At 60.7% G+C, this 55,971-nt stretch carries 54 protein-coding genes and 1 pseudogene (2 of these 55 cut by a window edge); 28 read left to right on the top strand and 27 right to left on the bottom strand.

The window, feature by feature from the left end:
• The 6 genes in view from pepN to ACM6JM_RS01875 are tightly spaced (at most 30 nt apart) and all read right to left on the bottom strand, a layout consistent with a single transcriptional unit that may run on beyond the window.
• Positions 1-758, bottom strand: the 5' end (the start) of a protein-coding gene (gene pepN / locus ACM6JM_RS01900; protein ID WP_103386477.1) for an aminopeptidase N. Its footprint begins 1,900 nt before the window's first position; 758 of the gene's 2,658 nt are visible here — the first part of the coding sequence; the start codon lies at positions 756-758; the stop codon falls past the left edge of the window.
• A 10-nt stretch (positions 759-768) separates the two neighbouring features.
• Positions 769-1,599, bottom strand: coding sequence for a DUF2797 domain-containing protein (locus ACM6JM_RS01895; protein ID WP_039770790.1), 831 nt, complete (start codon positions 1,597-1,599; stop codon positions 769-771).
• Positions 1,596-1,856 carry a YeaC family protein gene (locus ACM6JM_RS01890; RefSeq protein ID WP_011333626.1) on the bottom strand — a complete coding sequence of 87 codons (261 nt, stop codon included), beginning with the start codon at positions 1,854-1,856 and terminating at the stop codon, positions 1,596-1,598. Before ACM6JM_RS01890 ends, ACM6JM_RS01895 begins: the two co-directional genes overlap by 4 nt.
• A gap of 30 nt (positions 1,857-1,886) precedes the next feature.
• Entirely contained in the window at positions 1,887-2,756 is an 870-nt protein-coding gene (locus tag ACM6JM_RS01885; protein ID WP_064595524.1) for a rhomboid family intramembrane serine protease, read from the bottom strand.
• Positions 2,753-3,727 carry a metallophosphoesterase gene (locus tag ACM6JM_RS01880; protein ID WP_371855265.1) on the bottom strand — a complete coding sequence of 325 codons (975 nt, stop codon included), beginning with the start codon at positions 3,725-3,727 and terminating at the stop codon, positions 2,753-2,755. The genes ACM6JM_RS01885 and ACM6JM_RS01880 overlap by 4 nt, the downstream gene beginning before the upstream one ends.
• Positions 3,724-4,614 carry an NAD(+) kinase gene (locus ACM6JM_RS01875; RefSeq protein ID WP_011333623.1) on the bottom strand — a complete coding sequence of 297 codons (891 nt, stop codon included), beginning with the start codon at positions 4,612-4,614 and terminating at the stop codon, positions 3,724-3,726. Before ACM6JM_RS01875 ends, ACM6JM_RS01880 begins: the two co-directional genes overlap by 4 nt.
• A gap of 114 nt (positions 4,615-4,728) precedes the next feature.
• Between ACM6JM_RS01875 and ACM6JM_RS01870 the strand changes: the two genes are divergently transcribed.
• Positions 4,729-5,679 carry a DUF1853 family protein gene (locus ACM6JM_RS01870; protein ID WP_414881223.1) on the top strand — a complete coding sequence of 317 codons (951 nt, stop codon included), beginning with the start codon at positions 4,729-4,731 and terminating at the stop codon, positions 5,677-5,679.
• On the opposite strand, the gene ACM6JM_RS01865 is transcribed toward ACM6JM_RS01870, so the two are convergent.
• Positions 5,676-6,959 carry an arsenic transporter gene (locus ACM6JM_RS01865; RefSeq protein WP_414881222.1) on the bottom strand — a complete coding sequence of 428 codons (1,284 nt, stop codon included), beginning with the start codon at positions 6,957-6,959 and terminating at the stop codon, positions 5,676-5,678. The two genes, ACM6JM_RS01870 and ACM6JM_RS01865, sit on opposite strands and share 4 nt — an antisense overlap.
• Before the next feature lie 102 nt (positions 6,960-7,061).
• Positions 7,062-7,619, bottom strand: coding sequence for an NADPH-dependent FMN reductase (locus tag ACM6JM_RS01860; RefSeq protein WP_039770799.1), 558 nt, complete (start codon positions 7,617-7,619; stop codon positions 7,062-7,064).
• Between the two features lie 185 nt (positions 7,620-7,804).
• On the opposite strand from ACM6JM_RS01860, the gene ACM6JM_RS01855 reads away from it, so the two are divergent.
• Both ACM6JM_RS01855 and ACM6JM_RS01850 read left to right on the top strand, forming a co-directional pair.
• A complete protein-coding gene (locus ACM6JM_RS01855) occupies positions 7,805-8,041 on the top strand; it encodes a hypothetical protein (RefSeq protein WP_007956926.1) in 237 nt (78 codons plus the stop codon).
• Positions 8,042-8,126: 85 nt separating this feature from the next.
• On the top strand, positions 8,127-9,020 hold the full coding sequence (locus ACM6JM_RS01850; protein ID WP_414881221.1) for a LysR family transcriptional regulator: 894 nt from the start codon (positions 8,127-8,129) through the stop codon (positions 9,018-9,020).
• Here the strand turns inward: ACM6JM_RS01850 and ACM6JM_RS01845 are convergent.
• The 3 genes from ACM6JM_RS01845 to dnaQ form a co-directional block, all read right to left on the bottom strand.
• Positions 8,986-9,600, bottom strand: a complete 615-nt coding sequence (locus ACM6JM_RS01845; RefSeq protein WP_414881220.1) for a GNAT family N-acetyltransferase — start codon at positions 9,598-9,600, stop codon at positions 8,986-8,988. The two genes, ACM6JM_RS01850 and ACM6JM_RS01845, sit on opposite strands and share 35 nt — an antisense overlap.
• A 14-nt stretch (positions 9,601-9,614) precedes the next feature.
• Positions 9,615-11,870: an Orn/Lys/Arg decarboxylase N-terminal domain-containing protein gene (locus ACM6JM_RS01840; RefSeq protein WP_414881219.1), complete on the bottom strand. Its 2,256-nt coding sequence runs from the start codon at positions 11,868-11,870 to the stop codon at positions 9,615-9,617.
• Positions 11,871-12,025: 155 nt separating this feature from the next.
• Complete coding sequence (gene dnaQ, locus ACM6JM_RS01835) at positions 12,026-12,784, bottom strand: DNA polymerase III subunit epsilon (protein WP_039770804.1); 759 nt, start codon at positions 12,782-12,784, stop codon at positions 12,026-12,028.
• Positions 12,785-12,972: 188 nt separating this feature from the next.
• On the opposite strand from dnaQ, the gene ACM6JM_RS01830 reads away from it, so the two are divergent.
• Positions 12,973-13,278, top strand: a complete 306-nt coding sequence (locus tag ACM6JM_RS01830) for a DUF2388 domain-containing protein (RefSeq protein WP_052266592.1) — start codon at positions 12,973-12,975, stop codon at positions 13,276-13,278.
• On the opposite strand, the gene rnhA is transcribed toward ACM6JM_RS01830, so the two are convergent.
• Together rnhA and ACM6JM_RS01820 are read right to left on the bottom strand one after the other, a co-directional pair.
• Positions 13,279-13,740, bottom strand: a complete 462-nt coding sequence (gene rnhA / locus ACM6JM_RS01825; RefSeq protein WP_039770807.1) for a ribonuclease HI — start codon at positions 13,738-13,740, stop codon at positions 13,279-13,281.
• A 92-nt stretch (positions 13,741-13,832) separates the two neighbouring features.
• A complete protein-coding gene (locus ACM6JM_RS01820) occupies positions 13,833-14,591 on the bottom strand; it encodes a methyltransferase domain-containing protein (RefSeq protein WP_011333614.1) in 759 nt (252 codons plus the stop codon).
• A 65-nt stretch (positions 14,592-14,656) separates the two neighbouring features.
• Here ACM6JM_RS01820 and gloB point away from each other — a divergent pair, with 65 nt between their 5' ends.
• The 8 genes from gloB (at position 14,657) to fabI (ending at position 25,370) form a co-directional block, all read left to right on the top strand.
• On the top strand, positions 14,657-15,424 hold the full coding sequence (gene gloB / locus ACM6JM_RS01815) for a hydroxyacylglutathione hydrolase (protein ID WP_039770970.1): 768 nt from the start codon (positions 14,657-14,659) through the stop codon (positions 15,422-15,424).
• Positions 15,425-15,523: 99 nt separating this feature from the next.
• Complete coding sequence (locus tag ACM6JM_RS01810; RefSeq protein WP_039770809.1) at positions 15,524-16,999, top strand: transglycosylase SLT domain-containing protein; 1,476 nt, start codon at positions 15,524-15,526, stop codon at positions 16,997-16,999.
• A gap of 175 nt (positions 17,000-17,174) precedes the next feature.
• Positions 17,175-19,007: an extracellular solute-binding protein gene (locus tag ACM6JM_RS01805; RefSeq protein WP_163974731.1), complete on the top strand. Its 1,833-nt coding sequence runs from the start codon at positions 17,175-17,177 to the stop codon at positions 19,005-19,007.
• Positions 19,004-20,845: an extracellular solute-binding protein gene (locus ACM6JM_RS01800; protein WP_414881218.1), complete on the top strand. Its 1,842-nt coding sequence runs from the start codon at positions 19,004-19,006 to the stop codon at positions 20,843-20,845. The genes ACM6JM_RS01805 and ACM6JM_RS01800 overlap by 4 nt, the downstream gene beginning before the upstream one ends.
• Positions 20,846-20,849: 4 nt before the next feature.
• A complete protein-coding gene (locus ACM6JM_RS01795; RefSeq protein WP_289205072.1) occupies positions 20,850-21,923 on the top strand; it encodes a microcin C ABC transporter permease YejB in 1,074 nt (357 codons plus the stop codon).
• Position 21,924: 1 nt separating this feature from the next.
• Complete coding sequence (locus ACM6JM_RS01790) at positions 21,925-22,944, top strand: ABC transporter permease (protein WP_007956945.1); 1,020 nt, start codon at positions 21,925-21,927, stop codon at positions 22,942-22,944.
• Position 22,945: 1 nt separating this feature from the next.
• Complete coding sequence (locus ACM6JM_RS01785; RefSeq protein WP_039770818.1) at positions 22,946-24,556, top strand: ABC transporter ATP-binding protein; 1,611 nt, start codon at positions 22,946-22,948, stop codon at positions 24,554-24,556.
• A 19-nt stretch (positions 24,557-24,575) separates the two neighbouring features.
• The gene (gene fabI / locus ACM6JM_RS01780) at positions 24,576-25,370 is read left to right on the top strand and encodes an enoyl-ACP reductase FabI (RefSeq protein WP_003202751.1); all 795 of its coding nucleotides are present in this window, start codon (positions 24,576-24,578) and stop codon (positions 25,368-25,370) included.
• Between the two features lie 241 nt (positions 25,371-25,611).
• On the opposite strand, the gene ACM6JM_RS01775 is transcribed toward fabI, so the two are convergent.
• Complete coding sequence (locus ACM6JM_RS01775; protein ID WP_414881217.1) at positions 25,612-26,841, bottom strand: hypothetical protein; 1,230 nt, start codon at positions 26,839-26,841, stop codon at positions 25,612-25,614.
• 223 nt (positions 26,842-27,064) lie between these two features.
• Between ACM6JM_RS01775 and ACM6JM_RS01770 the strand changes: the two are divergent.
• Positions 27,065-27,139: pseudogene (locus tag ACM6JM_RS01770) on the top strand (glyoxalase); the annotation flags it as partial.
• Positions 27,140-27,190: 51 nt separating this feature from the next.
• On the opposite strand, the gene ACM6JM_RS01765 reads toward ACM6JM_RS01770, so the two are convergent.
• The 4 genes from ACM6JM_RS01765 to ACM6JM_RS01750 all read right to left on the bottom strand — a co-directional run bounded on the left by ACM6JM_RS01765 (position 27,191) and on the right by ACM6JM_RS01750 (position 31,433).
• Positions 27,191-28,156 (bottom strand): diguanylate cyclase domain-containing protein, encoded by a 966-nt coding sequence (locus ACM6JM_RS01765; RefSeq protein WP_414881216.1) that lies wholly within the window; start codon positions 28,154-28,156, stop codon positions 27,191-27,193.
• A 61-nt stretch (positions 28,157-28,217) separates the two neighbouring features.
• Positions 28,218-28,796 (bottom strand): hypothetical protein, encoded by a 579-nt coding sequence (locus ACM6JM_RS01760; RefSeq protein WP_085667806.1) that lies wholly within the window; start codon positions 28,794-28,796, stop codon positions 28,218-28,220.
• A gap of 1 nt (position 28,797) precedes the next feature.
• A complete protein-coding gene (locus ACM6JM_RS01755; RefSeq protein ID WP_074687855.1) occupies positions 28,798-30,960 on the bottom strand; it encodes a xanthine dehydrogenase family protein molybdopterin-binding subunit in 2,163 nt (720 codons plus the stop codon).
• A gap of 17 nt (positions 30,961-30,977) precedes the next feature.
• On the bottom strand, positions 30,978-31,433 hold the full coding sequence (locus tag ACM6JM_RS01750; RefSeq protein ID WP_007956954.1) for a (2Fe-2S)-binding protein: 456 nt from the start codon (positions 31,431-31,433) through the stop codon (positions 30,978-30,980).
• A gap of 240 nt (positions 31,434-31,673) precedes the next feature.
• Between ACM6JM_RS01750 and ACM6JM_RS01745 the strand changes: the two genes are divergently transcribed.
• Positions 31,674-32,504: an alpha/beta fold hydrolase gene (locus ACM6JM_RS01745; RefSeq protein WP_039770835.1), complete on the top strand. Its 831-nt coding sequence runs from the start codon at positions 31,674-31,676 to the stop codon at positions 32,502-32,504.
• Between the two features lie 38 nt (positions 32,505-32,542).
• Here ACM6JM_RS01745 and ACM6JM_RS01740 read toward each other — a convergent pair whose 3' ends face one another.
• Positions 32,543-32,935 carry a GFA family protein gene (locus ACM6JM_RS01740; protein WP_039770837.1) on the bottom strand — a complete coding sequence of 131 codons (393 nt, stop codon included), beginning with the start codon at positions 32,933-32,935 and terminating at the stop codon, positions 32,543-32,545.
• Between the two features lie 110 nt (positions 32,936-33,045).
• Between ACM6JM_RS01740 and ACM6JM_RS01735 the strand changes: the two genes are divergently transcribed.
• The 6 genes from ACM6JM_RS01735 to ACM6JM_RS01710 all read left to right on the top strand — a co-directional run bounded on the left by ACM6JM_RS01735 (position 33,046) and on the right by ACM6JM_RS01710 (position 41,019).
• A complete protein-coding gene (locus ACM6JM_RS01735) occupies positions 33,046-34,194 on the top strand; it encodes a GGDEF domain-containing protein (protein ID WP_414881215.1) in 1,149 nt (382 codons plus the stop codon).
• 38 nt (positions 34,195-34,232) lie between these two features.
• Entirely contained in the window at positions 34,233-34,904 is a 672-nt protein-coding gene (locus tag ACM6JM_RS01730; RefSeq protein ID WP_414881214.1) for a class I SAM-dependent methyltransferase, read from the top strand.
• A 118-nt stretch (positions 34,905-35,022) separates the two neighbouring features.
• Complete coding sequence (locus ACM6JM_RS01725; protein ID WP_039770842.1) at positions 35,023-35,526, top strand: VOC family protein; 504 nt, start codon at positions 35,023-35,025, stop codon at positions 35,524-35,526.
• A gap of 117 nt (positions 35,527-35,643) precedes the next feature.
• Entirely contained in the window at positions 35,644-36,051 is a 408-nt protein-coding gene (locus ACM6JM_RS01720) for a hypothetical protein (RefSeq protein ID WP_414881213.1), read from the top strand.
• Between the two features lie 67 nt (positions 36,052-36,118).
• Entirely contained in the window at positions 36,119-36,952 is an 834-nt protein-coding gene (locus ACM6JM_RS01715) for an AraC family transcriptional regulator (protein ID WP_039770846.1), read from the top strand.
• A gap of 413 nt (positions 36,953-37,365) precedes the next feature.
• Positions 37,366-41,019, top strand: coding sequence for a hypothetical protein (locus ACM6JM_RS01710; protein WP_414881212.1), 3,654 nt, complete (start codon positions 37,366-37,368; stop codon positions 41,017-41,019).
• A gap of 1 nt (position 41,020) precedes the next feature.
• Here ACM6JM_RS01710 and ACM6JM_RS01705 read toward each other — a convergent pair whose 3' ends face one another.
• The gene (locus tag ACM6JM_RS01705; protein WP_074687850.1) at positions 41,021-41,647 is read right to left on the bottom strand and encodes a LysE family translocator; all 627 of its coding nucleotides are present in this window, start codon (positions 41,645-41,647) and stop codon (positions 41,021-41,023) included.
• A 143-nt stretch (positions 41,648-41,790) separates the two neighbouring features.
• Between ACM6JM_RS01705 and ACM6JM_RS01700 the strand changes: the two genes are divergently transcribed.
• The gene (locus tag ACM6JM_RS01700) at positions 41,791-42,546 is read left to right on the top strand and encodes a type 1 glutamine amidotransferase domain-containing protein (protein ID WP_103386494.1); all 756 of its coding nucleotides are present in this window, start codon (positions 41,791-41,793) and stop codon (positions 42,544-42,546) included.
• Between the two features lie 8 nt (positions 42,547-42,554).
• On the opposite strand, the gene ACM6JM_RS01695 is transcribed toward ACM6JM_RS01700, so the two are convergent.
• Both ACM6JM_RS01695 and ACM6JM_RS01690 read right to left on the bottom strand, forming a co-directional pair.
• Positions 42,555-44,792: an ATP-binding protein gene (locus ACM6JM_RS01695; protein ID WP_414881211.1), complete on the bottom strand. Its 2,238-nt coding sequence runs from the start codon at positions 44,790-44,792 to the stop codon at positions 42,555-42,557.
• The gene (locus ACM6JM_RS01690) at positions 44,789-45,394 is read right to left on the bottom strand and encodes a biliverdin-producing heme oxygenase (protein WP_163974709.1); all 606 of its coding nucleotides are present in this window, start codon (positions 45,392-45,394) and stop codon (positions 44,789-44,791) included. Before ACM6JM_RS01690 ends, ACM6JM_RS01695 begins: the two co-directional genes overlap by 4 nt.
• A gap of 275 nt (positions 45,395-45,669) precedes the next feature.
• On the opposite strand from ACM6JM_RS01690, the gene ACM6JM_RS01685 reads away from it, so the two are divergent.
• Positions 45,670-46,290, top strand: coding sequence for a LysE family translocator (locus ACM6JM_RS01685; RefSeq protein WP_064595457.1), 621 nt, complete (start codon positions 45,670-45,672; stop codon positions 46,288-46,290).
• Here ACM6JM_RS01685 and ACM6JM_RS01680 read toward each other — a convergent pair.
• Together ACM6JM_RS01680 and ACM6JM_RS01675 are read right to left on the bottom strand one after the other, a co-directional pair.
• Positions 46,287-46,700, bottom strand: coding sequence for a VOC family protein (locus ACM6JM_RS01680; RefSeq protein WP_039770856.1), 414 nt, complete (start codon positions 46,698-46,700; stop codon positions 46,287-46,289). The genes ACM6JM_RS01685 and ACM6JM_RS01680 overlap by 4 nt on opposite strands.
• Positions 46,701-47,145: 445 nt before the next feature.
• Complete coding sequence (locus tag ACM6JM_RS01675; RefSeq protein ID WP_103386497.1) at positions 47,146-47,484, bottom strand: hypothetical protein; 339 nt, start codon at positions 47,482-47,484, stop codon at positions 47,146-47,148.
• Positions 47,485-47,809: 325 nt separating this feature from the next.
• Between ACM6JM_RS01675 and ACM6JM_RS01670 the strand changes: the two genes are divergently transcribed.
• From ACM6JM_RS01670 to ACM6JM_RS01660, 3 genes are read left to right on the top strand one after another with little or no spacing between them, the layout of a single operon-like run.
• On the top strand, positions 47,810-48,892 hold the full coding sequence (locus tag ACM6JM_RS01670) for a bifunctional transcriptional activator/DNA repair enzyme AdaA (RefSeq protein ID WP_103386498.1): 1,083 nt from the start codon (positions 47,810-47,812) through the stop codon (positions 48,890-48,892).
• Positions 48,893-48,915: 23 nt separating this feature from the next.
• Entirely contained in the window at positions 48,916-49,713 is a 798-nt protein-coding gene (locus ACM6JM_RS01665; protein WP_074687842.1) for an isocitrate lyase/PEP mutase family protein, read from the top strand.
• 3 nt (positions 49,714-49,716) lie between these two features.
• A complete protein-coding gene (locus ACM6JM_RS01660; RefSeq protein ID WP_039770861.1) occupies positions 49,717-50,337 on the top strand; it encodes a DNA-3-methyladenine glycosylase family protein in 621 nt (206 codons plus the stop codon).
• Between the two features lie 99 nt (positions 50,338-50,436).
• On the opposite strand, the gene ACM6JM_RS01655 is transcribed toward ACM6JM_RS01660, so the two are convergent.
• A complete protein-coding gene (locus ACM6JM_RS01655; protein WP_414881210.1) occupies positions 50,437-51,822 on the bottom strand; it encodes a hypothetical protein in 1,386 nt (461 codons plus the stop codon).
• A 354-nt stretch (positions 51,823-52,176) separates the two neighbouring features.
• Here ACM6JM_RS01655 and ACM6JM_RS01650 point away from each other — a divergent pair, with 354 nt between their 5' ends.
• Positions 52,177-52,665: a GFA family protein gene (locus ACM6JM_RS01650; RefSeq protein ID WP_414881209.1), complete on the top strand. Its 489-nt coding sequence runs from the start codon at positions 52,177-52,179 to the stop codon at positions 52,663-52,665.
• 100 nt (positions 52,666-52,765) lie between these two features.
• Entirely contained in the window at positions 52,766-53,563 is a 798-nt protein-coding gene (locus tag ACM6JM_RS01645) for a MipA/OmpV family protein (protein WP_080770647.1), read from the top strand.
• 6 nt (positions 53,564-53,569) lie between these two features.
• Here ACM6JM_RS01645 and glp read toward each other — a convergent pair whose 3' ends face one another.
• Together glp and moaB are read right to left on the bottom strand one after the other, a co-directional pair.
• Entirely contained in the window at positions 53,570-54,775 is a 1,206-nt protein-coding gene (gene glp, locus ACM6JM_RS01640) for a gephyrin-like molybdotransferase Glp (protein ID WP_414881208.1), read from the bottom strand.
• Positions 54,772-55,311, bottom strand: a complete 540-nt coding sequence (gene moaB / locus ACM6JM_RS01635; RefSeq protein WP_039770868.1) for a molybdenum cofactor biosynthesis protein B — start codon at positions 55,309-55,311, stop codon at positions 54,772-54,774. Before moaB ends, glp begins: the two co-directional genes overlap by 4 nt.
• 298 nt (positions 55,312-55,609) lie before the next feature.
• Here moaB and ACM6JM_RS01630 point away from each other — a divergent pair, with 298 nt between their 5' ends.
• A protein-coding gene (locus tag ACM6JM_RS01630) for a LysR family transcriptional regulator (protein ID WP_039770870.1) crosses the window boundary here: on the top strand, positions 55,610-55,971 show its 5' portion. 538 nt of this gene lie beyond the right edge of the window; 362 of the gene's 900 nt are visible here — the first part of the coding sequence; the start codon lies at positions 55,610-55,612; the stop codon falls past the right edge of the window.

Below are 55,971 nucleotides of genomic sequence, written 5' to 3'. Positions count from 1 at the left end.
AGATCGTACTCGCGACCGTAGACCTCTTCGTCCCAGCGCATCGACTTCTTCAGGCTATTCATGGCGTGCTGGCACTTGTCAATGTTTTCCGGCTCGACGTAAATGCGCAGCGCCACATTGCGGTTGGTCATGGTGGTGAAGGAGTCTTCAACGCACCACAGGTCACCGGCCACCAGCGCGAACAGGTACGCCGGTTTCATGAACGGGTCTTCCCAGGTCGCCCAGTGCCGGCCATCTTCGCCGGGGCCGCTGGCGATCGGGTTGCCGTTGGACAAGAGCACCGGATAGCTGTGCTGCTCGGCGACCACGGTGGTGGTGAACTTGCTCATCACGTCCGGGCGGTCGAGGTAATAGGTGATCTTGCGGAAGCCTTCGGCCTCGCACTGGGTGCAGAACATCGTGCCGGACTTGTACAGGCCTTCCAGTGCAGTGTTGGTTTCCGGATGGATCCTGACGCTGGTGTCGACCGTGAAGGTTTCGCTGGCCGGTTGCAGGGTCAGGTGATTTTCCGTCAGCTGGTAGTCGGCGGCGCTCAGTTCCTGGTCGGCCAGGGTCACCGAGAGCAACTCCAGCTGCTGGCCGTCGAGCACCAGCGGCGGCAGGCCCGGGCCACGAGCCGGGTTGCGGCGCATCACCAGTTGCGCGTGGACCAGACTGTGGTCCTCGAACAACTCGAAGGTCAGGTGTGTTTCGTCGATCAGGTACTCGGGCGCCTGATAGTCCTTCAGGTAAATCATCTTCGGTTGTTCGGTGCGCATGCTGAAGTCCTTATTGATGCACGGCGAGCTGGTAGGCCGTGTATTTACGAATGTTGATCACGCCGGTGTCGAAGATCAGGTACTGGCCCTTGATCCCCAGCAGCGTGCCTTCGGCAATCGGGTTCTTGTCCAGGTTGAAGCTGACGATCTTGGCCGGGTACTGCTCGACCGGGTAGCGGATTTCCAGCGGCTCGACATCGGCGATGGTCTGAATGGCCTGGAGACCGAATCGCTCCTGCAAACCTTGCAGACCCGGGGCGCAGCTTTCGAACAGTTGATCGCGCACCTGCGCCAGATCCACCGCCGCCGCATCGCCCTTGAGCAAGGCGCGCCAGTTGGTCTTGTCCGCCACCTGGCTGCGGAACAGGTCTTCGACGAAGCCCGACTGCTGCCGCGTCGAAACGCGCATGATCGGCAGCGCCTGACTGGCGCCCTGGTCGAGCCAGCGGGTCGGCAACTGGGTGGCGCGGGTGATGCCGACCTTGATCCCCGACGAATTGGCCAGGTAGACGATGTGGTCGGTCATGCAGAACTTCTCGCCCCACTCCGGCTCACGGCAGGTGCCGGCCTCGAAGTGGCAGCGCTCCGGGCTCATGATGCAAATGTCGCACTGGGCCAGTTTGGTCATGCACGGGTAGCAGTAACCCTGACTGAAACTGGTCTTGGTCCTGCGCCCGCAATGGGTGCAGTGAATCGCTCCCAGGTATTCCAGACGCACCGTGCTGCCGATCAACGGGTTGACCGGCACCTCGACGTCATCCAGACGAAACGCGTACTGCACGTTCGGCCCGTCCAGGCGCGCCGACATTTTGCTGATTGCACCGCGGCCGATCTCGATCAATGGAGGGCGTCCGACTTGAACAGAATGTTCGGCACTTCGATCGACTTCGAGGCGCATTCCTGTGGGCCCATGTAACCGGTGCGCTCTTCCTCGGGCAGGTTCTGCATTTCCCAGGCGATCATTGCCTGCAACGACAGCTCGCGCTGCTCGGCGGTGAGTTTGCCGCCGTCGGACCATTTGCCGATCTCTACCGCCAGTTTCAGGCTCTGGTAGATGTCCGGGGTGATGTTCTTGATCAAATCGTTAAAAGAGGACATCAGGGTCTCCGTGCTCTTTATTCAAAAAATTCAGGCGGCCAGTTTACGGCGGTTGTACAAACCGCCCAACAAACCGGTTAAGCATCCGATGAGTAACCCGCTGACGTGGGCAGCGTTGGCGATTTCGCCGAAACCGATCATCGAGATCAGCCCGGACATGCACACCAGCAACCACACCAGCATCATTGCCAGCACGCCGCGCGGCAGGCGATAGGCCGGGTTCGGCGCCAGCAACTGGAAGATCCAGCAGTGACCGAGCAATCCGTAAAGTACGCCGGACAGGCCGCCGAACAGGCTCGGGCCGCCCCATGCGAACTGCGCATAGTTGGAAACCAGGCCGAACAGCAGCGTCAGACCGATCAGGTTGACGCTGCCCTGGCGCGACTCGATGCGCCGCCCCAGCTCCCAGTACCACATGCCGTTCATGGCCAGGTGCAGGATGCCGAAGTGGATCAGCATCGGCGTAAACAGGCGCCACCACTGCCCCGCCGCCAGGCTGTCGGCCAGTGGTGTGAAGTGGATGTAGTCGCCGACCACGCGAAAATCGAGGAAGGTCAGCCAACGCATCGTGTCGAGGTTATCGCCAAGGAAGGTCAACCCGCCGACGATCAGGCTCAGCAGCAGAATGAATCCGGTGGCTTTGGCATGTTTCAGTTGCTCGGCGAAGCTCGGGCGCTTGAGCGTCGGCGCCGCCGGAATTTCCAGTTGCTGATCCGGGTCGCCCGCCGGGAAACGCTCGTACAGCGAGCGCACGTCGTCGCTGATTTCCGAGGGCACCCACAACACCTGCTCGCCCGCCTCTTCGCTGACACGATGGGGCACTTGCATGCGTTGCAGCAGTTTGACGAACCCACTCAGGTCCGCCGCCAACGGCACACGCAAGACCGCTATGGCACTCATCGCAGCACCTCCGGCCGCTCGACGTCGACCCAGACAAATTTATGCGGATCGAGGCGAGTTTCCTGATCCAGACGATAGGCCACCAGTTTGCCGTAGAGCACCGCGCTGTAATCCAGGCACGCGAGGTTCGGGCGGATCGGCGCCGGTTTGCCGCTGCGCCAGTAATGACCGACGAACAGCAACGGCTCATCGACGCCGTAGCGCAGCAGGGAATTCTTTTCGCTGGAGGTCAGCGGCTTTTGCGCCACCGGTTCCGGCAATGCATCGGGTTGGAACACGATGTCGCCGTAGGTTTGCGGGTCGTCTTCCCAGAACTTGGTGCGGAAGAACGAACGCACCAGGCCATCACCGCTGGTCATGGTCAGGCCATCCGGCAGGCGCATGTCGGTGCCACGCAGCAGGCGATCGAACACGGTGCAGGCGAAACTGCCCGGTACGGCCGATGCCTGGAGAAAGTGTTCATCAATGCAGCCATCGGGGAACAGCGCGCGCAGCGGCTCGATCAGGCCGGCATCCCAGCAGGCATGCACCACGCGGAAACGTCCGGCGTCGACGAACAACGGCAGTTTGTAGAACCACTGCTGGAAGTCGTGCCAGTCGCCCGGATGGTCTTCGAACTGGGTCAGGGTTTCGTGCAGCAATCGGGCATGGCGCGGGGTGTGTTCACGGACGAACTGCTTGCCGCTGCCCGGAGGCGCCGGGGTGCTCCAGCCGAGGGCGTTGAACTCGTGGTTGCCCATGATGCACAACGCCTGACCGGCCTCGACCATGTCGTGGACGATGTGCAGCGCCTCGCGAATCCGCGGGCCGCGGTCGATGATGTCGCCGACAAACACGGCCATGCGCGACGGATGCCGCCAGACTCCGCCCTGCTTGTGATAACCGAGACGGTCCAGCAGGTGTTCCAGGGTCAGGGCGCATCCGTGCACGTCACCAATCAGGTCATAACTGCGCGCGGGATCGAGCATCAGTCGCCTCCACCACCCAACTTGCTGCCCCAGCCGAGCTTGGTCCGGCAGACTTCGTAGTAGTTGTGGTCGAGCGGATGAATCAGCCGCAGCTTCTGCGCTTTCTTGCTGACGGTGATGGTGTCGCCCGGCGCGCAGGTGAAGTGGTTCTGCCCGTCGCAGGAGACTTGCGGGTAGATCTGCATATCTTTGGACACGACGATTTTCAGCTCACTGTTGCCATCGACCACGATCGGTCTGCCCGACAAGGTATGGGGGTACATCGGCACAATCACAATAGCGTCAAGCTTGGGATGCATGATCGGGCCACCGGCGGACAGTGCGTACGCGGTGGAACCGGTCGGGGTGGCGACGATCAGGCCGTCGGCCTTCTGGCTGCAGACGAACTGGCCGTCGATGTACAGCTCGAACTCGATCATCCGCGTCGATTTGCCCGGGTGCAGCACCACGTCGTTCAGCGCATCGCCCTGGCCGATGGCTTCGGCGTGGCGACGGACTTCGGCCTGCAGCAGGAAGCGGTTTTCCACCAGATAATGGCCGTCGAGCACTTCGGCGACCTTGATTTCCAGCTCGTCGGGGCGGATGTCGGTGAGAAAGCCGAGGCTGCCACGGTTGATCCCGAGTACCGGAATATTGTGTTTGGCCAGTGCCCGCGCCGCGCCGAGCAGGCTGCCGTCACCGCCGACCACGATGACCATGTCGCAGACTTCGCCGAGCATCTTGCGCGACGAGGTTTGCAGGCCATGGCCCGGCAGGACTTCGGCGATGGTGTCTTCGAGAATCACATGCAGGTGACGATCGAGCAGGAAGCGTTTCAGTCGGCGGACGGTATCCAGCACCTGGGAGCTGCCCAAGCGACCGATGATGCCGATATTACGAAATTGCTCCATGGGACTCCTGCGGGGACTGAGACGGCGAAAAGCACGATTATGGGCGAAAGCGCCGGATAGACAAAATCCTTTCAGCCCCGAGGCTGCACCGGTGTTTGAGGCTATGCTCGCAAGATGATCCTATTTCCCGATTTGCTGCAGTTGCCCCACCAGTTACGCCACCCCGAGGTGCGTGATCTGGCGTGGGTGATCCTCGCCCCGCCAATGCTCGCCGCTACCCCGTGGCCGCAGCGCCATCCGCTGGCGGGCAGCGACTGGGTCGGCGATCCCGAGCGCCTTGAACACTGGCTGCGCCAGCTCGACCGCGACAGTTACGGCCTGCTGCACTGGCTGTCCCAGGCCCGCACCCGGCGCCTGGGCCTGTATTACGAGCGTTTGTGGCAATTTGCGGTGGAACACGCGCCGGGCATTGAGCTAATCGCCGCCAACCTGCCGATCCGCCGCGAAGGCCACACCCTAGGCGAGCTGGACATGCTGCTGCGCGACCGCGACGGCGTGCACCACCTGGAACTGGCCATCAAGCTCTACCTCGGCCCGCAGAACGGCGACGGGCATGATCCGGCGTCATGGCTGGGGCCGGGTTGTCATGATCGACTGGATCGCAAACTGGCGCATTTGAGCGAACATCAGCTGCCGATCTCCGCGCGCCCGGAAAGCCGCGAAGTGCTGGCGGCACTGGATGTCGGGTCGTTCAGTGCGCAACTGTGGCTGGGCGGATACTTGCTGTATCCGTGGCCCGGTCAGTCCGTGCCGCCCAGCGGCGCCCACCCGCAGCATTTGCGCGGCAGCTGGCTGCATCAGAAAGACTGGCCGACATTTGTCGCGCAGCGCCCGGACGGACGCTGGCACCCCCTGCCCCGCCACGCCTGGCTGGCGCCGGCGCACTACCCGGCGGAGCAGACCTGGAGCAACGGGCATTTGCAGGCCTGGCTCGATGAGCTCGAACCGCTGGCCCCGGCGCAACTGATGGTGCGCCTGACCGAAAATGCCCGGGGCGAGTGGGAAGAAGCCGAGCGGCTGTTTCTGGTGTCGGATCTGTGGCCGAATGTGCCGGGCCAGAGTTAAACCGACAACCGCACAGCCAGTGCGGCCAGCGTTACCAGCAACACCGGCACCGTCAGCACGATCCCGACCTTGAAGTAATACCCCCAGCCGATCTTGATGTTCTTGCGCTCCAGCACATGCAGCCAGAGCAAGGTCGCCAGACTGCCGATCGGAGTGATTTTCGGTCCCAGGTCGCTGCCGATCACGTTGGCGTAGATCATCGCCTCCTTCACCACACCGCTGGCCTGGCTGGCATCGATCGACAGCAGACCGACCAGCACCGTCGGCAGGTTGTTCATGATCGAGGACAACAAGGCCGTCAGCACCCCGGTGCCCATCGCCGCGCCCCATACACCGTATTCGCCGAACACATCGAGCCACCCGGCCAGATAATCGGTGAGCCCGGCATTGCGCAGTCCGTAGACCACCAAATACATGCCCAGCGAGAAAATCACGATCTGCCACGGCGCCTCTTTCATCACCTTGCGCGTGGAGATCTTGTGCCCGCGCGCGGCAATCGCCAGCAACAGCGCCGCGCACACCGCCGAGATCGCGCTGATCGGAATGCCCAGCGGCTCCAGCGCGAAACAGCCGATCAGCAGAATCACCAGCACCGCCCAACCGGCGTAGAACGTGGCTTTGTCGTGGATGGCGGTTTCCGGGTGTTCAAGCTGTTCCGGGTCGTAGGCCTTGGGAATGTCGCGGCGGAAGAACCAGAGCAACATGCCCAGCGTGGCCGCGACGCTGACAAAGTTGACCGGCACCATCACCGCCGCATAGCGGTTGAAACCGATGTGGAAAAAGTCGGCCGAGACGATGTTCACCAGGTTCGACACCACCAGCGGCAGGCTCGCGGTGTCGGCAATGAAGCCCGCGCCCATAACGAACGCCAGGGTCGCCGCCGGGGAAAAGCGCAGGGCCAGCAACATGGAAATCACGATGGGCGTGAGGATCAGCGCCGCACCGTCATTGGCGAACAGCGCCGACACCAGTGCGCCGAGCAGCACCATGAAGGCAAATAGCTTGCGCCCGCTGCCCCGGCCCCAACGCGCCACGTGCAGGGCCGCCCAAGCGAAAAAGCCGGCTTCGTCGAGCAGCAGACTGATGATGATCAGCGCCACGAACGTGCCGGTGGCGTTCCAGATGATTTGCCACACCAGCGGGATGTCGCTCAGGTGCACCACACCGAAAATCAGCGCGATGATGGCGCCGAGCGTTGCACTCCAGCCGACCCCGAGGCCTTTGGGTTGCCAGATCACCAGGGTAATGGTCAGCAGGAAAATCAGTGACGCAGCGAGCATTCGCGACAGCCTTCAATAAAAGGGGAAAGAATCAGACCACACAAAAAAACCTGTGGAAGCTGACTCCCACAGGTTCGATATCTTGTCAGAAAAATCAGCGAATCACTTCTTGTGCTGCGTCACCCACTCACCAAACGCATTGATAAAGCTCTGCAGGAACGGCTTCACCGACTCGTTAAGCTTGCCAGCTTCATCGAACGCCGTGCCCGCGCCGCCCAGATAGGCTTCCGGCTGCTGCATGCATGGCACGTTGAGGAAAACGAAGGACTGACGCAGGTGCTGGTTGGCGCCGAAACCGCCGATGGCACCCGGCGAAACGCTGATCACCGCCCCCGGTTTGCCGCTCCAGACGCTCTTGCCATACGGCCGCGAACCGACGTCGATCGCGTTCTTCAAAGGCGCCGGCACCGAGCGGTTGTACTCCGGGGTGACAAACAGCAGAGCGTCGGATGAACCCACTTTTTGCCGGAAAGTGCTGTAGGCTGCCGGCGGTGAATCGCCGTCGATGTCTTCGTTGTAAAGTGGCAGATCGCCAATTTCGACAATGTTCAGCTTGAGATTGGCCGGTGCCAGTTCCGCCAGCGCCAGGGCGACCTTGCGGTTGATGGACGCCTTGCGCAGGCTGCCGACCACTACTGCGACGTTATAGACATTGCTCATTGGAAGACTCTCGACTGTCCGTGGGAGGAGCCACTAGTTATAGATGATCCGGTGACGATTCCACCAGACGCCGAAGGTTATTTCCTGCGTCTGGAATATTTTTTTCCTGTAGGAAAACTTACCAAGCTCGATGACGGTCTACCAAGCCGCAAATCAAGCGTTTTATCTCCAGAGGTTCTAAGCAGATGGCAGCAGTACTCGTCGGTCAGTTCCATGCAAGAGATGCGGAAGGCCGCGTTTATTCCGTGCATGAGTTCCAGGAATCCAACCCGTCGGCAGACGGTTTCACCGGCACGGAGCCCGTTACCACCTACAAACTGGCGATTGGCGACCGCGTCAACAAGATCGACGACAACGAGTTCCTGCTGGTTCAGTCGGGCATCACCCTGATCCGCGAACCCGAGCCATCGGTCGCTTCATAACCGATCGTTATGAGCAGAAGTCATCCGCGCCGAGTTGGGGTAGGATTCAGCCACTGACCCCAACGGCCGGACATGGACTTCACGCATGCGTTTACGTCATATCGAAGTGATTCAGGCGCTTTTGCAGACCGGTCACGTGGGCACCGCCGCCGAATGGCTGCAACTACCGGCGCCCGAGGTCGAGGAGCGTTTGCGAGAAGCCGAGAGTCAGCTCGGGTTCATGCTGTTCGCCAGCGTACGCGGACGACTTCAGCCAACCCCGGAGGCCCGGGCGCTGCAAGTCGAGATTGGCCACATCTATGAAGCACTGGAGCCGGTGCAACGGCTGGCCAGCAGCCTCAAGCAATACCTCGCCCCACCCCTGCGGATCATCGGCACCCCGCCGCTGGCCCAGCAACTGCTGCCGCAAAGTCTCGCCGCCCTGCGCCGTCGCCTGCCCGACGTACCCTGCACCCTGCTCAGCGAACCGACTCGCGACATGGTCCGCCACCTGTTGCTGCGCGACAGCGATCTGGGCCTGAGCCTGCACGATCCACAGCACCCCGATATCCATTGCCAGCCGCTGGCTCAGGGCAAGTTGCAATTGCTTGCGCCCCACGGCTGGCTGCAACCGAAGCAGAAGTACATTTCCCTGCAGGATCTGGCCGGCCAGGCGATGGTCGGCCTCGAAGGCCAGGACCCGCTGAGCCCGGCCCTGGAAAACAAACTCCAGGCCCTGCGCCCGGCGCCGACTATCCAGACCCGGGTGCAGACCCACCAGATGATGCGCAGCATGGTCGAGGCCGGCGAAGGCCTGGCGATCGTCGACCCGTTCACCGCCCTTGGTGCGCGGGCGGGCGGTCTCGATGTCTGCCCGTTGTCGCCGGCGGTGCCGATCAGCCTCTATGCCCTGACCTTCAAACACGCCACGCCGTCAGCGGCGATTCAGACGCTGCTCGGGATCGTCACGGAACAAGCCGAGGCGATGCTGGCGAACTGATCGAATGCTCCAGCGGGTTATCGAACAATCGATACCAGAACAGCGCCACTTCGGCGGTGTTCGGATCGATGCCGCGATAACGCAGGTGGTCGATGCCGCCGATCACATACCCGCAACGCTCATACAGCCGGCAGGCGCCGAGGTTGTTGTTCTGGGTTTCCAGCATGATTCCCGGCAGCTTTTTCTTGCGGCTCCAGAACTGCGCCACGTCGAGCAGGGCCTTGGCCACCCCATGGCGCCGCGCCGGGGCGTGCACCGCCAGTTCATCGATATGGGCAACGCCGTTCCAGTTGGTGCTGATCACCAAGTGCCCGACCGGCTCATCCTCAAGGTACGCCATGAAAATCGCGCTGTCGGCAGCATCGCGAAAACTGCTGAATTCCTCCGGATCGATGCCGTAGCACTTGCGATACGGCACGATGGGCGTCACGGCCCATTGCGCCACGGATTTGCCGATTTCGGCCGCGCCGTAGGCAGCCACCTCGAAACTGAAATCGCTGCCCCAGATATATTCGGCAAAACCCTCATCGGCGACCCGCACCGACAGCCCTGGGTATTTCGGATTCATGACCGGTTGCATACTCGGAAAAGCCCTCATTCCTTGACGCAATCGACGGTGTATTGCCGTCCATTGCCCTCATCTTCGTGTTGCAGACCGTGCACATCGACCACGAAGCCCGGAAACGTTGCATCGAACGTGCGGGCAAATCTGAGGTATTCGATGATCGAGCGCGTGGATTCGGTAAAGCGTTCGCCAGGCATGATCAGCGGAATCCCCGGCGGGTATGGCACCAGCATCACCGCCGCCACCCGGCCTTCCAGCTCATCGATCGGCACCGCCTCGACCTCGCCGCGCACCAGTTGATCGTAAGCGTGGGCCGGTTTCATGGCGATGTCCGGCAGCACGGTGTACATACGTTTGAGGTGCTTGGCAGTGGCGTTGCTGCGATAGCAGGCGTGGAGCTGATCGCACAGATCGCGCAGGCCCATGCCGCGATAGCGCACAGGATCTTCCTGGGCGACGCACTTCAGGCAGGTGTCGAGACTGACGTTGGCGTCGTAGCTGCGCTTGAACTCCAGCAGTTCGGTCAGCAGCGTGCTCCACTTGCCCTTGGTGATGCCCATGGAGAACAGCACCAGAAACGAATAGAGCCCGGTTTTCTCCACCACCAGCCCGCGCTCCCAGAGGAAGCGACTGACCACGGCCGCCGGGATACCCTTGTCGCTCAAAGCGCCGCCAGCGGTCAGGCCCGGCATCACCAAAGTCACTTTGATCGGATCGAGCAGCACATAATCGTAGCTGACCTCGCCGAAACCATGCCAGTCCGCATCAGGCTTCAGCAGCCAGTCCTCGGTCTGCACCCGGTCGATGCCTTCGACACCCGGCGGCTGCCAGATCGAAAACCACCAGTCGTCGGCGGCAATGTGCTGGCGCAAATTGGCCAGCGCCCGGCGAAAACTCAGGGCTTCGTCGAAGGTTTCCTGTAGCAGCGAGCGTCCGGCCGGTCCTTCCATCATCGCCGACGCCACGTCCAGCGAGGCGATGATGCTGTACTGCGGCGACGTCGAGATGTGCATCATGAACGCTTCGTTGAACCGGTCGCGATCCAGCTGCCGCGCCCCGCCGTCCTGCACATGAATCATCGAGGCCTGGCTGAACGCCGCCAGCAGTTTGTGGGTGGAATGGGTGGTGAACACCAGCGGACTGTCCTCGCTGCGCGAGGTAGCCATGCCGTAACGGCCGGCGAAAAACTCGTGAAACGCGGCGTAGGCGTACCAGGCCTCGTCGAAATGCAGGACTTCGACGCTGTTGCCCAGACTCTGCTTGATCAGCTCGGCGTTGTAACAGAGGCCGTCGTAGGTGGAGTTGGTGATCACCGCCAGTTTGACTTTCGGCTCGCGGCCCTTGATCAACGGGCTGGCATCAATCTTGGCCTGGATCGATTCGCGGCTGAATTCACTGAGCGGAATCGGCCCGATGATCCCCAGCTCATTGCGCTCCGGGCACAGGTACAGCGGAATCGCGCCGGTCATGATGATCGCGTGCAACACCGACTTGTGGCAGTTGCGATCCACCAGCACCAGATCATCGCGCCCGACCATCGAGTGCCAGACGATCTTGTTGGCGGTCGAGGTGCCATTGATCACGAAAAAAGTGTGATCGGCGCCGAAATTGCGCGCGGCGCGCGCTTCCGCCTCGGCCAGCGGCCCGGTGTGGTCGAGCAAGGAGCCCAGCTCCGGCACCGACACCGACAAATCCGAACGCAGGGTGTTTTCCCCGAAGAACTGGTGAAACGCCTGCCCCACCGGACTCTTGTGATAAGCCACCCCGCCGCCATGGCCTGGGGTGTGCCAGGAATAATTGGAATCGGCCGTGTGCTGCACCAGCGCCTTGAAGAATGGCGGCAGCAGGCCGTCCAGGTACTTGCGCGCCGCCCGCGCCACTTGCCGGGCGAGAAACGGCACCGTGTCTTCAAACAGGTAAAGAATGCCGCGCAACTGGTTGAGCTCGGCCATGGCATCGGCCGGGGCGTTTTCCAGGGTGACCTGCTCGCCGAGGGCAAAGATCGGCAGATCCGGCGCCCGCACCCGGGCCAGACCGATCAGTTCGGCCATGTTCTGTAACAGATGGGAGTTGGTGCTGGCGTCTTCGGCGGCAATCAGCATGCACGCCAGACCATGGTGGGTCGACGCCACCAGCCGTCCTTCGGTGTAGTCCGTGGCCGAAACGATACTGAAACCTTCCAGCTCCAGCTCTCGGGCGATGCCGCGAATGCGTTCACCGGCAACCGTGTCGGCCTTGATGTCGCGGTGGACGATCAACACCGGGAACTTCAAATCTTTGTACATGGGGCTCAGTGTCCTGAGGCGGCGGAGAGTGATCTGCCAATGTCCTCAGGGTAGAGGGTCGGAGCGGATGTGGCGAGGGTGGCCAGTTGTCAGTACTGCCAAAAACAAAGGATCGCCTGAACACGGCCTGGATGTTCGGGCGATCCTTTTTTGCCTTACGCCTGAGCTTCGGCTTCCAGCAGTTGAGTCCACAACGCCGGGGCACCGGCCGATTTGGCGATGATTTCCAGGCGCACCTGGTGTTCGGCCAGCTCGGCTTCGGTAGCGCGAATGATCCGCCCCGGTTTGCGATCTGCCGGCAGACGGCGGATTTCGGTGGCCGAGTTGTCCGCGCCCTCGCCCGTGCCATTGCCGTCGGAGGCGTTGCCGGCCAGCGACAGGCTGGTCTGGCCACCGGTCATGGTCAGGTAGACGTCGGCGAGAATCTCCGAGTCGAGCAATGCGCCGTGCAGCTCACGGCCGGAGTTGTCGACGCCGTAGCGTTTGCACAGGGCATCGAGGCTGTTGCGCTGACCCGGGTGACGTTCCCGGGCCATCATCAGGGTGTCGAGGATCGTGCAGTGCTGCGTGATGTCCGCGCGATCCTGCTGGCCCATCAGGGCGAATTCATTGTTGATGAAGCCAACGTCGAACGCCGCGTTATGGATGATCAGCTGCGCGCCGTTGATGAACTCGAAAAATTCGTCGGCCACTTCGGCAAAACGCGGCTTGCCTACCAGGAATTCGTTGGTGATGCCGTGAACGGCGATCGCGCCTTCATCACTCTCGCGATCCGGTTGCAGGTAAACGTGAAAGTGCCGGCCCGTCAGACGTCGACCGATCAGCTCGACACAACCGATTTCGATAATCCGGTGGCCGTCGGTCACTGGCATGCCGGTGGTTTCGGTATCGAGTACAACGGATCTGGTGGCCATCAGTGTTCAGCTCTCAACGGGGTCAATCGTGCAAAAGCGGCGATGTTAACACGCTCGCGGTACACGTCGCGCGCCGTCAGGTGATCGGCGCTCATGCAGTTTTTAACAATCATTAGCAATGTTCATAAAGTCGGCGGCAAACCGGCTTGTTAGCGTGCGCGCCTTGTTTCCTGCGAATTGAGAGCGTCATGAAGACTGCATACGTTTTAATGCTCGGCGGCTGCCTGCTGACGGCCGAGGCGCACGCCACCAGTTTCGTCATCAGCACCGACATCACCATGAGCCTTACGCTCAGCGCCAGCAAAGGCACCAGCGGTTCGTTCAAGGACGACAAGATCGTGTTGGCGGCCAAGGATGACGCGGCGGCGTTCGTTGCCAGCGACGGGAACATTCGCGGCGCACAGATGGAAGCGGCGCTGACGCGAATTCGCAGCCTGCTGCCAGGTCAGCCCTATACCGACCTGCAACTGGCCAAGGCCATTTTGATGCTTTGATCAATCCTGCTTGTAACCGCGAACCTCATCCACCCCACGGTTGGCCAACTGGTCAGCCCGTTCGTTGCCGTGGTGGCCGATGTGGCCGCGGACCCATTTCCAGGTGACCTTGTGGCGATTGACCTGCTCGTCGAGCTCCTTCCACAGGTCAGCGTTTTTGACTGGCTCCTTGGCGGCGGTTTTCCAGCCGCGTTTCTTCCAGTTGGCCATCCACTCGTTGATGCCTTTCATCACGTATTGCGAGTCAGTCACCAGCAGCACTTCGCACGGACGCTTGAGGGCTTCCAGGCCGCGAATCGCGCCGAGCAGCTCCATGCGGTTGTTGGTGGTGTTGGCTTCGCCGCCCCACAGTTCCTTTTCAACACCCTTGCACACCAGCAAGGCGCCCCAGCCGCCGGGGCCGGGGTTGCCTTTACAGGCGCCGTCAGTGAACAGTTCTACGCTATCGACGCTTTCGCTCATGCCAGTCTATCCAGAAAAAATGCGTGGCCTCGCCGATCACGGATCGACGATGGCCAAGGCCGGGATATACCCGGCCATAAATAAAAGAAGGTTTACGGTTCGATGCGTCGGCGGTTGACCTTGGCCATCGGCAGCGGAATCAGCTTGCCCATCGGCTCGCGGCGTTCCTGACGCACCGGACGCAGGCCGACCACGATCTTGCGCGCGACCAGCAAATAGAAGCCGCCGCCCGACAGTTGCCAATCGCCGGCCTTGCGTTCCCAGCCGGCCAGACGGGCCTGCCACTTGGGTGACGCGAGCGGCGGACGATAGCACCCGAAGCGGCGTTTCTCCAGCGCGAAGCCCAGCAGGTTGAGCCAGTCCGCCACCCGCGACGGCGAGATACAGCGCGCCTGATGCAAGGCGTCATGGGCGAACACGTGGCGCAGCCCCCAGGTGCTCCAGGGGTTGATGCCGACAATCAGCAGATGCCCGCCGGGGCGCACGCTGCTGGCCGCTTCTCGCAGAAGACCGTGGGGCGACAGACAGAAATCCAGGCCGTGCTGCAACACCACCACATCGGCGGCGTGCTCGCTCAACGGCCAGGCCTGTTCTTCGCAGACGATTTCCACGCCCGGCAAGGGCGCGCCCAGCCGCACGTTGCGCTGCACCTGCGGCGCCGACGGCGGCGTTTCGGCGGACGGGCCGTAATGCACCAGATAGCCGCCGAAGAACCGGCCCAGCTCGTCTTCGAGCATGCGCCGTTCTTCGTCCAGCAGAAATTGCCCGAGGGGGCCGGACAGCCATTCACGGGCTGCACCGATCAGCGCGAGCCAGTCAGGATCTGCCTGAGCGAACGCTTTATCGATCATTGCATTCTCCAACACGCCAGGAACCTCTAAGATGCGCCAATGTTACCCGCTTGGCGAATTCGACGATGATACAGATCAGTGCCCTGCCCGCCTTCACCGACAACTACATCTGGTTGTTACAGGATCATGCCACCCAGCGTTGCGCAGTGGTCGATCCGGGGGATGCCGCCCCCGTGCAGGCGTGGCTCGACGCGCATCCGGGCTGGGTGCTCGGCGACATCCTCATCACTCACCATCACCACGACCATGTCGGCGGCGTCGAGACGCTGAAAAAGGCCACCGGGGCCACGGTCTACGGACCGGCCAGCGAAAGCATTCCGGGGCGCGACGTGGCCCTCAAGGACAACGACACGGTGCGCGTGCTCGGCTGGGACTTCGACGTCCATGCCGTTCCCGGCCACACCCTGGGACACATCGCCTACTACCATCATGGCCTGCTGTTCTGTGGCGATACCCTGTTCGCTGCCGGCTGCGGCCGTTTGTTCGAAGGCACGCCGCAACAGATGCATCAGTCGTTAAGCCGTCTGGCGGCGCTGCCGGAAGACACCCTGGTCTACTGCACCCACGAATACACCCTGAGCAACCTGAAATTCGCCGCCGCCGTGGAGCCGGGCAACCGGGACATCGCCGCCCGTCTGGAAAAAGTCAGCCAGCAACGTGCGAATGGCGTGATGACACTGCCCTCGACCCTTGCGCTGGAAAAGCTCACAAACCCGTTTTTGCGCACCGGTGAAATATTGGTTACACAAAAAGTGGACGAACGGAACGGCCCTCAAAACCGGGCGCCGAGTGAGGTTTTTGCGGCTCTGCGGGCATGGAAAGATACGTTCTGAGTGGCTCGCCGCCTGGTCCAAAAATTCTGAATGGTTGACCGCAGGGGGTGCGCTTTCTAGAATCGCCCGACATTTTTGCCCGGAACTTACTTCCAGCCAATGTCGTCATCCATACGTAAGTCCGTCAATTCAGATGCATTGACCCGCCTGGCGCAAGCCATCGCGGTGGCGGTGTCCGCCACACTGGCGGGCTGTTCCAGCCATGCTCCGCAGACTGAAGCGACACATACGCCGAACATTGCTGCGCGAGCCAAGCAGAAGCCCATCTGGTTGTCGGAAAAGCCCAGTCCGCAGGTGCCTCAGGACATCTGGGAGCGCATGCGCGGTGGCTTCCAGCTGCAGGAAGGTCTGGGCGTGAACCCGCGCATCGAGCAACAGCGCCTGTGGTTCGCCAGTAACCCTTCCTTCCTCGAGAACGCCGGCGAACGCGGCAGCCTCTACATTCATTACATCGTCGAGCGCCTCGAAGAACGCAACATGCCGCTGGAACTGGCGCTGCTGCCGGTCATCGAAAGCGCCTACAACCCGATGGCCTATTCCCGGGCCGACGCGGTGGGCCTCTGGCAGTTCATCCCGTCCACCGGGCGCTATTTCAACCTGCGTCAGACCCGTTTCTACGATGGCCGTCGCGACATTACTGCCTCGACCACGGCAGCGATGGACTACCTGACCCGCCTGCACGACATGTTCAACGGTGACTGGTTGCTGGCACTGGCCGCGTACAACGCCGGCGAAGGCACGGTCAGCCGCGCCATCGAGCGCAACGAAAAGCTCGGCCTGCCGACCGACTACTGGAACCTGCCGCTGCCAGCGGAAACCCAAGCCTACGTGCCGAAACTGCTGGCGCTCTCGCAAGTGGTCCTGACGCCTGAAGCCTATGGCGTGAACCTCAACCCGATCGCCAACGAACCGTATTTCCAGGTCGTCGAAATCAACCAGCGCATGGACCTGTCCAAGGTCGCGGCGGTGGCCAACATCGACGAAGACGAGCTGTTCCAGCTCAACCCGGCCTTCAAGCAGCGCACCACCATCGACGGCCCGCAGCACCTGCTGGTGCCGACCTCGAAGGCGCAGCTGCTGACCGCCAGCCTGCAGACCATGCGCCCTGACGAACTGATCAGCCCGCGTTCGCTGAAACCGGTGTTCGAAGGCGCCGATCCGAGCGAGATCGCACAGGCCAAGCGCGCTTATCGGGTCAAGCGTGGCGACAACCTCGGTTCCATCGCCAAGGCCAACAAGGTCGAGGTCAAGGACCTGCAACGCTGGAACAAGCTGACCGGCAAGAACCTCAAGGTCGGCCAGACCCTGGTCATGCAGGACACCAGCAAGCGCACACCGGCGCGCAGCAGTGGCGGGCGCATCAACACCGTCATCGCAGCCAACAGCAAGACCAGCAGCAAGATCAGAGAAAAGGACGACGGTAAACAGACCCAGTACAAGGTTAAACGCGGCGACACACTGTACGTGGTCGCCAAGCGTTTCAACGTCGAGATGCAACATCTCAAGCGCTGGAATCCGGGCGCCGGCAAGGCGCTCAAACCTGGGCAGATGCTCACGGTCTACCAGCCGCACTGACCAAGAGCCCCTGAATTTCAGGGGCTTTTTTTCGCCTGTCATTTTTTGATATTTCCGTAGATCGGCGCAGACAGCTCCCACAATTAACCGCGCATTAAGCCCCTGTCTTTTTCCTGTCCATACAAGCTGTTACTGTACGGCCCACAAAGCCCAAGCCGCCTGGATCGGATCTGACTTGAAGCGTCCCCTCCTCCTGCTCCTGATCAGCCTGGCCTTGAGCTCCCCCGTCAGCGCGACGATCACCGAAAGCCACGGTTATGCGCAGTTCGGCACGCTCAAGTACCCGGCCAGATTTACCCACTTCGACTGGGTCAACCCGCAAGCGCCCAAGGGCGGTACGTTGCGGGTGATGGCGTTTGGCACCTTCGATACGCTCAACCCCTACACCTTCAAGGGCACCAGCCCGGTCACCACGGCGAATTTCCTGCAATACGGCATCAACGAGCTGAACGAGCCGCTGATGGTCGGCACCGGGCAATACGCGCCGTCCGGTGACGAACCGGCCTCCAGTTACGGACTGATCGCCCAATCGGTGGAGTACAGCGAAGATCGCAGCTGGGTGGTGTTCAACCTGCGCCCGCAAGCGCGCTTTCACGACGGCACGCCGATCACCGCTTACGATGTGGCGTTCTCCTATCGCTTGTTGCTCAAGGAAGGTCACCCGCTGTACCGCACCGCCCTTCAGGAAGTGCTGCGCGTCGACATCCTCAACCCGCAGCGCATCCGGTTTGTGCTCAAGCGCAGCGGCAATCCGTTGCTGATCCTGCGCCTCGGTGAATTGCCGGTGCTGCCCCAGCATTACTGGAAGGGCCGCGACTTCAAGGCCACCACCTTCGAGCCCCCACTGGGCAGCGGGCCTTACCGCATCACCTCGGTCACGCCGGGGCGGCAGTTGATATTCGAGCGAGTCAAGGACTACTGGGGCAAGGACCTGCCAGTCAATCGCGGCAAATACAACTTCGATCGCATGGAAGTCGAGTTCTACCGCGACAGCGATGTGGCCTTCGAAGCGTTCAAGGCTGGCGAGTTCGACATCTATATCGAGCATCAGGCGAAGAACTGGGCCAATGGCTACAACTTCCCGGCCGTGCGCCGTGGCGACGTGATCAAGGCGCAGATCCCGCACCAGATCCCGACCCAGAGCCAGGGTCTGTTCATGAACACCCGGCGCGCGACCTTCGCTGACGTCAAGACCCGCGAAGCCCTCGGCCTGATGTTCGATTTCGAGTGGACCAACCGCGCCTTGTTCAGCGAGGCCTACAAGCGCACCACCAGCTACTACCCCAACAGCGAGTTCAGCGCCGTCGGCCTGCCGGTCGGCCATGAATGGCTGATGCTCAAACCGTACAAGGATCAACTGCCGGCGCGCCTGTTTACCGAACCGTTCACGCTGCCGCAGACCGACGGGCGCGGCATCCCCCGGGAAACCCTGCGCAAAGCCCTGGCGTTGCTGGCCGAGGCCGGCTGGAAGCTCAACGGCCAGCGCCTGCAGAACGCCGCCGGCCAGCCGCTGCGCTTCGAGCTAATGCTGGTCAATCCCAGCCTGGAGCGTCTCTATCAGCCGTACATCGAGAACCTCAACAGTATCGGCATCGAGGCGCGTCTGCGCACCGTCGATCGCGCGCAGTACAAACAGCGCCTCGATCAATTTGATTTCGACATGATCTCGATGACGCTAGGCCAGACCTTAAGCCCGGGCCTGGAACAATGGCAGTACTTCCACTCCAGCCAGGTAAACGTCAAGGGCAGCAAGAATTACGCGGGCATCGCCAATCCGGTGGTCGATCATCTGCTTGAACACTTGCTCGCCGCGCAAACCCGCGACGAACAAGTCGCCGCCGGCAAGGCGCTGGACCGCGTGCTGCTCTGGCAGCACTACAGCATTCCCAACTGGTACCTCAATTATCACCGTCTGGCGTACCGCAACCGGTTCGCCTTCGTCACTACGCCGCCCTACACCCTGGGCCTGAGCGCGTGGTGGCTGAAATCTTCGGAGAAAGATCGATGAAGCCTATCCGCGCCCTGCTCGTGCAGGCCAGCGGTCTGCTGTTCGCCGGGCTGGCCTGTGCCGCCCCGCAACACGCCGTGACCCTGTACAACGAGCCGCCGAAATACCCCGCCGACTTCAAACACTTCGATTACGTGAACCCCGACGCGCCCAAGGGCGGAATCTTCCGCCAGGCCGGCTTCGGCGGTTTCGACAGCCTCAATCCGTTCATCAGCAAAGGCGTGGCGGCGGACGATATCGGCCTGATCTACGACACCCTGGCCAAACAGGGCCTCGACGAGCCGTTCACCGAATACGGCCTGATCGCCAGCAAGATCGAAAAAGCCCCGGACAACAGCTGGGTACGCTTCTACCTGCGTCCCGAAGCGAAGTTTCACGACGGCCACCCGGTACGCGCCGACGACGTGGTGTTCAGCTTCCAGACCCTGACCAAGGAAGGCGCGCCGATGTATCGCGGTTACTACGCCGACGTTGAGGAGGTAATCGCCGAAGATCCGCTCAAGGTGCTGTTCAAGTTCAAGCACACCAACAACCGCGAACTGCCGCTGATCCTCGGCCAGTTGCCGGTTCTGCCCAAACATTGGTGGGCCGAGCGTGATTTCAACAAGGGCAACCTGGAAATTCCTCTTGGCAGCGGCCCGTACAAGGTCACCCAAGTGAAGGCCGGGCGTTCGGTGCGTTACGAGCGGGTCAAGGACTACTGGGGCAAGGATTTGCCGGTCAATCGCGGTTTCTACAACTTCGACGTAATGACCACCGACTATTACCGCGACAACACCGTCGCGCTGGAAGCGTTGAAAGCCGGGCAGTTCGATTACTGGCTGGAAATGGCCGCGAAAAACTGGGCTAACGCCTACAACGTGCCGGCAGTGACCGAAGGGCGGCTGATCAAGGAACAGATTGCCAACAGCAACCCGACCGGCATGCAGGGCTTCGTCTTCAATCTTCGCCGTCCGGTGTTTCAGGACGTGCGGGTACGACAGGCCCTCGCCCTGCTGTTCGACTTCGAATGGACCAACAAGCAATTGTTCAACGGCGCTTATGCGCGCACCCGCAGCTACTTTGAAAACTCGGAAATGGCCGCCACCGGCCTGCCGGATGCAGAACAGGTGGCAATCCTCGATCCGTTCCGCAGCCAGCTGCCGGCGCAGGTGTTCAGCGAAGCCTTCGAGAATCCGAAAACCGACGCCAGCGGCATGATCCGCACGCAACAGCGCGAGGCGTATCAACTGCTGCAAGAGGCCGGCTGGAAAATCGTCGACGACAAAATGGTCGACGCCACTGGCAAACCGGTAGCCATCGAATTCCTGCTGGCGCAAACCGAATTCGAGCGCGTGTTGTTGCCGTTCAAGCGCAACCTCAGCGATCTGGGCATCGATCTGGTGATCCGCCGCGTCGACGTCTCGCAATACGTCAATCGCGTGCGTTCGCGGGATTTCGACATGATCGTCGGCAGCTTCCCGCAGTCCAACTCGCCGGGTAACGAACAGCGCGAGTTCTGGATGAGCGCCGCCGCCGACAAGTCCAGCAGCCGCAACTCGATGGGCCTCAAGGACCCGGTGGTCGATCATCTGGTGGAAAACCTGATCAACGCCGACTCGCGCAAAAGCCTGGTGGCCCACGCCCGCGCTCTGGACCGTGTGTTGCAATGGGGCTACTACGTGATCCCGAACTGGCACATCAAGACCTGGCGCGTGGCGTACTGGAACCACATCGGCCACCCGAAAGTCTCCCCCAAGTACGACATCGGCATTAACACCTGGTGGATCAAACCCGATGCGAAACCTGCGGTAGAAGTCGAAACCCAACTGCAAGCCGACCCTGTGGGCACGGAGTAATCAGATGCTGGCGTACATTTTTCGGCGACTGCTGCTGATCATCCCGACCCTGTTCGGCATTCTGCTGATCAACTTCGTGATCATCCAGGCCGCGCCCGGCGGGCCGGTGGAGCAGATGATCGCCAAGCTCGAAGGTTTCGAAGGCGCCACCAGCCGCATCGCCGGCGGCGGTGCCGAAGTGTCGGTGGCCGGCTCCTCCTATCGCGGAGCGCAGGGCCTGGACCCGGCGCTGATCAAGGAAATCGAGAAGATGTACGGGTTCGACAAATCGGCCCCGGAACGTCTGTGGATCATGGTCAAGAACTACGCCCGGCTGGATTTCGGCGACAGTTTTTTCCGCGACGCCAAGGTCATCGACCTGATCAAGGAGAAGATGCCGGTATCGATCTCCCTCGGGCTGTGGAGCACGCTGATCATGTACCTGGTGTCGATCCCGCTGGGGATCGCCAAGGCCACGCGGCACGGCAGTCATTTCGACGTCTGGACCAGTTCGGCGATCATCGTCGGTTATGCGATTCCGGCGTTCCTGTTTGCGATTCTGCTGATCGTGGTGTTTGCCGGTGGCAGTTATCTGGACTGGTTTCCTTTACGCGGCCTGACCTCGAACAACTTCGATGAGCTGAGCCTGGGCGGCAAGGTCCTCGATTACTTCTGGCACCTGGCGCTGCCGGTGACGGCGCTGGTGATCGGCAACTTCGCGACCATGACTTTGCTGACCAAAAACAGCTTCCTCGACGAAATCAACAAACAGTACGTGGTCACCGCCAAGGCCAAGGGCCTGACCCGCAATCGCGTGCTCTACGGCCACGTGTTCCGCAACGCAATGCTGCTGGTGATCGCCGGGTTCCCGTCGGCGTTCATCGGCATCTTCTTCACAGGTTCCCTGCTGGTGGAAGTGATCTTCTCCCTCGACGGCCTCGGCCTGATGAGCTTTGAAGCGGCGATCAACCGCGACTACCCGGTGGTTTTCGGCACCCTGTTCATCTTCACCCTGCTGGGGCTGGTGGTGAAACTGATCGGCGACCTCACCTACACCCTGGTCGATCCGCGTATCGACTTTGCCAGCCGGGAGCATTGAGATGAACCTGTCCCCTCTCAACCGCCGGCGCTTCGAACTGTTCAAGGCCAACAAGCGTGGCTGGTGGTCGCTGTGGCTGTTCCTGATCCTGTTCGGCCTGAGCCTCGGTGCCGAGCTGATCGCCAACGACAAGCCGCTGGTGGTGCATTACGACAACAACTGGTATTTCCCGGCGATCAAGCGCTACCCGGAAACCACCTTCGGCGGCGAATTCCCGCTGGAAGCCAACTACAAGAGCCCGTACATCCGCGAACTGCTCAAGGCCAAGGACGCGTGGGTGCTGTGGGCGCCGATTCCGTTCAGCTACCAGAGCATCAACTACGACCTGAAAGTCCCGGCCCCCGCGCCGCCGTCGGCGGACAACCTGCTGGGCACCGACGATCAGGGCCGCGATGTGCTGGCGCGAGTGATCTACGGCTTCCGGGTGTCGGTGCTGTTCGCCCTGACCCTGACCGTGCTCAGCTCAATCATCGGCGTGATCGCCGGCGCCTTGCAGGGCTTCTATGGCGGCTGGGTCGATCTGGCCGGCCAGCGCTTTCTGGAGATCTGGTCGGGCTTGCCGGTGTTGTACCTGCTGATCATCCTCGCCAGTTTCGTCCAGCCGAACTTCTGGTGGCTGCTGGGCATCATGCTGCTGTTCTCGTGGATGAGCCTGGTGGACGTGGTGCGCGCGGAGTTCCTGCGCGGGCGCAACCTCGAATACGTGCGTGCGGCCCGGGCGCTGGGCATGCAGAACGGCGCGATCATGTTCCGCCACATCCTGCCTAACGCGATGGTTTCGACCATGACCTTCATGCCGTTCATCCTGACCGGCGCCATCGGCACACTCACCGCCCTGGACTTCCTCGGTTTCGGCTTGCCGGCCGGCAGTCCGTCGCTGGGTGAACTGGTGGCCCAGGGCAAATCCAACCTGCAGGCGCCGTGGCTGGGCATGAGCGCGTTTGCGGTGCTGGCGCTGATGTTGAGTTTGCTGGTGTTCATCGGCGAGTCCGCTCGCGATGCCTTCGACCCGAGGAAGTGACATGAATCAGGACAATCTGATCGAAATCCGCGACCTGGCCGTCGAATTCGGCATCGGTGATCGCGTGCAACGGGTGGTCGAAGGCGTGAGTTTCGACATCAAGCGCGGCGAAACCCTGGCGCTGGTGGGCGAGTCAGGCTCGGGCAAGTCGGTTACGGCGCATTCGATCCTGCGCCTGCTGCCCTACCCGCTGGCGCGGCATCCGGCCGGCAGCATCAATTATTCCGGGCAGAACCTGCTGGAGCTGAGTGAAAAGACCATTCGTCATATCCGTGGCAACCGGATCGCGATGATTTTTCAGGAGCCGATGACCTCGCTAAACCCGCTGCACTCGATCGAGAAGCAGATCAACGAGGTGCTGGGCATCCACAAGGGCCTGACCGGCAAGGTCGCGACCAAGCGTACGCTGGAGTTGCTGGAGATGGTCGGCATCCCCGAGCCGCACAAGCGCCTCAAGGCCCTGCCCCACGAATTGTCTGGCGGCCAGCGTCAGCGGGTGATGATCGCCATGGCCTTGGCCAACGAGCCGGAACTGCTGATTGCCGACGAACCGACCACTGCGCTGGACGTGACCGTTCAGCTGAAAATCCTCGACCTGCTCAAGGAATTGCAGGCTCGATTGGGCATGGCGCTGTTACTGATCAGTCACGATTTGAACCTCGTGCGAAGAATTGCGCATCGTGTATGTGTCATGCAGCGCGGTTGCATCGTCGAACAGGCATCGTGCGAAGAGCTGTTCCGTTCGCCGCAGCATCCGTACACTCGGGAACTGCTTGGCGCGGAGCCCAGCGGAGGCCCGGCGAGCAATAAAATCGGGGCGCCGCTGCTTGAGGTCGAGGATCTGAAAGTCTGGTTCCCGATCAAGAAAGGCCTGCTCAAGCGCACGGTGGATCACGTCAAGGCAGTGGACGGCATCAATTTCAGCCTGCCCCAGGGTCAGACCCTGGGGATCGTGGGGGAAAGCGGTTCCGGTAAATCCACCCTGGGTCTGGCGATCCTGCGATTGATCGGCAGCCAGGGCGGGATCCGTTTTGAGGGCAAGCAGCTAGACTGCCTGACGCAAAGCGAAGTCCGGCCGTTGCGCCGGGAGATGCAGGTGGTGTTTCAGGATCCGTTTGGCAGCCTGAGCCCGCGGATGTGCGTGAATGACATCGTTGGCGAAGGCCTGCGGATCCACAGGATGGGCACCGCCGCCGAGCAGGAAGCGGCAATTATTGCGGCATTGAAGGAGGTAGGTCTGGATCCGGAAACCCGGCACCGCTACCCCCACGAATTTTCCGGTGGGCAGCGGCAGCGTATCGCCATTGCCCGGGCCCTGGTGCTCAAACCGGCGCTGATCCTGCTGGACGAGCCGACTTCGGCCCTCGACCGGACGGTGCAGCGGCAAGTGGTGGAGCTGTTGCGTTCACTGCAAGCCAAGTACAACCTGACGTATTTGTTCATCAGCCATGACCTGGCTGTCGTCAAAGCGCTGAGCCACCAGTTGATGGTGGTCAAGCATGGCCAAGTGGTCGAACAGGGAGACGCGCAAAGTATCTTTGCCGCCCCCCAACATCCGTATACACAGCAGTTGCTGGAGGCCGCTTTCCTGGCACCAGCTACTGCGCAATAACCTGAAAGAGGAGCAACACATGGGTTTTCTCGCCGGTAAGCGCGTACTGATCGTCGGTGTCGCCAGCAAGCTGTCCATCGCATCCGGCATCGCTGCCGCCATGCATCGCGAGGGCGCTGAGCTTGCCTTCACTTATCAGAACGACAAACTGAAAGGTCGCGTCGAAGAGTTCGCACAGGGCTGGGGTTCGAGCCCTGAGCTGTGCTTCCCGTGCGACGTGGCCAGCGATGAAGAAATCGCCAAGGTCTTCGAAGAACTGAGCAAGAAGTGGGACGGCCTGGACTGCATCGTGCACTCCGTCGGCTTCGCCCCGGGCGACCAACTGGACGGCGACTTCACCGAAGCCACCACCCGTGAAGGCTTCCGCATCGCTCACGACATCAGCGCCTACAGCTTCGTGGCCCTGGCCAAAGCCGGTCGCGAAATGATGAAAGGCCGCAACGGCAGCCTGCTGACCCTGTCCTACCTGGGCGCCGAGCGCACCATGCCGAACTACAACGTGATGGGCATGGCCAAGGCTTCGCTGGAAGCCGGCGTGCGTTACCTGGCCGGCTCCCTGGGCCCGGACGGCACCCGCGTCAACTGCGTATCGGCCGGCCCGATCCGCACCCTGGCCGCTTCCGGCATCAAGAACTTCCGCAAGATGCTGGCCGCCAACGAAGCGCAAACCCCGCTGCGCCGCAACGTCACCATCGAAGAAGTCGGCAACGCCGGCGCCTTCCTGTGCTCCGACCTGGCGTCGGGCATCAGCGGTGAAATCATGTACGTGGACGGCGGCTTCAACACCACCGCCATGGGCAACATTGAAGAGTGATCTTCGGCTAGGCGATAAAAACCGCCTGCTCTGGCGAATGCCAATCAGTTAAGCCTCGTTGCTTGACCCTTGGCCGCAAGAAATCAAAATCCGATGCCTGAATAGGCATCGGATTTTTTTATGCGTTTGGCTCGGGCATTGGAGCTGACCCACAACTTCGTCTCGACTCCCGATTCCCTCTAGGGATTGGACTCGTTGCTTGACCCCTCTCTGGTCGAGCAGGCCTTGGAACACGAAACAATCAACCTAAAACACCAAACACTTTTGCTTCCGGTGTGCCATCCGATGAGTGTTCATCGGTGGCAATAATGATTCGGCTGGTATTGTTTTGAATAACGCAGTCGCGCATACGCCCCTCGAGCCGCTGAGCAATGCCACCGTTACCGAACCCGGTATCGGGCTGCCCATTTTCAAGAAGTCGCAAACAATACATCTGTGAGCCACGAGCACCTGAATGTCCCGTTACAACAATCTTTTCATCCGCCTGCACAACAACACCTCCAATGACAATGTATCTCGGGTCCAGATCCACCAAACGAGGCGCACCATTGTTGAAGGTCGGATCAAGCACGCCGTTACGCTCGAATCGCAGGATCGCGAGGCGTTTTTCACCATTGGCGATACCAACCATAGTACTCATGACAATTTTATTGCCGCTCACCGCCAGCCTGCCGAACTGACTTTCTTGGTCGTATTCCCAGACCCCCTTGTCAGCGAAGGTTGTTTTCGGTGTTCCATCCCGGTTATAGCTGGCCAGGACAGCCCTGGAATGAATTTGGTTGTCAGATATACGTTTGATTGATCCCAACAGAACAAATCCTCCATCCGGCAACGCGGCGATGCCTTCGACTTGTGAGTACTCGCCTTTGAATCTCACCTCAAGTTTGCCGGCAACGCCAAAGCTCAAATCAGGATTACCACCCGTGTCATAACAGCGGACAACCCCCACTCGATCAACAGTTCCGCCAGCCGAATCAGCCTCAGTGAAACTTTGCACCAGCAAGACTACCCCGTCGGCAAGAATGCATCCCTCTGCAATATCAGTGACAACGCTATGACCTGGAGGAAGAGGATCAACAGGCAAAGGAAAGTTCTTTGTTCCGAAAACCAGATCCGAGCTTCCTGAAGAATTGAATCGTGAAATCGCTGCCAACCTGCCAAAACTTGGGCCGACTTCACCTACGACCAGGAACTTGCCGTCGGGTTGAATCAGAATGCTGGACGCCGCACAATTTCCAGTTTTAAGGAATGACCAGTCGAAAGAGGTGAACACAGGGTCGTCGGAACCGTCAGCCCTGGCTTGGTTTATCCGCACTGAATTATTGTCGGCACTGATTACATAAAGCAGCTTGTCTGTGCCTATGTTTGCGACACTGAAACATGCCCCCTCACCTGCCTCTATTTTTCCCTGATTGGCAAAAAGTACGTCTAACTCTCCAGATGTCTGCTGTGAATTGATGGGCACATTCATGGCAACTCCCTCAGCGGCTATATTCCTGCCTGAGATATAGCGAGAGCGCTCTCCCTACAACGCGGAATGTTCAATTTGACCATACCGACCTTAGCTTTGATCCTTGCCAAAAACCACTGTCAAATATGCCAGTTGACTTTCGTTGAATAGCAATGCAATCCACCGGCCATCCGACTATTGAGGCGCCAGTCTTCTGCGTGCAGACAATTTTCAAACACCTGCCGACTTCAATTTCTTTGCTCATCAATTGGTGATTCACCTGGCGCCGGAGAACGCCTCGCAGGAAGCCGCGCATACAACTTGAAATAAGCCTGCTGTGGGAGCGAGCCTGCTTGCGATGACGCCAGCACTAACAACGCTTCAAAGCCTGCTTGTGCGCATACATCGCCTCATCCGCGTCCGCCAACAGCTTATCCACGGTGTCATGGCGCTGCGGGTTGTATTCGATCTGGCCGACGCTGAAGCGAATCGCGTAGCCGCGGTGCAACGTGGCATTGCGCTCTTCGAGGATTTCCTTGAGTCTCGCCATGATCGCCGTGGTTTCGACATGGCTCGACCCGGTCAGCAACGCCACGAACTCATCACCGCCCAGCCGTCCCACCACATCGCTCTCGCGAAAGGCGATGCGCAGCACATCGGCGAAAGTCTTGAGCGCGCTGTCGCCCTCGGCATGGCCATAAAGGTCGTTGATCTGCTTGAAATCATTGAGGTCGAAAAACAGCAGCGTCGCCGGTCTTTCCAGCCGCGCGCAGGCGTCCAGCGCGTGCTGGGCGAGCATCTTGAAGCCGCGACGGTTGGACAGCAGCGTCAGCTCGTCCATGCTCGCCATCTGCACGGCCATCAGTTCCTGCTCGGCCATGCCGGCCAGATCGCGCAACAGGGCGCGCTCCTCTTCGTCGAGGTCACGGGGCCGGGTGTCGATCAGGCACAAGGTGCCCATCTTGTTGCCGTTGGGCACGGTCAGCGGATACCCGGCGTAGAAGCGGATGTTCGGATCACCGATCACCAGCGGATTATCGTGAAAGCGCTCGTCCTCGCGGGCGTCGGGCACCAGCAGCAGCTCGTCCTGAAGAATCGCATGAGCGCAGAACGAGACATCCCGTGGGGTTTCAGTGACGCCCAGGCCCACGCAGGACTTGAACCATTGTCGATCCTTGTCCACCAGCGTGACCAGCGCGATCGGCACGTTGAACAGCCGCTTGGCCAGTCGCGTCAGCCGGTCGAAGCGCTCTTCCGGTGCGGAATCGAGCAATTTCAAATCTTGCAGTACTTGAACTCGGACAGCTTCATTGGCAGGTTTGCCGGGTACCAGCATCACACACTCCTTTGTCGTCGATGCAGTTGAGCGTAGCCCGAATCAGCGATGACTCAACCTCTCATCCGCCGGCCACCGGACACGGCCCGCCTGCATCGGCCCAAAGCTTGAACTGGGTCACGAAGATATCGTGCGGCACCGGCACCGGCGCGCGCCCTGCCCCGGGATTCCAGCCCCAGAGCACCAGTTTGTCCTCGCTGACGTGTTTGATCAGCGCGGCGAAATCCCGGTCACCGTTGCTGGCGCGATCCTTGATCATTGCGCACAAACGATCCGGCGGCAGACCGATCCAGGCCATTTTGTGGGCGGCCGGCGGCAGGCTCCAGTGCGGCGCGCCCGGTGGCGCATGGGGGCCGTAACTGGCCGGCGGATTGCTTTCAGCGTGGCAGGTGGCGCAGGGCAAACCGGCGGCGCCCTTGCCGTCCATGCCGCGTACCACGTTCATCGCGTGGGGGATGCCGGCGTCGAACTGCAACGGCGAATCGCCGGGAATGTGACAATTCTGGCAGCGCGGGCTCTGGAAGACTTTCTGCACCGTGCCGAAAGCTTTCAAGGCTTCCTGATCGTCGGCAAACAGATCCGACGCGTAACCGCCCAGCCCAAGCAGAATCACCGTGCCCAACAACAGATGTCGTTTCATCTCACACCCCCGACATTTGCAGTGGCAGTTCCCGCAGGCGCTGCCCGGTCAGGGCGAACACTGCGTTGGCCACCGCCGGCGCCGTGGGCGGCACACCGGCCTCGCCGATGCCGCCGGGTTTCTCGCTGCTCGGCACGATGTGTACCTCGACCAGCGGCATTTCATTGAGCCGCAACACCTGATAGTCGTGATAGTTGGACTGCACGACATGGCCGTCCTTGAGGGTCAGTTTGCTGTGCAGCGCCATGCCCAGGCCGAAGGTGATGCACGACTCCATCTGCGCCGCGATGCTCTGCGGGTTGACCGCAATTCCGCAGTCCACCGCACAGACCACCCGGTGTACGCGGATCGCCAGATTGTCCTGGGACACCTCGGCCACTTGCGCCACATAACTGCCGAACGACTCATGCACCGCCACGCCCAGCGCATGGCCGTCCGGCAGCGGCGCTTTCCAGTTGGCCTTCTCCACCGCCAGGTTCAGCACGCCGAGATGCCGGGCATGATCCTTGAGCAGCGTTCGTCGGTACTCCACCGGATCCTTGCCCGCCGCCGTGGCCATTTCATCGATCAGCGATTCCATGACAAACGCGGTATGGCTATGGCCCACCGAACGCAGCCAGAGCACGTTGATCCCGGTGGTCGGCGAGTGCAGATCAACCTGATGATGGGCCAGGCCCTTGATGTACGGGCTGTCGGAAACGCCCTCGACCGAGGTCTGGTCGACGCCGTTCTTGACCATGGTTTTCTCGAGCATGGTGCCGGCCATGATCGACTGCCCGACCAGCACGTGCTGCCAGGCCAGCGGCAGGCCGTCGGCGCCGAGGCCGATCTTCGCCTGATGCAGAAACATCGAACGGTAGTAACCACCGCGAATATCGTCTTCGCGCGACCACACGGTTTTCACCGGCATCGCAGCTGCCTTGGCCACTTGCACCGCTTCGGCGACAAAGTCCGAGGTCGGGTTGGCTCGGCGACCAAAACCACCACCGAGAAATTCGGTGTGAATCTCCACCTGCTCCGGCTTGAGCCCGGTGATCTTGCCGGCAACCATCTGATCCAGCGTCTGGAACTGGGTGCCGGTCCAGATCTCGCACTTGTCGGCGCTGATCTTCACCGTGCAGTTCAGCGGCTCCATCGGCGCGTGGGCCAGGTACGGCACGCTGTATTCGACGTCGATCTTCTTCGCTGCCTTGCCGAAATTGCCCTTGGCATCGCCGGCCTGCGCCGCCGAGGTGCCCGGCGTGGCCGCCAGTTTGCGGAAACTCGCCAACAACTTTTCACTGCTCAGATCAGCGTTCGGCCCCAGGTCCCAATCGACCTTCAACGCATCGCGACCGAGCTTCGCCGCCCAGTAATGCTCGGCGACCACCGCCACACCGGTCGGCACTTGCACCACTTTGTGCACGCCGGGGATCGCCAACGCCTCAGCGCCTTCAAAGGATTTCACCGTGGCGCCGAACGCCGGCGCCCGCGCGACCATCGCGGTCATCAATCCGTCGAACTGCACGTCCATGCCGAATTTGGCGCGACCGGTGATTTTTTCCGGGGTGTCGAGGCGTTTGGTGGGTTTGCCGATGACTTTCCAGTCCTTGGCTTCCTTGAAGGTGATCGACTTCGGATCCGGCACCGGCAGTTGCCCGGCGGCGTCCGCCAGTTCGCCGTAGGTGGCGCGGTTGTCGCCGGCAATCACCACGCCGGATTCGGTGCGAATCGTCGACGGTGCCACATTGAAACGCTTGGCCGCCGCTTCGATCAGCATCTGCCGCGCGGTGGCGCCGGCGAGCCGGTAGCGGTCGAACTCCATCCAGGTTGAAGTGGAGCCGCCGGTAATCTGCATCCCGCCAAACGCAGGCATGCCGTAATCGGCAGCCGAAGCCGGGGAATGCTCGACGCGGATCTTCGACCAGTCGGCGTCCAGCTCTTCGGCGATCAACATGGTCAGGCCGGTCCAGATGCCCTGGCCCATTTCCGAATGGCCGAGCAGCACAGTGACGCTGTTATCTGCCGCGATGCGCAGGAACGCGTTCGGCGCAAAGACCTTGCCTTCGTTCTCGGCCGCCATGGCGAACCGGTTGCCGCCAGGCACCACGAACGCCACCACCAGACCACCGCCAAGCACGGCGCTGCCCTTGAGAAATCCGCGACGGGATACAGGACTGTTCATCACCCACCTCCCCTCGTTCAGCCGATGTCGGCAGCACGTTTGACCGCCGCGCGGATTCTTGGGTACGTGCCGCAGCGGCAGATGTTGCCGGAGAGCGCCTGATCGATATCGCTGTCGGTGGGTTTGGGGATTTTCGCCAGCAACGCGGCGGCGGACATGATCTGCCCGGACTGGCAGTAGCCGCATTGCACCACGTCCAGTTCGGCCCAGGCCTGCTGCACCGGGTGCGAACCGTCGCTGGACAGGCCTTCGATGGTGAGGATTTTCTGGCCATGGGCGACGGCCGTGGCCGGGGTGATGCAGGAGCGCAGCGGTGCGCCATCGACGTGCACGGTGCAGGCACCGCACTGGGCCATGCCGCAGCCGAATTTGGTACCGGTCAGGTGCGCGACATCGCGCAGGACCCAGAGCAACGGCATGTCCGCGGGGACATCGAGCTCCTGATCCTTGCCATTGATGTTCAAGGTCAGCATCGGGGACTTCCTCAGACTCACAGTGTTCTGAAGGGCGCTGCTACGGCCATCGTTGGCGGTGCGCGCCTCGGCTTATCCCTTTCAGCTAAGCGCATTTTTACCCGACGACCAGCCGCCGCGACCACCGGTCATCCGGCACCGTTCGGAAAATCATCGATCAGGGTGTCGTTTTTGCTCCTACAGTTGATACCGCTTGTCACCGCAAAAACTGCCCTTTCACACTTTCCAGGAGTCGCGAACATGGGATTTGTCACAACGAAAGACGGCGTCGAAATCTTCTACAAGGACTGGGGACCCAAGGACGCCCCGGTCATTCACTTCCACCACGGCTGGCCGCTGAGCGCGGACGACTGGGATGCGCAGATGCTGTTCTTCCTGGCGCAGGGATTCAGGGTCGTGGCCCACGATCGACGGGGCCACGGACGTTCGAGCCAGGTCTGGGACGGCCACGACATGGATCACTACGCCGATGATGTGGCGGCGGTGGTCAATCATCTGGGGACGCAGAAAGCCGTGCATGTGGGCCACTCCACCGGTGGCGGCGAAGTGATTCACTACATCGCCCGGCATGGCGAGGATCGGGTATCGAAAGCCGCGATCATCAGCGCCGTGCCACCGCTGATGGTGAAAACCGACAGCAGCCCCGGTGGTTTGCCCAAGTCGGTGTTCGACGATCTTCAGGCGCAACTGGCAGCCAATCGCGCGCAGTTCTATCGCGACGTGCCCAGCGGGCCGTTTTACGGCTACAACCGCCCCGGCGCCAAGCCATCGGAAGGGATCATTGCGAACTGGTGGCGCCAAGGCATGATCGGCAGCGCCAAAGCTCACTACGACGGCATCGTTGCCTTTTCCCAGACCGACTTCACCGCCGACCTCAAAAGCATCTCGATCCCGGTGCTGGTCATGCACGGCGACGACGACCAGATCGTGCCCTATGAAAACGCCGGCGTGCTGTCGGCGAAACTGCTGAAAAACAGCACGCTGAAGATCTATCCGGGCTTCCCCCACGGGATGCCGACCACCGAGGCTGCGACGATCAACGCGGATCTGCTGGCGTTCATTCGCGGCTGATCATACCCGCCGGGGTCAGGCGCCCTGCCTGACCCCGGCTATTCTTCGGTTCGCCCCGTTCTCTCACGATCGCGCACGTAGTGTCTGGCCAATGGAAAGGCCGGTAGCCACGACTCGCGACGCACCGTCCACAGCTCGTACGTGGGCTGGAATTGATCCGGTGCATCCAGCGCGCCGAGATTGACCTCGACTTCATCGCCGCTGCGGCCGAACACCGACGAGCCACAGCGCGGACAGAAATGCCGCCCCGCATAGTCACGGGTTTCACCGCTGATCGTCACAGCATCCTCGGGAAAGATCGCCGACGCGGCAAACAGCGCGCCCTGGTGTTTGCGGCAGTCAAGACAATGGCAAACGCCAACCCTGTAGGGTCGCCCCGACGCCTCGATCCGCACCTCGCCGCACAGACAACCGCCGGTCAATCGGTCCATGGGACACCTCCGCCTGAAAATGGAATATCCGGTGAGTGAAAATAGCAGCCCATTGGGGGAACGCTTACAATCGTGGCCCTTTAACACTATCCAGGCAGACCTGTCCTTTCATGGCGCTCGATCCTCTCACGATGCTCACCATTTCCACCGCCCTGGCCGCGGCGGCCGCCCTGTATCTGGCGGTCGAATGGCGCAGTATCCGCGAATCTTCCCTGCTGTTCTGGAGCGCCGGTTTCGCCACCATCACCGTCGGCTCGAGCCTGGCCCTGTTGCGCGCCAATGGTTATCCGCTGATCGGCATCTGGTTCGCCAACGGCCTGCTGGTGGTCGCGCACTGGCTGTTTCTGCTGGGAGTCGCGCGGTTTACCCAGCAGCGCTTGTCGCGGGCCTGGTACCTGATGTTCCTGCTCTGGCTGGCGTTGCTGCTGTTACCGGAAGATCCGTCGTGGTCGAAGATCATGCTGATGGCCAACTCGCTGCTGGTGGCCGCGCCGATGCTGCGGGCCAGCCTGTTGCTGCGCCCTCATGGCAAGTCGTTGAGCGTCGGCGCGGTGCAGTTGCGTTATGTGTTGCTGATCCACGGCGCGTTCTATTTCATCAAGGCGATCATCGCGGTGATTCCCGGCACGCTGATCGATCTGGCGTCGCTGCGCGGCGAGATCATTCAGATTTCCCTGGTCGAAGGCGCGATGGCGATCATGCTGATCGCTCTATCGATGACCGGCACCGAGCGCTACCGGCGGGAAAAACAGATTGCCGAACTGGCCGCCCGGGATCCGCTGACCGCGCTGTACAACCGCCGCGCCCTGGAAGTCCGCGCGCCGCGTCTGCTCGACGAAGTCTCCAGCGCCCGCCCCGGCGCGCTGCTGCTGATCGACATCGACAATTTCAAACTGATCAACGACCTGTACGGCCACACCGCCGGCGACCGGTTACTTATCGCCCTCAGCGAAATGATCCGCGCGGTGCTGCCCAAAGGCGCACTGGCAGCGCGGTTGGGCGGTGACGAATTCGTGATGCTGCTGGGTGATGCGTCCCACGCACAGATCATGGATCTGGGCTGTGCGCTGCGTGAGCAGTTTCAGCAGATGACTTCCCAGACCTACACCACCCCGCAGGCCGTCACCCTGAGCATCGGCGCCAAGGTGTTCGATCAGCCGCCGGCCAGCCTCGCGGCGTTGATCGAACAGGGCGACAGCGCGCTCTACGAATCCAAGCGCGGCGGTCGTAACCGGATTCAGCTGGCCGACTACACCTGACCTATCCTTGCCTGCATCCCGCGATCCCGGAGTCCGTCATGTCCTCGCCTGAATCCACCCTCCTCCAGAGCTGGCAGCACAACGCCCGGGCCTGGACCGAAGCCGTGCGCAGCGGCGCCATTGAGAGTCGCCGGCAGGTGACCGATCAGGCCATTCTGCTGGCGGTAATGGGGCGTCAGCCGGAGCGCGTGCTCGACCTGGGATGCGGCGAAGGCTGGCTGTTGCGGGCGCTGGCCGAGCGAGGACTCGAGGCGGTCGGCGTAGACGGTGATCCGACGCTGGTCGAGGCCGCGCGAACGGCAGGTTCACCGTCCGTGCATGTCGCGAGCTACGAAGAATTGGGTGAAACGAAGGTCGACATTGGCCGCGATTACGACCTGATCTGCGCCAATTTTTCCCTGCTGCATCAGGACATCATTCCACTGCTCGCGGCGATGAATGCCCTGCTCGTGCCGGGCGGTGCACTGGTGATCCAGACGCTGCATCCGTGGTCGGCGGCCGCCGGTGATTATCAGGACGGCTGGCGGGAAGAAACCTTCGACGGACTCCAGGGCGATTGGCAGCCGATGCCGTGGTATTTCCGCACCTTGTCCAGCTGGCTCAATGCGCTGGACATGGCCGGCCTGCAGTTGACCGGCCTGCGCGAGCCGCAGCATCCGCAAAGCCCGGTGCCGCAGTCGTTGCTGATGATTGCCGAGCGTCGCGGGTAAACCCTGGAGCCTCGGCTTGACTCGCAGCAACCGACCATTCGGCCCGTTGCGCTGCCAGCCGACCACAGACTGACTACGCTATTAATCCAGCGTGTCCAACCTGCCGAGGATGACTGCCATGCAACGCTTTCAAAAGCTGACGCCGTGCCTGTGGTTCGACGATCAGGCCGAAGCGGCGGCGAAGTTCTACTGCTCGATCTTCGATCATTCGAAAATCACCGCCCTCACCCACTACAGCAAGGTCGGCCAGGAATTCCACGGCCGCCCGGAAGGCTCGGTGATGACCGTCAGTTTCGAACTCGACGGCCAGACCTTCACCGGACTCAACGGCGGCCCGGTGTTCACGTTCAACGAGGCGATTTCGTTTCAGGTCAATTGCCAGAACCAGGAGGAAGTCGACCATTTCTGGGGCAACCTCAGCGCCGGCGGGCCGGTGCAAGCGCAGCAATGCGGCTGGCTCAAGGACCGGTTCGGCGTGTCGTGGCAGATCGTGCCGGTGGCGTTCATGCACATGATGACCGACCCCGACCAGACCAAAGTCCAACGGGCAATGCAGGCCATGTTCGGGATGAAAAAACTCGACATCGCCGAACTGGAACGAGCCTTCGCCGGCCAGAGCTAAGCCGCTGAACGCAGCCAACCGCTCATCGGGAATCCACGTAACCTGTCAGATATGACAGGTGTTTTTGATCTGACGGTGCTTGACCATGGCCATTCCTCCATTTGAAGGTATGCCGCCATGAACACAGTGGATTTCGAAGATCAGGCATCAAAAACTTATGCTCCCGGGCAGACATTCACCAGCTACGGGGTACCTTTTCACCTTTTGCCAGGATCTACAGCACCGATGTCCATTCAGGGATCAAGCGGTACCCACGTTAATGGGCAAGTCCTGGTCATTCGTCCAGGCACCGTGGAGATCGACCTCAACCCGGCCCAAAACAGCTTCAGCTTTTGGTTTGCAAACGCAGATAAAGGACTGACTGTGCGCTTTTTTGCGCAGGATGGTTCGAAGATTGACGAGTTCATTGAACCTGCGCATGGTGCTGGCGAGAAAGCATTCGGACATACCATCCAGCCTTCATTCACGAGGGTTCAGATCGAAGTCCACGGTGATAGTGCGTTAATCGATCTGGAGTTCGTGTAATAACGATGACTGGCCAACGGCAGTCAGCGCTCGCTAAACTCAGGCCCGACTGCCGAGAATCACAACGATGAAACACGCTGCCGCCAAGAACCCCGAACAAGCCCCTCGCTTCTGGCGCGACGACGCCCTGCCCTTCATTGAAGCGCGGGCCATCGCCGATGGCCGCGAGGTCTGCTATTCCCGTCATTCCCACGCGCACTTTTCCATCGGCGCGATCACCGCCGGACGCAGCACCTATGTGCATGAGCAATCCTCGTTCGAAGTGGCGGCCGGCACCGTGGTGCTGATGAATCCGGGGGACGTGCACGCGTGCAACCCGATCGATGACCAACCGTGGTCGTATTTGATGCTGTATGTGGAAACGCCGTGGCTGACGGATCTGCAGCATCAGCTGGGGTTCAGCGCGGAGCTTGAGTTTCGGCGGTTTACCGATACCCATTTGAATGACGCCCGCCTGTTTCGCGACTTGAATGGGTTGTACGGCGTGTTGGTCGACGATCAGCAAGACGTGCTGTGCAAGCAGAGCGCAGCCGTGGAGTTTTTCAGCGACCTGCAACTACGTTTGAATCCCATCGAGCAACCGTTGCGCGAACCGAACTGCAAACTCGAACGCGCCGCCGACTTCATCCGCCAACACTGCACCGACCTGCTCAGCCTCGACGACATCTGCGCCGCTGCCGAGCTGTCACCGTCCTACCTGATCCGCGCCTTCAAACAGCATTACGGCATGACGCCCCATGCGTTTTTGGTCAACCAGCGCATCCAGTTCGCCCGCGAGCGCTTGCGGCGCGGGCAGTTGATTGCGGATGTGGCGCTGGAGGCGGGGTTTGCTGATCAGGCGCATTTTCAGCGGGCGTTCAAGCAGCATCTGGCGGCTACGCCGGGGCAGTATCGGGGATAGCTCCACACGCTCAATCCCGTCGCACTGAAATGTTTTGGATCGTTCCCACGCTCTGCGTGGGAATGCAGCCCGGGACGCTCCGCGTCCCTTCCAGAGCTGGAACGCGGAGCGTCCCTTGAGGCATTCCCACCCAGAGCGTGGGAACGATCAGGTTACAGAGGCGCCTCGGTCACTTTGATAAGTCTACATACCCGGAAAGATATACATATTTATCGCCAACAAAGCTTCAGGCCTTTAAAAATAATCCCCCCTCTCATTCCCGCCACGACAAAGAAACACTTCGAACATTAATCCACGCCAATTTTCGCCTTGGCGCCTTACTCTAAAAACCTGTCTACCGCACAAAAACGACAGTCAATAAACAACCACCACACATCTCATTTATTTCGCTACCAGAGAATGGATTCCGAGTCATGAAGCCAATGGACAACTATGTTTACAACTCCAACAACACACTTCAAAAGAAGACAGTAAGCCAGACCATTACAAACTTTATCGACGATAAATACGCCAATGAACGCCTTGGCTGGAAATGGGATGAAATTCTGGTTCCGTGCGTGGAGGACAGCACATTTGACCAGATTCACCGCAGCAGTAAAGTTTCGCTTTCCATACTTCTTCGCCACGACGATTTTCACTTTGTCCGCGCTCGCCACCAGATTCCGGACAACGCGATTTTTCTGCTGGATGAGCGAGGCCGGCTCTACTTCAGTCATCGAAATCTGGTTTCCAGCAACGGTCGGCCTGCTACCCCGTTTGTTTCTCTCAGGGATATCACCGTGGATGTCACAGGTCGGGCGGACTTGGAAGACGATCTGCGATTGTTGGCCAGGATCGCCGCATCCAGCGGCGGATGGATCGTGTCAGGAGACGAAATCAGTGTCGGCCAGTGGCTGCGATTCAACGGATTGCAAGTACCGACAAACGAACAAGAGACCCGTGACCTGCTGGACCTGTTGAACTTCTCGACATTGCCCGAGCCCCCGAAGTATGGAAACTATTGGCAACTGCTGGACGCGCCAGATACGTCGCCATTCAAGCTTGAAGGAAACAACCGGGCAATCATTCTTGATCTGAAACAAAGTTTCACTATGTATTCTGAAGCCATCGTCAATGTCCTCGGCAGAAGCGTGCTGATTGAGAGCGGACCAAGTGACGGCGCTACAACCAGCATGGACTACCGCCTTCAACAATTGCTCGAAAGTACAGCGTCCCGGCACGGGCAAGATTATCTGTCCCGACTGGGCTGGCTTAATGAAGCAGCTGCCACTCAACAATCGACTGAACTCGCAGAGCAACTGGCGGTTGCCGCGATATTGCTTGATCTCGACCCGGCGCTCGATATTGCCAATACCCACTTCGCCGGTTTCGATCTATACGCCAGACGCTACTTCAAACAGCATCCGAGCCAGGTTCGAACGGAACTGGAAGCGCATCTGATCAAGCATTTGCACGTCGCTCCCCCATTCGCTCCGTTGGTGGCACAGATGATTCTGGCAGGCATGGCGCCGGAGTACCTTTTTGCAGACTGGCCGTCCAGCCTGCGAATGGGAACACCAGCCTGGGTAATCGCTACTCAGGCGGTGCATCTGGTAGAAGCACTGGCACCCGGTGCCAGCCGCAAAATGACTTATCAACATTTGATGGGATTCAGCCAATCGACGAAATCACTCGCGCCTCTGGCTGCGTTACAAGCTGAGGGCTCGGTGGACCCGGTGGTGACCTGGGCCTGGATGAACGGTGTCATCACGCGAGATGCGCAAGGCGATCTCAGCGCAAAAGAAATCGAACGCGCGATGCGCGAATACGATCAGTACATCGACATGACGCTGAAAGCCGCTGAATGTTTTTCCACACCATTGCCCGACCGAAGACAACTTGCGTTGCAAGAGCTGAAATCGCAGGAGCGCCATTGCGACCCCGATGAACTGCTGGTCAAACATCGCGGCAGTGGTGGTGGCGCCGGTCGTAAAGTGTCAGTGCTGGACCTTTACATGGGCGACGAACTTCACACTCAAGACTGGGATCGCATCAAAGGCACCAGTATCTACAAATCCTTCCCGAACCTGCCCTATCTCTATCCCGTTACCGAGCTTTACGAGTCGGCGACCAACAGTCATTTCGAGTCTGTACTCGAGGGGCTGGCGCGCAATATCCAGATCGCCATTTCTCAGGTACTCCCGGAAGATACAGCGTCCCTCCAATACGGTGCGATCGGGATCTATTGCGTTCAGAATATGAACTACAAACCGGCGAGAGTTACCGGGCGTTATGGTTTCAGTCCGGCGACTTACGTCCCGGGTGAAACCGGGCGCTACGGCGTCATTCTTTGTGTAAAGCACGGTTATGCCGTCAAGTGCTTTGAACTGTTTCCACTCAGGATGGAATGCCGGTACAACCCAAATCTTGAAGCGTTCTTCAAGCCGCTGATAACCGGAAACGGCTACCCGCTCGACACTCGCTTCGCAGACAAGAAAAAATTTGAATTGATCCCCGTCGACCTCCAGGCCTACTTGCAAAACGTGCCACCCAAAACGGGTGTCCTGTCCAGAGTCCACGTCCGCAGGATCGGCGTACTTGAAGCACCTGCCGACCACAGCGACCGGGATAATCAAATACCCTTTTATCGATCCTCACGCATGGAAACACTGGGCAGGCTGGTCGCCAGGCAAAATCCGTACATCACCGAAAAAGAGATTCACCAGTTGGGCCTGCAGCAAACCGCACGAGAAAAGGCGATCGAAAAAACCGACGCTATCTTCAACATTATTCTCAACCTGATCATTCCCTTCAAAGGCTGCGTGGAAGGACTGACTTCAGGGGATCCGAAGAAACACGGCGGTGCCATTTTCGACTGTATTGTCGACGCTGCCGTACTGGCGATGACCATTTTTGCCGCGCCCGTCGCCATCGCTGCCGCCGCCAGCAAAGCTGCGGCCATCGCCGGCAAACTGCTGTCCGCTTCGCGGGTTCTGGCAAAGACGGCCCTCAGCCTGTTCAATCCGTTATCGGGTTTGCCGCAACTGCTCAAGGCGGGTGGCAAACTGATCGGAAGAGGGCTGACGAAACTGAGCGGCCATACGCTCTCACTGGCACATCAAGCCAAGCAGCAACTCAGGTTTCTGACCGGTGCCAACAGCTACGACCTGATCAAAGCCATTGAGCACACCGGCTCGGCTACCCAACTTCGAACGTCGCTGGATACCGTCGCTCACGCTCGAGCACTGTTCAAAAATGATCTCATAGAGGATGCGCATCAGGTTCTGCAGAAACTGCATGCAAACGACGCAAAACGATTGAGCAAGATTCCCGAGTCGGAGCTCGCGCACCTGTTGGAAAAGACATTGGGCGACATTGCGCGCCAGTCCGACGCGGCCCAGTCGTTGAAGAAAGTGCTGGATCCACAAGTGGTCGAAAGTCTGATCAGGCAACAGGCGAAAAAATATACGCTGGCTAATCTCCACCAGTTCAGCAATCACAATACACTGCCCGAGTTGTTCGAAACGACGTTGACCATTGAATACAAAAACCTGCAGTTCATGCACAACCACCAGCGCACACTGCTGACCACGGATTTGGGCAAGGCGCCATTCGACAGCCTACTGGATGAACTGAAGTTCAATCCCGCTGGACTGACCGATAACACAGATCGCGCCGCGGCCTGGATTGTTCACGCATCCAGTTCTCGTAACGACGTCGATCGTGTGAAGGACCTTCTGCTCGAATTCAGCCGTAACAACAAGCCACTGAACGATCCGGCGGTATACGCCGAGCTGCACAAACGCATTGCTCCCAAGGATGCCGGCGGCTTGCGCAGTCCAACGGGGGAGGCACGCTATCCTTCCAATGTTTCAGGCGCAGCGTTGCTGGAACAACACGCCAAGGCTCTGGATCCTGCGGGTGAACATTTTTCCAGGCAGATGCTGGGAGCGATGCTCGGTTATCACAGCTTTGTCGATGGCAACGGGCGCACGGCGCGAGCGGTGTATGCGATTGCGGAGCTGCGCAAAAATCGCTTTCATCCTTTAGGTAAAGCGGCTGAAGACGCCCTGAGCGGACTGAACTGATTCAACCTGCAAATACCCGTGGGAGTGATTCCCACGGGGCTTGAGGCGCCAGCAGGTAAATCGCACTCACCGCCAGCAGCGATGCCATCACCCGGTTGAACAAACGCATCCCTGCCGGGTTGCCGAGATAGCCACGCAAAAACGTCCCGGCATACGCCCAGCACCCGACCGACAGATAACAGATCACCAGATACACCGCCGCAAACTGCCACACCAGCCGCGCTTCGCCGTCAGCGACAAACGCGCCCATCCCCGCCACACAGGCCAGCCAGGCCTTGGGGTTGAGCCACTGCATCACCGCGCCGTAAAGCATTGATGGCGCCCTGCCCGATTCTCCCGCATTCAACTGCCCGTCATCCGTTGCCAACTTCCAGGCCATGAACAGCAAAAACGCCACTCCGGCCAGTTGCACCACGCGGGTCAGCGACGGCCACAGTTTCAGTACTTCATGCAGCCCCAGTCCCATCAACACCAGCAACAGCACAAACCCCAGCGTCGCCCCGGCCACATGCCGCTGGCTCGCGCGAAAGCCGAACTGCGCCCCCGAACTCAACGCCACGATATTCACCGGCCCGGGGGTAATGGACGCGGCCAGGGCAAACGCCGCCATCGATACAATCAGACTCATCGCACACCTGCTTCAAATCGAGGAACAAGGCGCTCACGGTAGCCGACGCACAGCAGGCGGTATTGAAGGAAATTACCCCCGCGCGCGCAGACCCACTACGCTCTGGCTATGCGATCACTTTTGACCAGGAAGTCTGCCCCTCGATGATTCTGATTCTGTTGCCCTCTGCCGATTACGACCCGACCGAAAGCAGCGTGCCGTGGCAGGCGATGCGCAATGCGGGCATCGAAGTACGTTTTGCCACGCCGCAAGGCTTGCCTGCCCACGCCGATCCACGGTTGGTGAATATCGGCTTCGGCCTGTTGAGCCCGATGCTGATGACGCGCAAGGCCGATCTGGACAGTTACACGCAGATGATCGAGTCCGAAGCGTTCAGGCAGCCGCTGGCGTATGCCGATGTCGATACGAGCCAATTTGAGGGCCTGCTGATTCCCGGCGGCCACGCCAAAGGGATGCGCACGCTGCTGGAATCGACGCAGGCCCAGCAGATCGCCCTGCAATTTTTCAAGGCCGAAAAACCCGTGGCGGCGGTGTGTCATGGTGTGCTGTTGCTGGCGAGGACGCTCGACCCCGACACCGGGCGTTCGGTGTTGTTCGGGCGCAAGGTGACGGCGTTGCTCGCGGCAACCATGGAGTTGCCGGCGTGGCTGATGACAGCTGCGTGGCTGGGGCGCTACTACCGCACCTACAAGCAGACCGTCGAAGCGGAAGTGAAGACCGCGCTGGCCAGCAAAGCCGACTTCCAACGCGGGCCGCTGATCGCCAAGCGCGATTGTGCGCAGAAACTGCAATCAGGATTTGTGGTGCGCGACGGCCAACTGCTGACAGCGCGCTGGCCAGGCGATTGCCATCGATTCGCCGCAGAATGGGTGGCCATGTTGCAGCCACCCGAGCGCTGATCCGCGTTTCAGTCCAGACGCGGCACGGTGAAACGGAACTCACTGCCCTGCCCCGGCTCGCTCTCGGCAACGATCTGCCCGCCATGGGCCTCGACGATGCCTTGCGTGATATACAGGCCCAGCCCGGTGCCGGTCGGATTGCCTTCCTTCACCGTCCAGTAACGGTCGAATACGTGCGGCAGGTGATCCTTGGGAATGCCTTCGCCGCTGTCGCGGACCGTGAAGACGATGTCGTCACCGACCGATTTGGCATACACGTCGACCGTGCCCAGGCGCGGAGTGAATTTGATCGCGTTGCCGACCAGATTCGACAGCACCTGAAACAGTCGCTCGGGGTCGGCATGGATGCTCAGGTCGGGATCGGCCTCGAACGAGATGCTGATGTCCTTGTCCAGCGCCAGCGGCGCGAGCAGCGATTGCGCCTCTTCGAACATCTGCGCGACATCGAGTTTCTGCGGCGCGATGGTGTAGCGGCCGGCGTCGATTTTCGAGGTATCGAGCAAGTCTTCCAGCAGCGTGTTCATGCGCCCGGCGGCTTGTTGCATGGTGTCGATCGCAGTCGAGATGCGCCGCGAAGTGTGCGGCCCGTCGGAGCTGAAAGCCTTCTGCATCATGCCGCACAGCATCGAGATCACGGTCATCGGGTTGCGCAGATCGTGTGAAACCACAGCAACCAATTCATCGCGGGCACGCACCGCCTCCTGCTCCCGGCGCACCTGACGGGCCAGATCATTTTCCAGCGCCGAGCGACGCAAGTCGTTGGCGGCGAACAGATCGCCGTGACTCCACTTGGTGGAAATCCCGGCCATCTCGACCTTCCAGATTTCGAACGAAGTACGCGGCCGCAGGCGCAGGCCGGCGTCGGAGTTTTCCAAATCCAGCGGCTTGCGCGGGTCGCCGCTCCAGTTGATGTTCTCTTTGACTTCGGGGCGGAACCACAGCACGCCGTTGTCCACCGGTTTGGGCAGGCTCATGGCGAGCACGCCGCTGGCAACTTGCTGATAGTGCGCGGCCGGCGGATAGACGCTGGCCAGGTGGTGACTGGCAAACACCGGCTCGCCACGCTCCTGCAACCATTTGTGCAGGGCACGGATCTCTTCCGGCTCCGGGCAGTTGCCGTAACGGTGCAATTGCTTGTCTTCGATGATCGCGATGCCGCCGGCATTGGCCAGCGCCATCAGGACTTGTGGCTGGTTGGCCAAACCATCGAATACGTTCTGTGGCGAATCGATCATTGCTTGATTGAGCAGCGCCAACGCTTCGACTTTTTCTTCCCGTTGACGGCTGACTTCCAGTGCTTCCATCGCGCTGATCTGCAACGACAGCACCTGGCCGATGGTCTGGCACGCGGTGCGCAATTCATGCGGTACATGCAGCGGCTGGCGATTGCCGCAACTGATCAGGCCCCAGAGCTTGTCGCCCTTGAGCAGGGAAATGCTCATCGAGGACAGCACGCCCATGTTCTTCATGTACTGGCAGTGGATCGGCGACACGCTGCGCAGCGTCGCGAAGCTCAGGTCCAGCGGAGTCTGGGTGTCCGGGCGCAACTTGGGCACCAGCGGCACCGGTTGGTAGTCGGCATTCGGGATGATCCGCAGCCAGTTGGTGCGGTACAGCTCGCGGGCCTGCTCGGGGATGTCGGAGGCCGGGAAAAACAGACCGTTGAACACTTCCATCGAGGGGTCGGACGCTTCGGCAATGACTTGGCCGTGGCCCTCTTCCTCAAAACGGTAGATCAATACCCGGTCGTAACCGGTCATGGCCTGGATTTCCTTGACGCTGATGTCGTACAGCGCCTGCAGGCTCTGGGCCTTTTGCAGGCGCGCGAGCATCCGCCCCAGATGGGTCTCGGTGCCGGCGACGTTGCGCGGCTGGAAGTTTTCGACGTGGATTTCCAGCTCCAGAATCAGCACATCCTGATGCCGGTGCAGCAAACCTTCGAACGCCGTGCCGTTGAGGCGAAAGTGCAGCGGCGGCGCATCGGACAAGGCCGGTTGCTGCAAGGCCTCGCGAACCTGCGCAGCGTGGGCATCGCCGATCAGGCTTTGCAGGGGCTGGCCGATCAGCTCTTGCGCCGGGCGCGCGAGCAAGGTTTCGACGTTGGCGCTGATCTGGATGATCGAAAGGTCCGGCTCGCTCAGGGTCAGCAGCAAACCGTGCGGCTGGATCGCGCCAGGAAAGCGGATCGGCTCGTCGGCGCAGTTGGCCAGCAACTCTTCAAAGGCTTCTTTGTCTTGCGGGGTCATACCAGAACCTCCTGGCTTTCGAGCCAGCGCTCGAAACAGCTGAATGTAGTGTGGGCGGCCGCCACGACGGCTTCACGCTCGTCGGCGTCCATCGGGCGACTGCCCAGGTATTCGATGAAATCGCGCCAGCGCCGGCCGGTGGCAGCGCCGTAGATGTCCAGAAACGCTGCGCCGTTGTCCGCGCCCAGGCTCAACCGCGTGGCGATTTCCCGGCGCAGGATCTGTCCGCCGAGGGTGGCGCCTTCCAGCACGTACAGCACGCCAAGGCAGGCGGCGGCGGAGTCGATGGCGGGCAACTGGCGGCAGAGCGAAAACTCTCCGCCGCTTGCGCCCAGCGCCTGCAGATCGCGTTGCAGAGTCGGGGTCTTGAGCCGCGAAACCAGATCGAAATCGGCGGGGATCTCGCCGCTGTCCTGCAATGCGCTTTCCAGTGGCTGATAGAAGCCGTAATAGGCGCGCATCAGTCGCTCGAAAGCGTGGAGATCAAGGGTGTCGGAGAAGAAAGGAAGGCGTTTTTCCAGAGCAATGTGCAGTTCGGCCGTGCCGGCGCGCAGATCTTGCAACACCGGTGGTACATGAACCTCGCGGGCCTTTGCTTGCATGTAGTCGCTCGTACAATGGGCCGCCTGGGGCCATGGGGGAATGGAGAAGCATGGCGCGAAAGCTTACACGGCAATTGGCCTTTCTGACCCGCCAGATGATTTTTTTCTGTCGGATTCATCACCCTGTGATGGTTTCAGAGTTGACGGGGCAGCAGAAAGTTCGAACGGATTCGCGCCCGTCCATCGCTGTACCGCGACTCTGCTACCTGACTGTACGGTTCAGGCCCACACGCCTGCATGATAGAAATAGCGCTCCCGCCACCGGAGCCCGCACCATGGATCTTGCCACCCTCTCCCTGTTCCTGCCCGCCTGTTTTGCCCTGAACATGGCGCCGGGGCCGAACAACCTGCTGTCGGTCAGCAACGCCACCCGCTACGGCTATCGCCGCGCCTGCGTGGCCGGGATCGGGCGGTTGCTGGCGTTTGCCGGGATGATCGCCCTCGCGGCGGCCGGGCTGGCGGTGGTGCTGCAAACGTCCGAACTGTTGTTCTACGGGATCAAGATTGTCGGCGCGGGGTATCTGCTGTATCTGGCGTGGCAGCTGTGGCGGGCCAATCCTGCCGCCGAAGACGCGGTTACTGCGCCGGCGAACGGGCTTCTGGCCCTGGCGCGTCAGGAGTTTCTGGTGGCGGCAGGCAATCCCAAGGCAATCCTGATCTTTACCGCATTCCTGCCGCAATTCGTTGACCCGACCCGCGCCATCACCCCGCAGTTCATGCTGCTGGGCGTGCTGTTCCTGCTGCTGGAATGGATCGCCATCAGCGCTTACGCCTACATGGGCCTGCACATGCGCCGCTGGTTCGCCGAGCCGCGCGGCAAACGGATCTTCAACCGTTGCTGCGCCGGGCTGCTGTCGGCGGCAGCTTCGGTATTGTTAATGGCCAAGCGCGCCTAAGCTTCGGAAGGGCCCTTGAGTTCGACCTGGTTGCCGTCCGGGTCGAAGCAGTACAGCGACAGGCCGTAGCCCTCGGCGCCAAAACGGGTGGCGGCTTTTTCGACGGTCAGGCCGCAGGCTTGCAAATGACTGACCAGCGCCGCTTCATCGAACGGCTCGATGCGCAGGCAGAAGTGATCGACATTGCGCCGTTCGCTGCCGGCAGCGGCGCCGCCCTTGCGACCGATTTCGCCGTCGAGGTCGACCAGATCGATCATCGACGTGCCGGCGCGCAGGTGCACCAGACCGAACTTTTCATTGCGCTTGACCACTTCGGCGCCGAAAACCCGGTCGTAGAAATCAATGCTGCGTTGCAGATCGGCGACGCGCAGCACGATGTGATCGATGTGTTGAATCGTGAACGGTGGCATACCTTCATTTCCCGAGTTGTAGCGACCCGATCACTGTAGTGCAGCGGCCCGAAAATTCACTGTCGATTTTTCGGTGGAGCCATCGAATAACTGGTTTTATCCTCGGCTTGTGGACACATAACCCTTCGATCGCGAATCTGGATCTGACCTGAAACTGTTCGTCGCTGCTTGCCGAACTGATCAAACCGCGGGCGCAAGATCGAACAAAGAATTCAGCCCATCAATAGCGCCGGGGGGTGAAGGCGATGAGGTAGGTTAGTTTCAATGCCGAGCGAGACACATAAAATAATCCGATGCCAATACTGGCATCGGACTTCAATTTCTTGCAGAAAAACCCAAATAAAAATGGCTCAACTTACCAAGCACATCCAAATAACCATTGTTATCAGAACATACTCATCTTCTTATCAAGTCTCAAACCGAGCCAAATCCAGGATCCTTTTTTTTACAAATTGATCGTCACTTGCACTTTATCGGAAGGTATGAATACCGGATGACCAGGCGTAGGCGCTTTACCATAATCAAAATAATACTTACCATTACCTAGCTTCACTAAGTCGTCCTCAGATAAGTGAGTAATTACGAAATTCTCGGAGCCGGCCGGAAAATCAATCGTTTTTACGGTTTTTTCATCAGCTTCCAGCCATACGGTACAGGTACCGTCGCTCTCCGGCTTCGGCATTCTAATTAGAATAAATAATTTCCCCTCGATCAAACTGCTCCTTTTAATCTCACCAAAAACATTAAGGAACTTCATAGCTGGCAGTGCTTCTTCATTGGACATTTTTATAATCCTCTATATTGGCCTCAATCATTTACACAGGATTCATGCTCCGCAAACGCTTCGTCGAACAGTTACAAAGAAACGCATCTCACAGCCCTCAAACAATAAGAATCTGAGGCACAGCAAGTAAACGCATAATCAATCATCACGTCTACTGTCAGAAATAACAGGTGTCGGTCGAAAACCGACAAACGGTCATGTAATCTGCCTTAGCGAGAACATCGTGGTACCGACAGCTTGAATGGGTCCGTTTAGTGAAGCGCACCAAAAATTCACTGTCGATTTTTCGGTGGAGCCGTCGAATAACTGGTTTTATCCTCGGCCCATGAACATACAGACCGCTGCCCTGCCCCCTCACGCCGAAATGGTTCGCGCCATGCTCGCAAGCGACACTGCCTATGAAGGCGTGTTCTTCACGGCCGTGAAAACCACCGGGATCTTTTGCCGCCCTACCTGCACGGCGCGCAAGCCGAAACCGGAAAATGTCGAGTTCTTCGCCCACGCTGACGAGTGCCTGTCCGCCGGTTACCGCGCTTGTCTGCGTTGTAAACCGCTAGACGCTGCGGCCATCGCCCCGGACTGGGTGCAGCGGCTGCTAAAAGCGGTCGACGCCGATCCGGAGCTGCGCTGGAGCGATGCGCAATTGCTCGCCGAGGGCATCGAGCCGCTGAAGCTGCGGCGCTGGTTCAAGCAGCATTTCGGCATGACCTTCCACGCGTGGCTGCGCACCCGCCGGCTCGGCATGGCGTTGGGCGGGATCAAGCAAGGCACGTCCATCGACCACGCCGCGTTCGATTCCGGCTATGAATCCCTCAGCGGTTTTCGCGATGCGTTTCAGAAATCGTTCCACATCACGCCGGGACGCGCGGCAGCCAGCGAGCCGCTGCTGTTCACTCGCCTGACCACGCCGCTGGGGCCGATGATCGCCATGGCCGAACGCCGTGGACTGGTGCTGCTGGAGTTTCTCGACCGCCCGGCGCTGACCCGGGAAGTCGAAGAACTGCAGAACCGCTACGGCTACGTGGTCGCACCGGGGCACAACGCGCATTTGCAGCAGCTCGAAAACGAGCTGGCGCTGTACTTCGCCGGCAAGCTGAGCGAATTCGGCGTGCCGCTGCACCTGCCCGGCAGCGAGTTTGCCCGGCAGGTCTGGAGCGAACTGCGGCAAATCCCCTACGGCCACACCAGCACGTACGGCACCATCGCAGCGCGGCTGGGCAAACCCGGCGCCAGTCGCGCTGTGGGGCTGGCCAACGGGCAGAATCGGCTGTCGATCGTGGTGCCATGCCATCGGGTGATCGGTGCGGACGGCTCGTTGACCGGCTATGGTGGTGGGCAACCGCGCAAGGCGTTTTTGCTCCGGCTGGAAAACGCCGCCGTGCAGCTGACGCAACCACTGGCTTTCTGAACAACCGACAAGAAGGGATCTCGATGAACGCGCTCGACACTCAGTTTCACCAGTTGCACCACGATGGCCTGCTGATCCTGACCAACGTCGCCGACGCCACCGGCGCGCGACTGGTCGAGCAACTGGGTGGCAAAGCGGTCGCCACCAGCAGCGCCGCGGTCGCCTGGGCCCACGGTTACCCGGACGGCAACACTCTGCCGCTCGAGCGTTTGATCAGCAGCGTGGAGTCGATTGCGCGAGTCATCAAAGTGCCGTTGAGCGTGGACATCGAGGCCGGTTACTCCGATGACCTCGGCCGGGTCGCTGAAGTAATCGATGCGGTGATCGCCGCCGGTGCGGTCGGGATCAATATCGAAGACGGCAGCGGCACGCCGGAACTGCTGGTGCGCAAGATCGAAGTCGCGCGACAGGTGGCCGACAAGCGCAATGTGAAGCTTTTCATCAATGCCCGCACCGACGTTTATCTGAAAAGCCTGGTGCCTGCCGAGGATCGCGTCGCCGAAACCCTGCACCGCGCCGCGCTTTATCAGGCAGCCGGGGCCGATGGGTTGTTCGCTGCCGGGGTGACGTCCGCCTACGAAATCGAAGCAATCTGCAAGGGCACAACTTTACCGGTCAACGTTCTGGGCTTCGCTTGCCTGCCCTCTCCCGAAGAACTGATAGCCCTCGGCGTGCGCCGCTTGAGCGCAGGCTCCGGGATCGCCGAGTTCATGTACGGCGCCATGGGTTCGCTGGTGAAAAGCTTTCTCGCCAGCGGCAAGCTCGACACCCATGACCTCAAGGCCTTCACCTATGGCGAAGTCAACGGTTTGCTGAAGTAACTCATGCCCGATCCCTACCAACCGGCCAGCGTGTTTCTGGCCAGCCTCGACGCCGACTGGCAGCGCCACATTGCTGCCATAGGCCCTTGTCTACATCAGCCGCATCCGACGCGCGATCCGTATGAGTCGCTGGTGCGGGCGATTGCCTATCAGCAACTGCACGCCAAGGCGGGCGATGCGATTGTCGGGCGGCTGGTGGGATTGTTTCCCGGGCAGACGTTTCCGCGTCCCGAGCAGATTCTGGCGGCAGACTTCGACCGACTGCGCAGTTGCGGGTTTTCGGCGGGCAAGATTGCGACGATTCAGGGGATTGCCCAGGCGACCCTGGACGGTGTGGTGCCGGATTACTCGAGCGCGCTGGTGATGGAGGACGAAGCGCTGATCGAGCGTCTGGTCAGCCTGCGCGGGGTTGGCCGCTGGACTGTAGAGATGTTGCTGATCTACAGCCTGGAGCGGCCGGATATTCTGCCGGCGGATGACTTTGGCGTACGCGAGGGCTATCGGCGGTTGAAGGGGCTGGAGGTGCAGCCGACGCGCAAGCAGATGATTGACATCGGATTGGCGTGGAGTCCGTTTCGCACGGTGGCGGCGTGGTACCTGTGGCGTGTGCCTAAGGCGCTCTGACCTTGCCCCATTACCCTGTTCAGTCGGATGTTTCGACAGGCCGAGGTGAGGAGCCGTTCATCTCGCTCCTCCCCAGGGAGTCGGCCGCACGCCGTTTTCTCATGGAAACAGCAGCTTCATGTCCTGTTCCGAATAATTGTACTTGCAGCGCAACTCGGTCCCCGCCGGAATATCGTCCGCGGCGAACAGCGCACTCAGGATATAACGCCGACGTTCGAACCGGGTGCCGATCTGCAGGTCTGCTTCAACCTTGAACCCGATTATGTTCACGTTATAGCCCCCCGCCGCTTGCCTGACTGGCTTGTCGGCGGCGTCATATTCGAAGTTCGTGTTGATCCGCGAAACAATATTGTCACCGATGACCACCAGGGGCTCTTCGATGAACCTTCCCGGTCCGTAATGCAAATAAGTGCCCGCGAGCATGGTGTACGTCTGCTCCTCTGGCCGCAGCAGCCCTGCCCGGCTGATCGTTCCGCCGTAAAGGCCCAGCGCCTCGCCTCTGGTGATTCGCTTGTTCGCGACCACCATAAGCTGGCCGATCAGCGCTTTCTCGCCGGGTACTTTCACGTCGGCACTGGTGAAAGTACGCAGCTCGAGTTTCTCTTCATAGAGCCTGGCAACGTCTTCATAGCCTTCGAACTTGATGTAAGGCTTGATCGGCTCCGAACGATATCGCTCCCCCGTGTCCAGGGTCACCAGCGTTTCCAGTTTGCGAATCCGTACCGGCCTGCCCTGCGGATCGCGCAACGGGTATTTGCCGTTGTTGGTGCGGTCGTACGAAGCCAGACGATTGGCCCGGAACGAATAGCGCACCTCGTGACGCATGGCCGCCAGTTCCTGTTCGGTGTAAGGCTTGATCTGCATTGATTCGGAAGCCAGCTCGAACTCGTCGTCAGAAGCGTCCTGACGACTGCGCCCTTCGTCACCTTCCGGGTGAGGCATTGTCTCGAGGGGCGAGTCGACTTCACTGCGCGGGTCCGGGGTGCGAAAACGGTCAGTGTCAAACTCTTGAAGCGGGTGCCAGCGCCTGCCATCGCTATCGCGCTCCAGAACCGGGCCGGAAGGATTGAGTTCGCTGGCCAGCCTGGCACGGTACAACCCCGTCTGCGGATCGGCACTGACCTGGACGATGGCCTGATCGGGCAATTCGGCGAACTGGCGCCCTTTGAACGTCCTGAAGCCATCGGCATCGATCTCCGTCAGCCGGCCTGCCCCCGGGACGTGGTAGGCCTCCAACGACTGTTGCCCGGAGGCGGGTATTTCAATCGTCGGCTGCGCCTCGTGAACAGTGATCGAAGCCGGAGGACTGACGACCTCTCCAGTGCGGTCATGCGGGGCCCTTGAGCCTCCGGAAAAAGCGGGTGGATCTGGCTGCGTGAAGTGGCCACCGGGGCGAATCGTCGGCCCCGACACCGCGCCATCAGCGGGCGGTTTAAAATGGACATCAACCGGGCCTGCACCCTTGGTTGGCGGTTTGACTGGCATATCCAACTTCCTTGATAAATGGCCGGATCAAATCCTGTGAATCTGAAGCCGGCCGGTGTTCGGCGTCATTGCCGGTTCATCTACATGGCGAAAAAAGGCTACCAGACTCCGACCACACCCACCCACGCACAAACCGCTTCAAATTGATTCCCGGCGCGCTCCGGCCAACAGCGTCTGCGGCCGTTCTGCAGATGTTTCTGCGCCCTGATTGTGTGATCCATCACCACGCCTGCCCTTGCGCCGAGTTTCCAGCACCAGACCGGCGCGGGGTAAAGATACAACTGACGCTCCGGGCGCCCGGGATCTTCTCGTCTAGGCTGAATCGAACGACTTCAGCCCAACCGGAGGCCACTCATGCAACTCGAAGGCTCCTGCCACTGCGGCGCGGTTTCATTCACCCTCGACAGCGCCCACCCCTACCCTTATCAGCGCTGCTACTGCTCGATCTGCCGCAAGACCCAGGGCGGTGGCGGCTATGCGATCAATCTCGGCGGCGACGCGGCCAGCCTCACGGTGCGCGGACGCAAACACATCACGATCTACCACGCGAAAATGAAAGACGAAGGCGATGCCCGCGCCCGCCGCAGCAGCGCCGAACGGCACTTCTGCTCGTTGTGCGGCAGCGGACTGTGGCTGTTCAGCCCGGAATGGCCGGAGCTGATCCACCCGTTCGCCTCGGCCATCGACACGCCGTTGCCGGTGCCGCCGGAACATACCCACCTGATGCTCGGTTCGAAGGCACCGTGGGTCGAAGTGCAGGCGAGCAAGAAGGATCAACAATTCGAGGTCTATCCCGAAGAGTCCATCGCCCAGTGGCACGAACGGCTGGGACTGAGCCGATAACCGCCTTCACAGTCTTTGACAGTTTCCCGACAAAGCTGCCAAAGATTGCCGGCCGCCCCCTCACTAGCATGGGCGCATCCAATCTTCCCTCGGGTGCCCCATGCCGGTTTCGTTACGCACACTTTCGCTGTCCCTGACTTCCCTCTGCCTGCTGCTGCCGGGCGATTCGTTGCGTGCCGAAGACTGGCACGCCACCCTGCGTGCCGGGGCGGCCAGTGCGCCGCGTTACAGCGGCAGTGATGAACGGGTGGTGGCGCCGTTGGTGGGGGTCGAAATCGTCAGCCCTTATGGTGTGTTTCTCGACAGCAGCCGAGGCCTCGGCTGGGGCTTCGACGAAGAGGATTTCGGCCTCAGCGTCTACGTCGGCGCCAGCGACGTGCGCAAGGATCGCAAGACCGGATTCAAAGGCTCGGACGAGCTCAACGGCATGGGTTCGATCAAGTCGCGCCCGGTGATCGGGCTCGACGGGACCTATCACATGGGCCCGATCATTCTCGGCGCGAGTTTCGAGCATGCGCTGGAAAAGGACGACGATGACCACGACACCGGCTCGTCGTGGAACCGCCTCAAGCTGAGCATCAGCGCGCCGTTCTACGAAGGCCGTTACGGCAAGGTTACCGGCGGCCTCAACAGCCAGTTCGGCGACAGCAACTACATGCGCACCTGGTACGGCGTCAGCGACACCCAGGCCTCGCGCAGCCAGTTCCGGGCCTACAACGCCCGAGGTGGCCTGGTCAGTCGCGGTGCGGATCTGACCTGGTCGTTGCCGCTGGATGAGCAATGGAGCGTATCGACCGTTCTGGCGGTGCAGTACCTGAGCCACGAAGCGGCCGACAGCCCGATTGTCGAGCGCCGGTTGCAGACCTCGTTGGCCGGGCAAGTGGTCTACAGCTTCTGATCGCGCTCAGAACAGCTCGCTGAACGGGATGAAGCGCAGCGGATCACCGACCCGCAAGGTGCTGTTCTCGGGAATTTCCACCAGCCCGTCAGCCCAGGTCGCGCCGAGCAGCACCCCGGAACTCTGGTTCGGATACAGCGCCGCCTGACCGCCCTCCAGACGCACGCGCAGGTATTCGCGACGGCTGCCGGGTTTCGGCCAATCGAAGCCGGCGTTGACCGTGAAGCTCAGCGGCATCACCTCTTCCACGCCTTGAATGCGCAGCAGGTACGGGCGCGCCAGCAGGCCGAAGGTCACCAGCGCCGAGGTCGGATTGCCCGGCAGGCCGATCACCGGCACCGAGCCAAAATGGCCGACCGTCAGCGGTTTACCGGGTTTGATCGCGAGTTTCCACAGCAGCGGTTTGCCGTTGTCGCGCAGCACCTGGCCGAGAAAATCGGCGTCACCGGCAGACACGCCGCCGGTGGTCAGAATCAGATCGGCCGCCACTTGCAACTGCTCAAGCTTGAGTCGGGTCTGCGCCGGGCGATCAGGCAGAATCCCGGCGTCGATCACTTCGCAACCCAGTTCCCGCAACCAGTGGTCGAGCAAGGTGCGGTTGCTGTTGTAGATGCTGCCAGGACGCAGCGGCTGACCCGGCTCCACCAGCTCATCACCGGTCGACAGCAACGCCACGCGCGGACGACGCACCACCGGCAAATGGGTCATGCCCTGCCCTGCGGCGACGGCCAGCTCGAACGGGCCGAGGCGTTTGCCGGCGCGCAGCAAGGTGTCGCCGACGCGGTTCTCCTGGCCCTGGGGACGGATGTTCTGGCCGACCTTCAGCGGTTGCAGGAAATGTACGCGGCCGTCTTCAAGCACCTCGACGTTTTCCTGCATCTCCACGCAATTGGCGCCCATGGGCAACGGCGCACCGGTGAAAATCCGTGCGCAGGTGCCGGAGAGCAAGGCGTCCGGCGCCATCCCGGCGTAGACCCGCTGTGACACGCTCAACGGCTGGCGATGCAGGTCGGCAAGGTTCAAGGCATAACCGTCCATGGCGCTGTTCGGCCACGGCGGCAGGTCGAGGGTAGCGACCAGATCGCTGGCCAGCACTCGCTCGCGAGCCTCATTGAGCGGCACCGATTCACTGTCCGGCAGACGTTGTTCATTGGCCATGGCCAGCAGTTGGTCGAGGGCGTCCTCGACCGGCATCAACCCGGGCTTGCTCATCCGCGCGGCCCGCAGGCTTGCACCGGCTTGAGGTGCGGAACGAAGTTGCACGGGCGATGACGGTTATCCAGTTGTTCGGCGAGGATGCCTTCCCACGCGGTGCGGCAGGCGCCGGTGGAGCCCGGCAGGCAGCACACCAGCGTGCCGTTGGACAGGCCGGCCAGCGCGCGGCTTTGTACGGTCGAGGTGCCGATGTCGAGAATCGAGATGGCGCGGAACAGCTCGCCAAAGCCGTCGATCTGCTTGTCCAGCAGGCAAGCCACGGCTTCCGGAGTGCTGTCGCGACCGGTGAAACCAGTGCCACCGGTGATCAGCACCACTTGAATGCCGTCGTCGGCGATCCACTGCGCGACCTGGGCGCGGATCTTGTACAGGTCGTCCTTGAGCAGGTTGCGTTCACTCAAGGTGTGGCCGGCCTCCAGCAGGCGGCTGACCAGCAACTGGCCGGAGGTGTCGCTGGCGTAATCGCGGGTATCGCTGACCGTCAGCACGGCAATATTCAGGGGAACGAACAAGGCATCCGATTTCACACTCATGGCACTCTCCGGCCGTCGTCAATTCAGTGGGTGACGAGCCTAAGTGCCGCTTGTGAGAGCTGTCTAATCACTCTGGCCAACCACACTATCGACCTGCTCTATCGGTGATTTTTTTCAGCCCCTCGACCACTGTCCGGCCCAATGAAACCGGGCGTCATCGAAATCCTCGATAGGCTCTTAGACACTGCCGATTGGACGAAAAAAACCATCAATGGGATCGTCGTTCCCTGCGCTTTCCGTGCGCTGTACGCATCTGCGTCAATACTCAATCAAAGTTCCTTATCGAGCAGGTGCCGTCGTGGACATCAAACAACTCAAGTTCCTGATCGCGCTGGACGAAACCCGCCACTTCGGCCAGGCCGCCGCGCGCTGCCACATCACCCAGCCGACCCTGTCGATGCGCCTGCGCAATCTGGAAGACGAGCTGGATCTGGTGCTGGTCAATCGCGGCCAGCGCTTCGAAGGTTTCACCCAGGCCGGCGAGCGCGTCCTCGCCTGGGCCCGCACGTTGCTGGCCGCTCACGACGGGCTGTTTGCCGAAGCGGCGGCCTGCCGGGGGCAACTGGTGGGTAGCCTGCGCCTGGGGCTGGTGCCGCTGAGCAACTTCAATCCGGTGAATTACATTCAGGGTTTGTCCGGGACTTATCCGGAGCTGAAGTA

The organism is Pseudomonas sp. IT-P2, assembly GCF_949767575.1.
Lineage (GTDB): Bacteria > Pseudomonadota > Gammaproteobacteria > Pseudomonadales > Pseudomonadaceae > Aquipseudomonas > Aquipseudomonas pharyngis.
This window is presented reverse-complemented; position numbering and strand designations above follow the sequence as displayed.

Excerpts from the sequence above, each read along its gene's own strand:
- ACM6JM_RS01890 (WP_011333626.1), bottom strand. The coding sequence starts at position 1,856 with ATGTCCTCTTTTAACGATTTGATCAAGAACATCACCCCGGACATCTAC.
- ACM6JM_RS01885 (WP_064595524.1), bottom strand. The coding sequence starts at position 2,756 with ATGAGTGCCATAGCGGTCTTGCGTGTGCCGTTGGCGGCGGACCTGAGT.
- ACM6JM_RS01875 (WP_011333623.1), bottom strand. The coding sequence starts at position 4,614 with ATGGAGCAATTTCGTAATATCGGCATCATCGGTCGCTTGGGCAGCTCC.
- ACM6JM_RS01870 (WP_414881223.1), top strand. The coding sequence starts at position 4,729 with ATGATCCTATTTCCCGATTTGCTGCAGTTGCCCCACCAGTTACGCCAC.
- ACM6JM_RS01865 (WP_414881222.1), bottom strand. The coding sequence starts at position 6,959 with ATGCTCGCTGCGTCACTGATTTTCCTGCTGACCATTACCCTGGTGATC.
- ACM6JM_RS01860 (WP_039770799.1), bottom strand. The coding sequence starts at position 7,619 with ATGAGCAATGTCTATAACGTCGCAGTAGTGGTCGGCAGCCTGCGCAAG.
- ACM6JM_RS01855 (WP_007956926.1), top strand. The coding sequence starts at position 7,805 with ATGGCAGCAGTACTCGTCGGTCAGTTCCATGCAAGAGATGCGGAAGGC.
- ACM6JM_RS01850 (WP_414881221.1), top strand. The coding sequence starts at position 8,127 with ATGCGTTTACGTCATATCGAAGTGATTCAGGCGCTTTTGCAGACCGGT.
- ACM6JM_RS01845 (WP_414881220.1), bottom strand. The coding sequence starts at position 9,600 with ATGCAACCGGTCATGAATCCGAAATACCCAGGGCTGTCGGTGCGGGTC.
- ACM6JM_RS01840 (WP_414881219.1), bottom strand. The coding sequence starts at position 11,870 with ATGTACAAAGATTTGAAGTTCCCGGTGTTGATCGTCCACCGCGACATC.
- dnaQ (WP_039770804.1), bottom strand. The coding sequence starts at position 12,784 with ATGGCCACCAGATCCGTTGTACTCGATACCGAAACCACCGGCATGCCA.
- ACM6JM_RS01830 (WP_052266592.1), top strand. The coding sequence starts at position 12,973 with ATGAAGACTGCATACGTTTTAATGCTCGGCGGCTGCCTGCTGACGGCC.
- rnhA (WP_039770807.1), bottom strand. The coding sequence starts at position 13,740 with ATGAGCGAAAGCGTCGATAGCGTAGAACTGTTCACTGACGGCGCCTGT.
- ACM6JM_RS01820 (WP_011333614.1), bottom strand. The coding sequence starts at position 14,591 with ATGATCGATAAAGCGTTCGCTCAGGCAGATCCTGACTGGCTCGCGCTG.
- gloB (WP_039770970.1), top strand. The coding sequence starts at position 14,657 with ATGATACAGATCAGTGCCCTGCCCGCCTTCACCGACAACTACATCTGG.
- ACM6JM_RS01810 (WP_039770809.1), top strand. The coding sequence starts at position 15,524 with ATGTCGTCATCCATACGTAAGTCCGTCAATTCAGATGCATTGACCCGC.
- ACM6JM_RS01800 (WP_414881218.1), top strand. The coding sequence starts at position 19,004 with ATGAAGCCTATCCGCGCCCTGCTCGTGCAGGCCAGCGGTCTGCTGTTC.
- ACM6JM_RS01795 (WP_289205072.1), top strand. The coding sequence starts at position 20,850 with ATGCTGGCGTACATTTTTCGGCGACTGCTGCTGATCATCCCGACCCTG.
- ACM6JM_RS01790 (WP_007956945.1), top strand. The coding sequence starts at position 21,925 with ATGAACCTGTCCCCTCTCAACCGCCGGCGCTTCGAACTGTTCAAGGCC.
- ACM6JM_RS01785 (WP_039770818.1), top strand. The coding sequence starts at position 22,946 with ATGAATCAGGACAATCTGATCGAAATCCGCGACCTGGCCGTCGAATTC.
- fabI (WP_003202751.1), top strand. The coding sequence starts at position 24,576 with ATGGGTTTTCTCGCCGGTAAGCGCGTACTGATCGTCGGTGTCGCCAGC.
- ACM6JM_RS01775 (WP_414881217.1), bottom strand. The coding sequence starts at position 26,841 with ATGAATGTGCCCATCAATTCACAGCAGACATCTGGAGAGTTAGACGTA.
- ACM6JM_RS01765 (WP_414881216.1), bottom strand. The coding sequence starts at position 28,156 with ATGCTGGTACCCGGCAAACCTGCCAATGAAGCTGTCCGAGTTCAAGTA.
- ACM6JM_RS01760 (WP_085667806.1), bottom strand. The coding sequence starts at position 28,796 with ATGAAACGACATCTGTTGTTGGGCACGGTGATTCTGCTTGGGCTGGGC.
- ACM6JM_RS01755 (WP_074687855.1), bottom strand. The coding sequence starts at position 30,960 with ATGAACAGTCCTGTATCCCGTCGCGGATTTCTCAAGGGCAGCGCCGTG.
- ACM6JM_RS01750 (WP_007956954.1), bottom strand. The coding sequence starts at position 31,433 with ATGCTGACCTTGAACATCAATGGCAAGGATCAGGAGCTCGATGTCCCC.
- ACM6JM_RS01745 (WP_039770835.1), top strand. The coding sequence starts at position 31,674 with ATGGGATTTGTCACAACGAAAGACGGCGTCGAAATCTTCTACAAGGAC.
- ACM6JM_RS01740 (WP_039770837.1), bottom strand. The coding sequence starts at position 32,935 with ATGGACCGATTGACCGGCGGTTGTCTGTGCGGCGAGGTGCGGATCGAG.
- ACM6JM_RS01735 (WP_414881215.1), top strand. The coding sequence starts at position 33,046 with ATGGCGCTCGATCCTCTCACGATGCTCACCATTTCCACCGCCCTGGCC.
- ACM6JM_RS01730 (WP_414881214.1), top strand. The coding sequence starts at position 34,233 with ATGTCCTCGCCTGAATCCACCCTCCTCCAGAGCTGGCAGCACAACGCC.
- ACM6JM_RS01725 (WP_039770842.1), top strand. The coding sequence starts at position 35,023 with ATGCAACGCTTTCAAAAGCTGACGCCGTGCCTGTGGTTCGACGATCAG.
- ACM6JM_RS01720 (WP_414881213.1), top strand. The coding sequence starts at position 35,644 with ATGAACACAGTGGATTTCGAAGATCAGGCATCAAAAACTTATGCTCCC.
- ACM6JM_RS01715 (WP_039770846.1), top strand. The coding sequence starts at position 36,119 with ATGAAACACGCTGCCGCCAAGAACCCCGAACAAGCCCCTCGCTTCTGG.
- ACM6JM_RS01710 (WP_414881212.1), top strand. The coding sequence starts at position 37,366 with ATGAAGCCAATGGACAACTATGTTTACAACTCCAACAACACACTTCAA.
- ACM6JM_RS01705 (WP_074687850.1), bottom strand. The coding sequence starts at position 41,647 with ATGAGTCTGATTGTATCGATGGCGGCGTTTGCCCTGGCCGCGTCCATT.
- ACM6JM_RS01700 (WP_103386494.1), top strand. The coding sequence starts at position 41,791 with ATGATTCTGATTCTGTTGCCCTCTGCCGATTACGACCCGACCGAAAGC.
- ACM6JM_RS01695 (WP_414881211.1), bottom strand. The coding sequence starts at position 44,792 with ATGACCCCGCAAGACAAAGAAGCCTTTGAAGAGTTGCTGGCCAACTGC.
- ACM6JM_RS01690 (WP_163974709.1), bottom strand. The coding sequence starts at position 45,394 with ATGCAAGCAAAGGCCCGCGAGGTTCATGTACCACCGGTGTTGCAAGAT.
- ACM6JM_RS01685 (WP_064595457.1), top strand. The coding sequence starts at position 45,670 with ATGGATCTTGCCACCCTCTCCCTGTTCCTGCCCGCCTGTTTTGCCCTG.
- ACM6JM_RS01680 (WP_039770856.1), bottom strand. The coding sequence starts at position 46,700 with ATGCCACCGTTCACGATTCAACACATCGATCACATCGTGCTGCGCGTC.
- ACM6JM_RS01675 (WP_103386497.1), bottom strand. The coding sequence starts at position 47,484 with ATGTCCAATGAAGAAGCACTGCCAGCTATGAAGTTCCTTAATGTTTTT.
- ACM6JM_RS01670 (WP_103386498.1), top strand. The coding sequence starts at position 47,810 with ATGAACATACAGACCGCTGCCCTGCCCCCTCACGCCGAAATGGTTCGC.
- ACM6JM_RS01665 (WP_074687842.1), top strand. The coding sequence starts at position 48,916 with ATGAACGCGCTCGACACTCAGTTTCACCAGTTGCACCACGATGGCCTG.
- ACM6JM_RS01660 (WP_039770861.1), top strand. The coding sequence starts at position 49,717 with ATGCCCGATCCCTACCAACCGGCCAGCGTGTTTCTGGCCAGCCTCGAC.
- ACM6JM_RS01655 (WP_414881210.1), bottom strand. The coding sequence starts at position 51,822 with ATGCCAGTCAAACCGCCAACCAAGGGTGCAGGCCCGGTTGATGTCCAT.
- ACM6JM_RS01650 (WP_414881209.1), top strand. The coding sequence starts at position 52,177 with ATGCAACTCGAAGGCTCCTGCCACTGCGGCGCGGTTTCATTCACCCTC.
- ACM6JM_RS01645 (WP_080770647.1), top strand. The coding sequence starts at position 52,766 with ATGCCGGTTTCGTTACGCACACTTTCGCTGTCCCTGACTTCCCTCTGC.
- glp (WP_414881208.1), bottom strand. The coding sequence starts at position 54,775 with ATGAGCAAGCCCGGGTTGATGCCGGTCGAGGACGCCCTCGACCAACTG.
- moaB (WP_039770868.1), bottom strand. The coding sequence starts at position 55,311 with ATGAGTGTGAAATCGGATGCCTTGTTCGTTCCCCTGAATATTGCCGTG.